The organism is Kribbella sp. CWNU-51, from assembly GCF_054073265.1.
The window spans coordinates 1-44223 of sequence record NZ_JBSXMZ010000035.1; the positions used below are offsets into that span (position 1 = coordinate 1).

The following is a 44223-nucleotide window of genomic DNA, read 5'->3' on the forward strand; positions in this document are numbered from 1 at the left end:
TGGCCGTACCGCTCCGCGCGGCGGGCGCCGGCGATCTCCCGGACCGACCCGGACGGCTGACCGGCGCGCTGCCCGGCCGGCGCGCGGGATTCACCCGATCGGGTTGATTGGCCTGTCCGGGCCGGGTCGGCGCTGCGAGCTGATCTCGTCCGGCCACGGATGGTCGCGACGGGCCGGCGTCAGTACGGCGCCAAGCTCGGCCGGCTGTGCCGCCGTGAGGACCACGGTGCCTCCGACCATGACAAGCTCGCCGGTCGCGGCGTAGCGGCCAGCGATCACGACCTCGGGGTGACCAAGCGGACCGAGAACGCCGCCGACGATCACCTCGACGGTGTCGCGGTGCTTGACCTTTCGTTGGGGTGAGGAAGATGTCGTGCATTGTCGTATCTACAGGCCGTGGTGGGGTGCGCGACACCCGAGCCTGAGGTGGCAGACGGCTGCTGGTCAGCGACTGGACGGCGCGATGCGGGAGCCCTTCGGGGTCCGACGTGGCGGCCCGGTCGCAGCGATTGTCGATCTAGGGCTGTCACTCTGTCCCGTATACGGTCGCTTCGGCGGCGCGGCCCAGGAGCCACCGGCTGCCGGGGCGGCCGAGATCAGGGGCAGGTCTTCTCGTACGGCCGGTCGGCGAACGCCTGGGTCCACTCGTCGCGGGTGAGGTTGCGACCCGCCATTGTGCAGGCGGTGGCGATGGCGTGGTCGAGGCGGGTGTCCCAGCGGTAGGTCTGTCCGTCGTACGCCGCGATGGTCACAATGTCGTTGCTCTCAGCAAAGGTTGGCGAGACGGCGACTGGCTCGGTTCCGGTGGATATGGCGATAGTGCCGAGGAGGTCGAGTGTGTGCGCGTCCCAGAGGCTGACGGTGCCGTCCGCGGCGCCCGACACCAGGTGCGAGCCGTCTGGTGAGAAGCGAACGAACAGGCCCCGATCGTTGTGTCCGGAAGTCGGCGCGCGCCTGACCTGTCTCGACTGTGGATCGATGGTGAGTACCTCACCGCTGCGCCCGATAACCGCGATGAGGCGACCGTCGGGTGAATATGTCGCGTCGTTGACGCTCAGCCTCTCCAGATCGCCGTCCGAGACCATCTCGCCGGTGCCAGTGTGGATGATCTCCCAGTGCTGGTTGGCGAAATCCGGTGAGGGGTCGAAGAGCACCGCGGTCTGACCGTCCGGTGACCCTGCAAGGAGACTTGCGCTCCCCGGGACCGTGTTGCTGGGCAGTAGCGTCTCTGCGTCGAAGTAGTGGAGGTTGCCTAGCGAGTCGGTGACGGCGATGCGGTCGCCGCGTTCGATGTAGGTCATCGCGGAGATGTCCAGGCCCAAGTTCTCCGTGCGTACCTTCCCGGTCTGGGAGTCCGCAACGGCGATCTCGTCTTCGTCGTGGATGGCGAGGTGTCGGCCGTCGGGGTGCCAGGTTGCGGACGTCGACGGTCCCTCTTCGAGCTGGATGCCGAGGCGCGCGGGGGTGGTGGTGGCGCCGGTTGTGGTGTCCGCGAAGCTCACCCAGGAGTCCTTGCCGCCGCGCCACAGGTAGGCCGTCTTCCTGCCGTCGTCGGAGGCGAGAACGTGCAGGTAGTCGCGGGCGGGCAGGGCCTGCGACCGGTGAAGGTATTGCCGGTGCCCGGACAGGTCGTAGACGCGAATGATGCCCTCGTCGCCGCCGGTGTACAGCGTCTGGCCGTCGGGGCTGAAGCCGACCCGCGTCTGGCCGAGGGACAAGATGTTTATTGCGGTCTGCGGTTCGAACGTCTCGATGCGGTCGCGGAGGGTGCCGGTGGCCACGTCCCAGACGATGACCGCCCCACCGCGCGAAGCCGAACCCAGCAGCGTGCCGTCGCGGGAGAAGGCCAGGCTGTGGGGCGGGTCGGCGTGCCCGCGCAGCACCTTGACGGTTTTGCCGGCGTGTGCGTCGACCAGGCTTATCGCGGTGCCGTTCGTCCCGTCCTGGTTCAGCAGTTGGAGCGCCAGCAGGTCGCCTCGCGTGCTGATGTCGATGCTGAGTAGGCCTCGGAGGTCGGGGCGCTGCCACTTTTGCTTGCCCGTGGCCACGTCGTACGCGGTGAGTGGAGACCCGCTGTAAATGGTTCGCCCGTCCGGGCTGAGTGCGATTCCCAGGGCCCCATGCGCGACGGCCACTTGACGCGGTGCGTGGCTGGCCGAGCCGAGGTCCCACACGAGCAGGCGCACGCGCGCCTCAAGGGGGCCGGCCAAGTAGCTGGACTCCGTCAAGACGCTGGCAGCGAGATGCCGTGAGTCGGCGCTGAAGGCGATGTCGAGGTATGGGCCGGTGGGTGGTGGGACGGCGAGGGGTAGCGGGTCGAGGTTCTCGGCGTCGAGCAGCCGAAGCATCGAGGGGGTGGCGGTGGCCGCTAGGTACCTGCCGTCCGGACTGTAGAGCGCTGTGCTGAACGCAGGCGCGACGCTCGCCGCACCGAATGAGTATGAGTCGGTTACTCGACCCGTGCCGGCGTCGTACACCTGGAACGCCGCCCGGTCGTCACCGGCAGCGATCCGGCTTCCATCGGGGGACACCGAGATGCCGTTCACATACCCGCTCAAGGCGGGGAACGATCTGAGCAACTGTGGATGTCTGTCGATCGCCGCCACGAGGTTTGCCCGGGTCTCGGGCGAGTCGTCCAGCCGGGCCCCGTGCGCGGCGAGCAGCAGCGAGTGGCTGATGCCGTTGGTCAGCTGTGCGCGTGCCCCGACCCGGCGCGCGAGCTCGCTGGTCGCCGCTCGTTCGGCGCGTTCGGCCTGGCGGACGGCGACGAGGCCGGCGATCAGTGCGCCGATGAGCAGGAGGGCCGAGGTGGCCAGGGCGGCGCGGAGGCGGCGGTTGACGCGGGCCTGGTGCCGGGCCTGGCTTTCGGCGGCGCGCAGCTCCGCCTTCGACAGTCGCTTGCTCTCGGCCAGGAAGTCTTGTTCGGTGGCTGTCAGGGCAAGCGTCGTACGCTCTTGCCAGTCCAGCGCCTTGGCGAGGCGGACGCCGCGGTAGAGCTCGCTGTCGGGGCGGCCGAGCGTGTCCCAGGAGTCGGCCAGGGGGGCGAGGTGGTGCAGGATCTGCTGGCCTTCGAGGTCGTCGTCGAGCCAGCCGCGCAGTCGCGGCCAGGCGCGGGCCAGCGACTCGTGGGCGAGCTCGACGACACCGGCGTCGCTGGTGACCAGCCGGGAGCCGACCAGCAGATCGATCATCGCGTCGTTCTCAGGCCCGGTGACGACCAACCGCCGTGACAGCCGGCTGCGGACCGGCTCGCCTTCTGGGCCAGGTGTGACTAGGCGCAGCATCAGGTCGCGCAGTACGGGGCGCTGGCCTGCCGGGATTCGCTTGTAGATCTCCTCGGCCGTTTGGGCGACCGCACCCCGGATCGCGCCCGAGGCGTGGTAGCCCGCCACGGTCAGGGTGCGGCCTTCACGCCGTTGCCACGTCTCGGCCAGTGCGTGCGACATCAGCGGAAGTGCGCCCGGCTGGTCGGCGACGTCGTTGACCAGCAGATCGACCAGACCCGGCTCGACGACCAGCGAGGCCAGCCGGGCCGGATGCTCGATCGCAGCCCGCAGATCGGTCTCAGTCATGCCGGCGAGCAGATACAGCCCCTGCTCCACGGTGCGGGCGAAGCCGGGATGGGAGGAGACGTCGGCCAGCCGATCGGCGCGGAACGACAAGATCAGCGGCGCCACCGCCTGGTGGGCGCTCAGCGCGGTCAGGAATGTCTCGCGCTCGGCGGTGTCCTGACACAGCGAGAACACCTCCTCGCACTGGTCGACGACCAGCGCGGGCGGAGCGCCCTGGCCCGGCATCGCAGCGGCCAGCGCGGCGACCGGACGCGCACCCGGGGTCATCACCACGACGCGGGTCCCATCCCGGCGCAAAGCAGCCGCGACCCCTGCCCGCACCAGCGAGGACTTGCCACAACCGGACGGGCCGACCACCGCTAGTGCCGAGCTCTCCGACAGCTTGTGCAGGCACGCAGCGACGTCGGAATCCCGGCCGAAGAAGCCGTCCGCGTCGTCCACGTCGTACGGCTTCAGGCCGAGATACGGGCAGTCCGGGCTTGGCTCCGGCAGCGCGCTCTCCACCACCAAGGACGGGTCCTGGCGCAGGATCGCCTGCTCCAGCGCGTCGATGTCCGGGCCTGGGTCCAAGCCGAGCTCACGATCCAGCAGCTTGCGCAGCCGCTGGATGGTCCGCAGAGCCTCGCCCTGCCGGCCGGCCTGATACTGCGCCGTCGCCAGCAGAACCCAGCGGCGTTCGCGCAGCGGATCCTCCGCCACGAACCCTTGCGCCGTGGCCATGACCTTGTCGTGTTGCCCCGACCGCAGTGCCGCCTCGACGTACAACTCCTCAGCCGTGCGCCGCAACTCCTCCAGCCGCCCCGCCTCGATCCGGCCGACGTCCCACCCGTCTAGATCGGTGAGAGGTCGGCCCCGCCACAACGTCAGCGCATCCGCGAGAACCAGCGCTGACCGCTCAGTGTCACCGGCCGCCAGCAGCTTGCGAGCACGGCCGACCGCGCGCTCGAACTGCTGCGCGTCGATCTCGTCCAGCGGTACCGCGAGGCGGTAGCCCAGCGGCAAGGTCTCGATCGCGTGGATACCAAGAACCTTGCGGAGCCGGACTACACAGCCCTGCACCACCTTCGGCCAAGACGCAGGTACCTGCTCCCCCCACACCACGTCGGCCAGTTTCTCGGCGCTGACCACGTCTCCGGGGTGCACGGCGAGCGCCGCAAGCACCACCCGGTCGCGTCGTCCGAGCGTCTTGTGATCCCCCTCGATCGTGAGCGGGCCGAGAACTGAGATACCCATCCCTCGACTCTCGGCCCCCCGAACCAGCCCGTCAACGGCAGCGATACCGCCGTGATACCGCACTCAAACCGACGCGATACCGCGCTGAGCGACAAACGGAATCAAGCAACGTCAGGCGCACCCGGGGCACACCAGAAGCGGCACACCCCCGCCGGACGCGAAACAGGAGCACAAGAATCATGTCCGCACACGCACCGAACCCCACGTCCCAAGCGCGGAGGAAAGCTCTGGCCGCGCTGACAGCGAGCGGCGCAGGCATCCTGCTGGCCCTCATGGCCACCACCGCGCCGGCAACCGCCTCCCTGAAGCCCGACCCCAACGGCCCGCCCGAGCCTTCGACCACAGTGCCGAACCCGGGACCTCCCAACTACCCGGAGTACAAGCTCGACGTGCCAACGTCGCCAGCAGATCCGACAGGTCCGAAAACAATGCCGGATTGCCACTGGGCCTACCACTCTGTGTGCCAGGAGGTCCCCGCGCCGCTGTCCCCCGCAGAGGCGGCGCTAGACCCAGGTCCGTCAGACGACACTGGGGCCGAGGTGCTGCAGGCGGGCGCGTCCGCACTCGGCGGTGCGGGCTTGGCACTCGGCGGGCTGTGGTTGTATCGGCGCCGCCACGCGCCTGCTGTATAGGTCGATCGCCGAGTCCCGCACACTCACGCGGGTACAGCGGTTCGAGCGCTGCCGCCTCCACTCGAGTCGAGGTGCCGGTCTTGCGAAGGATCTTGGACACGTGCACCCTGACAGTCTCGTCGCTGATCACGAGTTCCTCGCGATCTCTCCGTTGGAGCGTCCGGCCGCGGGAAGCTTGGATTGCCCCTTCCCGCGCGGTGAGGCCGGCGAGCGCTGCTGGTGCTCGAGGTGTGTCCGCGATCGGGACGGTTGGGCGAAGCGTGACGCGTGCCATCCACATCCTCCTGCAACGGTCGGGCCCACCAGCGGTCCGGTGTGCTCGCCGCAAGAACTCGCTCATGTTGGAGCCCACCGACCCGCTGGCGATCAAGGCGTCGGCACCGCGCAGGCGCGGCACGGCGGCGTGCCATGGCGCGCCGGCGACGCGACACTTCTCGATCGCCTGATCCCATCGCGCCGCCTCATCGGATTACCCTCGGCATCGGGCGACCTCGGCGACGGAGAGCGCCGCGAGCATGACCCGATCGCCGCCGCCGTCAGCTCGTGCTGTGAGGATCGTCTGCGGCCACTGCCCGAAAGCTTGTGCGTGCGCGACACCTGTCGCCCACGCCACCCCCCACACAAGATCGGTCGCGACCAGCGCAGATGCATCCAAGTCCGGACCACCGGACACCGCCGACCCCGACAGAATTCACCTTCACCCAGGCGTCGCGGCGACCCGGGGTATAGCGGGAGGCTGCGCCCTTCACGACCAGACCCTCCACGCCCATCGCGGACGGCAGCACCTCGAACCACTCGGTGGCCTCATCGACGTCGGCGGTGACCGGGGTCAGCTGCCGCGGCGGCACCCAGCCGCGCGACACCTGCTCCAGCCGCTCGCGGCGCACCGCCCAGCGCTGGGTCCGCAGATCGACCCCACCGGCCGCGAGCAGATCGAACGCGGCAAACGAGGCCGGCAGCTCGGCAGCCTTCGCACGCGCCTTCGCCGGGCTGGTGACGAGACGCTGCTGCAGCGCGTCGAAACTCAACCGGCCGTCCGGGCCGAGGATCACCAGCTCGCCGTCGAGCACGACTCCGTCCGGGAGCTGCCGGGTGGCGGCGGTGACGATGTCGGGGAACCGGTCGCTGATCTCATGCCGGTTGCGGGTCCACAGCCGCGCCCGGTCACCGCTGCGGACGATCGCGCCACGGTAGCCGTCCCATTCACCTCGTAGCGTGATCCACCTGGCAGGGCGTTCGGTGCCGGGATCTGGTCGACCGAGCGGGCCAACGCGACCTCCACGGGTCCGGCTAACTCAGCCGGGATCCGCACCCCGGTCGGCTCGCTACGCCGCCCCGCCGGCGTCACGCGGGGCCTCTGCGCCGGACCCGGCCGAACGGCGGCCACACCACGACCACCACCCGCTGGACGGTCAGCGGCTTGTCCCGGTGCGGGCAGAACCGGTGGACTGGCAACCGGTGCATATTCGAAGTGTGCGGTATCCCGTCCTCTTTGGGGCGATTGGGGACTGTGATCGCTGACTCTTCGTGAGCAGTGTGTTTGGGCCATGAAGACGACAGGGGCGTCCTCGTCGAGCTTCGACAAGTACGCTCAAGTACGCCTGAGCTTGTACGCCTCGAATACCCGCTCGTGGCCTGTGCATGAGACGACGCCGATATCGGTTGTGTTTTCGAAGCCTCCGCCGACGGCTATCTCGTCGCCTGGCCGGGCGGCCAGCTGTCCTGTTGCATCAATGAGGGCGGATGTGCCGTCACGGAGTGCGACACTCCAGCCTGGAGGCCAGGCGACATCGATGTCGACGAGGCTGTCGGTGCCGGCAGCATTGCTCATGGGGGTGCGGACTACCAGGCAGTTTGTTGAGGTGTCGATCTCGAGGGTTCCGATCAGCTGAGCCTGCAACGACACGGTAGGGGCTTTACGTTGAACAGTCAGACCGGGCATCGCAGCATGGGGGCTCTGCTTCGCGTCGCGATCCATCAGACCATCTCCAGGCTGTTGTATTAGATGCATCAATGTTGCTGTGAACTCGTCTGCCCAGGTCAGTGGCCGGCGACGGTCAAGCCCGCACTCTCGTTGCACCTCCCTGACCAGCGCGATTAGCCGATCCGGACCAGCGAGCAATGTTGCATCAAGTGCAATTCATCCCGTTTGTGCTCAGGGACGTCGGGCCCCGTCGCACTTCCCGCACCGCCGCGCGCTCGACACGGCACCAGCATGCGCCCTCTCGTCAGCTCATGTCGCCGTACGGCGACCGGTTCGGCGGCGCCAGCGAGCTCCCCTCAGAGCGCGCCTTTGACCGGATCGAGTCCTGGCTCCGCCCGAGCTTGATGCTCGTCACGCCGACCGGCGTGTTGCCGCGCGAGACCTGCTGAACCTCTTCGGCGGTCCCGGCCCGGCGATTGTTGCTTCTGGTTGTTGCCTCGGGCATCTGAGACTCCCTCCGTCATCGCTGACGCCTGCGCGGTACCCACTCGGCGGGCCCACAGGCCTGGCTTGCACCGGCGAGCCTTCAGCACGGTCGGTTACCGGTCTTGTGACGGCGGCGACTGTCGCCCGGGTCTGGCAGGCTGGCAGCTATGTGCGGACGCTATGCATCCACCCGAAGCCGCGAGGACCTGCTGGAGACGTTCAAGATCGAGGAGGCGCTGGCCGACGAGGAGAAGGCGCCGGACTACAACGTCGCGCCGACCAAGACCAGCCCGACCGTGCTCGCCCGGCCGCCGCGCGGCGCAGACGAGGAGACCGACCCGGTCCGCCAGCTCCGGAACCTGAAATGGGGCCTGGTCCCGTCCTGGGCCAAGGACCCTAAAATCGGCAACCGCCTGATCAACGCCCGCGCCGAGACCGTTCACGAGAAGCCGGCGTTCCGGCGCGCGTTCAAGTCACGGCGGCTGCTGATCCCGGTGGACGGGTTCTACGAGTGGTTCCCGACCCAGCAGCTCGGCAAGTCGGGCAAGCCCTTGAAGCAGCCCTTCTACATCCATCCCGCCAACCCCGACGACGTGCTCGCCCTGGCCGGCCTGTACGAGTTCTGGCGCGACCCAGACAAGGCAGACGACGATCCGAACAAGTGGCTGACCTCATTCACCATCATCACCACCACCGCGACCGACGACGTCGGCCGGATCCACGACCGGATGCCGATGGCCGTCACACCCGACAACTGGGAACAGTGGCTCGACCCCGGGCTCGACGACGTCGAGACCATCCAAGGCCTGATGGCACCGCCGGCCGCGCTCGAGGTCTACGCGATCTCCAAAGCGGTCAATGACGTGACGAACAACGGTCCCGAACTGCTCGAACCCGTGCCCGCCGAGCCAGCCGCCGGCGAGAGCGAGTGACGAAGGGGCGGGGCCCTCGGGATCACGAGTTTCCAACTCGTCCAGACAACGCCGCGGGCAGGGCTCGGAGCATGGCGAGCCCGGCTGACCTGTTGGGATCGACGTCAGATGAGCGTCGGGCGCCGGGTATCTGAGGCCGCCGGGGACGTGGAAACTGTCGGCGCCGTGTGGGACCGTGTTGTGGCATGGAGCTCACTGGCAGGCGACCGGATACCGCGGACGAACCTCCGCATTCCGGTGCGCGAATTTGCCCTGCTCTGGCTGACGGCCGAGCGCCGTGCCGATGCCATGGAAGCGGCCGGCGAGCCGGAGGATTCGTACCTGCGGGGTGTGTGCTCGACCTGCAAGTGGCTGGCGGGCGTGATCATCAGGGTCCGAGGTGTGAATGGGCCGACCAGCGTGTTCGTACCCTCGCCCGTGACCGATATGCCGGACAAGGCGTACGAGGAGCTGGTCGCCGAGGAGACGCAGATCGCAGAGCAAGTGGTCGCCGACAGCCCGCCTGGCAAACCGGGATTTGTCGACGGCGTATTCGCGACACTGGCTTGGGCCTGGCGCCGATCAGGTGTGCCACCGATCGAAGTGAATACCGCCCAAGCAGGCTGAGCCGCCGTTTACCCGCTCGGTCTTGGGTTTTGTTCGTGTCCCCCGTCAAGGCGGGTGTTGGCGAGGGTGTCGGCCTCTTGCGGCAGTCCTGAGGTGATGGTTTCGGTCGGCTTCGCCACGGTCCCACCGACGACACCTCGTGGGCAATCATCAAAGCGAACGCGGGTTGCGCAGACCTGCGGTGAGGCCGGATTCGATCGTTCGTTCCGCCTCTCGCCTACCGAGCCCGATCCGTGTCGCGGCGGAGAGTAGTTCGTCGCGGATGACCTGGGGTTGGAGCGCTCCGGCTGCTGCGACGCGGCCGAGAGCGTACGCCGCGCCGTTCAGGTCGTCGTTGCGGTGACCGGGCGTGGAGGCCAGCAGCTTGTCGAGCTGACCCGTGAGCGCTTTCAGCCCGTACGCGCCGCCAAGCCTGCAGGGCGTGCCTGCCCTGCTTGAGACGGAGTTCACGTCTTGCGCACGCAGTGCGGCGATGATCCAGTCGGGGAGGTCGGCGGGTCGGCGGATGACGTCGGCTCGATAGCGGTGTCCCTGGATGACCGATCCGGCGCCGACGACGTAGCCGCCGTGGCCTCGGGTGTCGATCTTCCAGCCGAGCCGTCCGGCGGTGTTGCCGAGGTCGGTTCGCGTGGGTTGCCGGTAGTACAGGTGTTGTCCTCCGCTGGGTGTGCTGACAGACCAGGTGCGGGGCATGGCCTGGCCGGCTTCGGCGGCGAGCTGGTCGAGCACGTCGCGCCCGCATGTGACTCCTTGGCTGCGCCATGGCTCGGGCGGAGGCTCGCTGCCTCGTTTGGGCTGGTCCAGGTCGATCACCAGCAGCCCTGACGGTCCGGTGGCCACGCCGATGTTGTAGGGGGCTTCGCGCCACCACCGCATGATCTGGTCGGAGTCGGTGGTGGCCATATGCGGCCAGTCCTCGATTGCGGGAACCTTCGAACCAGGGCCAAGAGGAAACACGGCCAGCCCGCGCGCGGCGTGCCACAGTGCGGCGCGGGCGAGCCGATCGGGTGCCGCCGCTCGAGGACGGATCCTTGCCTTCCGTGACGAGGTAGTCATCGTGAGATCTCCAGGTGCGCTTAGGCTGGAGGGGCACCGTGGTCGGGCCCCTCCAGCAGGTGTTTAGGCGGCGTTCAGGTCGGTGAGGTCGTGTCCGAGAGATTCGGCGACGGCGGCGATCAGGTCGCGCGCGGCGGGTGGGGTGACGGCGTTGCCGAGCTGGCGGACTTTCTCGCGCTTGTTGCCCAAGACGACGTAGCCGGGGGTGAATGCCATTCCGGCGGCGACCTCGTGCGGCTCGAGCATGCGGAACAGACAGTCCTCGACCGCGACGGTCTGCGGCTCGAGCAAGGACTGGTGCCCGGCGGTGGTAAGCGTGCGCAGCGTCTCGGCCGCGGGGGTGCATATCTCCGCACCCGTGTAGCGGGAGCCGTTGTTGCGCATGATCAGCGCGTACCGGTCCCGGGTGGTGAATGTCCCGTGCGGTGCGGTTGTCGGGCGGGTGGTGGCGTTGCCGTAGTAGGGCATCAGCAGCGCGTGGTGGTTGCCTGCTGCCGCGAACGTGTCGAACGGCTCCGACACCTGCTTGGTGGTGTTGTTGTTGCGCAGCGGCACCACCAGCGCCTCCGACTCACGAGTGGTCCGGGTCCGCATGACCTCACTCAGCGGCGTCGCGGTCTCGTTCCAGGTGCCACCGGCCGGAACCAGTAGCCCGGTCTCGTTGCGGGTCGTCATGGTCCGCATCGCCTCCCAGGCAGAGGCGGCGGTCTTGCCGTCACGGCCCTCGACCGGCACCAGCAACTCCGGCCGCACATACCGGGCCAGCCCGGCACGGATCCGCTCCATGGTCTTGTCGGCCAGCGGCCGGGTCCGGTCCCCGATCCGCTCCCCCACCAGGCTCCAGTCGATCGCCGCCGCCGCCGGGAGCCAGCCGGGCTCAACGACCTGGTTGCGGCAGGCAACGTTCGGGCAGCGCCACACATACTGGGCGCGGTACCGGCCCCACGTCCGGTCCGGCTTCTTCCACGCCTGCATCGCCCGCACCATCCGGTCACACCCCGCGCAGTACGCCAGGGGGCGGGTCCACCGGTTCAGGTCCGGACATGTGGTCGTCCGCAGGTGCGCGACCACATACAACCTGTCACGGCTTTGAGGGGCAGGCAGCCCGCCGGCCTGGGCGTGCATGCTGTTGAGGTAGACGACGTGCAGGCAGTAGCCCAATGCGTCGAGCCCGGAGCGCCACGCGGGCCAGAGCACCCAGAGCGCGGCGTCGACGACGTTCTCGACCACGATCGCGGCGTAGCGGTGGTGCTCGGCGAACCGGACCACGTCCCACATCGTCGCCCGGGACCGCTCGGCCGCCTCGTCGGGCAGGGTGTCGCCGAACAGGTCCGGCAGCGCGTCCACGTTGCGCTTGCGGCCCTTGGCCTGGGAATGGTTGGTGCACTCCGGCGACGCCCACAGCACGTCGGTGTGCGGGTAACGGCCCGGGTCGACCTGGGACAGGTCCGCGCAGTCGTGGTCCGTGGTCGGGTGGTTCGAATTGTGGGTGTCCACGGCGAGCTTCCAGTGGTTCGCGGCCATCCGCACGGTCACGCCGGGCACCTGGACAGCGCCGGTGCTCGATCCACCGGCACCGCAGAACAGATCAGTCACGGTCAACGTCATCGGTTCAGCTCCTTCCAGAAGGTGGTGCGGGGAGCGCCGTGGGTGCGTGGTCCGTCACCACGACGCTCCCCGTGCCGGTGGGTTAGTTGGCGGTCTCGGCGTTGTTGTCGATGTGGTCGATCAGCTGCCAGTCCGCGTGGTCGGGGTCGACGCCGACGAACTCGCGGCCGCACGAGCAGACGCTCACGACCTGGCCGTTCCGGATCGGCTGCGGGGCCGGAGTCACGTCACGGTGTGCGGGCGGCCACCCCGTGCCGTTGCTCTCAGCAACAGAAGAAGTGCGGTGGGGGTAGGTGATCTCGGTCGGGTTGTTCACGGTGGTCTCCTTGCGACTGGTCCGTTTGCCCACTGGTGGGCTTGTGTTGGCGGCAGCCCCGTCCTTTGGGGCCTGCCGGCTACTGCCGCCTACCGGATCGGCTAGAGGCTCCGCGCGAAGCGGTTGCGGAAGTTCTCGGTTGATGGACAAGGAAGTAAGCGCAGCGCCGCCGTCCATCAGGCGAGAACTTCCGGAACCGGTTCGGGTGGAGGGGGCCGGTCTGGTAGCCGCCCACCAACCCCAGCCAGAGAAGGGATTTCGTCCCGGCCGAAGGCCGGATCCTCTCCCGCCCGCCAGGGGCGGGAGAGCCTCGGGGCTACGCGCCCGGTTCCCTCAGCAAACGCGAGAATCCCCCTGAGTATCCGCAACTTGGTGCCACGGATGATGCCACGCAGAAGACCGCAAGCCGACCGCACGGTATTGCCCCACCCGATGACGCCGGCCGCCCTGAGCCGGCGCATCGCCGTTGTCATGTCAGCTGCTAAACTCCAAGACGCTCCTTACAGACTGGCGGTCGGCACTCTACTGGTCGCGCGAACCGACGGGCCTGGCCGCCTTACCCCCCAGGGCGGCCGGGCCCTTCGCTGTCTCCCGTGATGTTCTCGCTGGGCCGCCCCGAGTCGCGCTGACGACGGGTCCCCGGTGAACGACTCACTGAGGACACCGCGGTCGGCAACCTGCTGGTCGCGCGTTACTACTCGGAAGGTTCCCGGCTCAGTAGCGATGAGCGATCGCCGCCGCTAGTCCTTTGCAGGGTTTGCCCCGGCTGGCGTCGGGTCGGCGGCGTGGGTTCGAGCTGTTCGGTTCGGATGCCTGCTACCCAGGAGATCGCGGCGAGGTCCGAACGGCTCAACCCCGTGAACTCCAAGTCAACTGAAAAGTCGAGGACGAGGGCCCCGAGCAACTACTCGGGCCCTATCTGCGTGTGTTGGCCGATCCTGGCCGCCGGTCCGCCACGCGGTCGAGCAGTTCGTCGTCTCGTTGTACCGCGCCCGGGCCGCGAGGCGGTGGCCCGAGCACGATCGCCAGCAGCCCCCGCAGCCGGTAGACCAGGTCCGCGGCGTACGGATCGGGGCGAGCTGGCCGGTAGCGGCAGCGTCGCATCACGGATCCCCCCTTTCTCCCCTTGGGAAGCTATCGGGATCTCCTCCCTCGGCGTTACCAGGGTGCTCAGCCACCAGCTCACGGCGCCCGGTAGGGTGGCGCTGCTGAGCGGGATCGTCGCAGCGCCGCGCAGCCAATCGCTGGGGCCGGTCTGCAGCATGCCGCTGGTGCGAGGACGAAGGTCGCGTTGGCGAGGCAGGCATTGCGCGTCGCAAGGCAGGCCTTCACGATGGTGTCGCTGGCCCAGTGCGTCGCGAAGACGAAAGTCACTGAACTCTGGGGTGGCCGATGCGGCACGGCAGGCCCTGCCTGCCCGCTCCTGCCGTACGCCGGACGGGTGGAGGCTCGGAGTCCGGGGCGGCCGCGCGTGAGGCGGAGAAGGCGAGCTCCCGGTCTTTCATGCGCCGGCTGCTGCGGGTGCCGCGCTCGTCGTACTACGCCTGGCGCCACCGCGCCGAGACCCCCACGACGGCGCGGCGCCGTGTGCTCGCCGAGCAGGTGCAGCGATTTCCACCGAGAATCGAAAGCCCAGAAGAAGGCGCGGAGTAACCGGACACACCAGCGAGGCGATAAGCACTCAGGGCTAGGAGGTGAACTAACCACGGTGTCGCCGAATCGATCGTCACCGATTAACCTGCTGCCGTCACGGTCCGTGCTCGATGTAACGCGGGGTATGAGCGCCGCGATGTGGGGGTGAGTCATCTGGATCTCGGAGGTTGACCGAGACAGACCTCACCTTCTGAAAGAGGATCTCAATGAAACTGCAGCGCTTCGTGCTTGCTGTGGCTGGTCTCGGCCTGGTGGCCGCGACCGTCGCATCCGCTCCGGCCGGCGCCGCCAGTCAGACGGACCCGAAGCCGTCCTGGTCGGCCAAGGCGGCCCAGGCGAATTCGACGAAGGCCGCGTCCGAGGCCTGCATCACATCGGTCGGCTTTCCCACCGCCGCGGGCACCATGGAGGGCGCGGACGTCACCGCCGGCCGGCCGCCGGAGGCGGCGCCGTACCCGTCGTTCAAGTTCGTGGGCACCCGCGCCAACGCGACCTGGTACGCGGCCATGAACGCCGCGGGCACACAGTTCTACTACTACGGCCTGTTCCTGCAGGGCGGAAACCTCTACCGGCACACGACCTACCTCCCGGCGGACGAGACTGCTGAGCCGGTGCCGACCTTCAAGCGGATCGGGTCGGGCTGGACGAGCTTCAAGTCCATCGCCACGTCCAACTACAGCGTCGCGCAGCCCCGGCACGCGTACCTGTACGGCCTGAACACCAACGGGAGCCTGTACCGCTACGCGATGATCGGCGCCGGTTTCAAGTCCCTCGGCTCGTTCGGTGGGTTCCGGGGCTTCAAGGCGATGACGGTGATCAGCGAGACCGCGACGTACGACACCCTGCTGATGACCACGAACGCCGGTGCGCTCTACACCATCCGGATCCCGGTCACCGCGACGGCCAAGCCGGTCGTCAAGCTGATCCGCTCCACCGGCTTCGCGGCCTACGAATCCCTGGTCGTCCAGGGCTGCGGCACCCGCGGCGGTTCGCTGCTGGTCGCTGTCGACCACGACACCCAGGCCGGTTACCTGTACGCCATGAGCAAGGCGAACGGCACCGCGACCGCGATCACGTCGTACGGCAAGATCCCGCAGGTCTTCAACGGCGTCAACCACGTGTCGCTGACGACCCACTACGACCAGCTGGTCGGCGAGTGACCTCAGCGGTCCCAGGCGCCTGCTGACGCAGGAACCAGGATGACCGGGAACGTCGCACTCGCGGCGTTCCCGGTCATCCTGGTTCGACACTCTCGGCTGCGCCTACTCGATACCCAGAGAATCGAGGGCTTCCAGTGGAGCGACGCCGTTACCCGAATGCTCAGCGACACCCCCGATCCCGTCTCCGCCGCTGTTGAGAATCGATCGTTGCCTACGGCGACTAGCTCGGCAGCGCCGATAGCAGGGCTGATCTCTGCCTTCTGATCAGCCGCCGGGCCGTGGCGCTGCTGGCCGTTGGAACGATGCGGGCTCCTCTACCATCTGCACAGAAAAGGCCCGAACAATCAGGACTTCCGTGGCACCTGGGGGCGGAGTGGGTGTGGCGAGTGAAGCTGGAGCGGCCTACTGGGCGGCAGAGCTTGCCAAGACAGGCGAGGTGCGCGGCCCACCGCGGCGAAGGATCACTGCGCTGAAGACGCTGCTCTCCGGTCTCCTGTGGGCGAATCAGGTCGGTGCGGTCGTAGCGGCCGCCCTCGGTACGCAGAACTGGCTGTGGTGGCCACTGTTCTGCGTGGTGGCGGCCCCGGCCTTCATCGCGTATGTCTGGACGTACGCGCGGATCTCCCTCTTGGGCCAGCCGGTGCTCGTGGTCGACAATATCGGTGTGTCTCTCGGCCGGAAACGTCTCGGTTGGGAGGACATCAAGATCGTCAAGGGCCCCAACTCGCTGCGCCTGCGCCCGTCCGATCCACGTCGCCCAGTAGACGCCTCCCGTGAGTGGTTCGGGTTCGTCACCGTCGCGCCGGCCACCCAGCGCCGGACCCGGCAGATCTCCGTGGGAAAGGATCATGTCAGCGACCTTGAGAGTCTGGCGGCCTGGCTGGATGCGCTCCGGAGAGAGCAGCAGACAGGCGGCCGAACTGTCTGAATCGCAGTGGGTCGGCAATCCGATAACCCGCCTCACGTTCAGGTGCAATCTGCACTAACGCTAATTGCAGGCTAATCGGCCGGGGTCGGAACCATTCGCTGCTGTGCGGTGGCTCAAGTCGTGGGTCAGGAGTCGTAGCCTTTAGGCCTCTGCTTGGCCGGCCGCTTCGGTAGCACGGTGAGACGTCCACCGGGGATACGGTCGAGTTCCGGGTGCGCATCGCTGATCCGCCGCGGGGTACCGGACGAGCGCGTACCGGAATAGTCTAGTTACCTGCGGACAAGCCGAAGGACCTGGCCTGGCGCTACCCCCCCGCCGCCGGGTCCTTCACGGCGCGACCCGCTGGGGGCGACTCGTCCGTTCGGACGTCGATGGATCGGGACGTCAGGAAACCCGCCGCTACACGCCAGACAACAACATCCAAGAGTCGGGAGCGCGTCGGCCTCGTGGTGGGGGCGTGATCTCGGCGCGGAGCGGTAGTGTCGGCTCCGTGACGGCCGAAGCCGACCTGGCCGGATTCATCGACAAGTTCGCGCCCGACACACAGGACCTGATCCGCAGGTGCCGGACGAAGGTGCGGGCGGTGTTTCCGGATGCGGTGGAGTTGGTGTACGCCGACTACACCTTCCTCGTGATCGGCTACGGCCCGACGGCCCGGCTGTCGCAGTCGATCTTCTCGCTCGCCGCGCAGAAGCGGGGCGTCAATCTGTGCTTCCTGCAACGGCTGGCGGAGCTGCCGGACCCGACGTCGATCCTGCGCGGCCAGGGCAACACGGTGCGCAGCGTCCGCTTGACCGCAGCCGAGGACCTGGACCGGCGCGATGTGCGCGATCTTATCGAGGCCGAGCTGCGGCTGGCCGCGGTGCCGATGGAAGCCGCGGTCGGTCCACGGCTGATCATCAGATCAGTCGCTGCCAGACAACGGCTGCAGCGGTGGTCACTTCGTTGACAGCGACGCACGGTAGACATTGTTCGAGCACCCCGGGTCCTCAACACCACCGCGCAGTCCTGATCGCGTCCGGGATCAACGGCGGTCCGGCGCGCCGCCTGTCCCCGGCTCAGGCCGGCGGAGTGCTGTCGGCGCTGCGTGTTCGGCAGGTCGGGAACCTGCAGGTCGGGCGGTCCCTGGCGCATGGCTGCTCAGTGCCGGGGACCTGAGCCGGGCGCTGCTCCGCGGCTGCAGCACCAGCCTGTGCGGTTGCTGTTCTCCCCGGCCGGACGCGGCGAACACGACCCGGAACGACATCCCCCGCCGGCCCCCGTCGCGGCCGACGCACGAGTCTGGTGCTGGCGAGCAAGAGTGGTGTGACCAAGGGATGCCCGGGAGCCTTAGACAGACATGCCACCCGCGTTGCCCGAGCCCCAGCAGAGCCTGCCACCGCAACTGGCCACGGCGGCGCTCCGCGCGTTCGAACACCGCCACGAGGTCATCCACCTGCTGTACACGGCGCCCGACCACGCCGAGGCGACCCCGGCGCGTCGCGAACCTCCTCGACCTCGACGAACCAGCAGCGGCCTGTCTCTTGGACCTCCCACTACGGCAGATGCTGCCCGAGAAAGGGCACGACTCGACCCAGCCAACCAGGCCATCACCAGCCAGCGGGCGCTGGACTGACGCGCTAGGCCGGGCCCGTTTGGCGATCCCCCTCGAACCGCCGCCCCGGGCCCGCCCGAGCGCATGGAGGCCGCGGTGACCGGCGCTGAGGCCTTCCACCGAAGTCACCGCCCCTCGCAGTGACCGCCCTCACTGGTCTTCACCGTGCCCACCAGCCCCGCTTCTCAACCCCCGGGCGGCCGACGATCGCAGAACCCCCGGCTGATGTGTCCGGTCGCGCGAGGGTGGGTACGAGAAGATCGGCGCCGCCGACCTCTATCGGCGGCCTCAGACGGTTCCCGGCCGCGCGCCTGGGGCCGGGAACCGTCGTGTCGAAACCTCTGCCCGTAAAGGGCTGGTCCTTCCACGAGACCCGCAGCGTCGATGATCAGCAGGAAGGGTGGCGCTGACGATCCACAGCAGTGCCACTGTCAGCCAGATGGGGCTGACGTTGGCCGGCGATGGCGCCGGGCTGACCTGCGGCGGCTCGGCGGTACAGGGCCGCCTGGGCATGGAGGCCTCGACGGAACTCGGTTCGCGGGGTCTGGATCCGCCTGGCGGCGGGTAACGGCGCGGCGAGTGCGGCGGGGTGGCTGGCGAACGACCCCCGGGACCTCTTCCGCGGGCGTGAGCAATGCCCCGTGGGTCGCGCACGAGGCCCCTGGCCCACGCTGGTCTACGCGGGCACCGGGACGTGTTTCCCGGCGACCTGGCGTCCGGCGTCCCCATGCTCAGCATGTACGCCGGGTCGGCCGCGGCCGCCGTGGTGAAGGTCAACACAACGCCCCCAGCGGGCCGGGAAGGTACCGCGGCCCTCACAGGGGTGTAGCACCAGTCGCCTCGGCGGGGACCGTTGAGCGATGAGTTGCAGCGGGCGCGTGCATCTCAGTCTCTTCGCGCAGGCCTTGTACAGGCAACACCCTCAGCGCGGCGCGCGTCAGGAGTCCGGGCAGCCGCCACCGCCTGCACTGACCCCAGCCGTCAGCGATCGTGACGCAATACGCGGCGAAGATTGGCAGGAAAGTCTTGATGATTGGCTGGACTGAGTTCGGCCCCACAACCATGGTGCTTCGCGCTGAGCGCCGTACCCGACGCCAGGACGAGACCCGGCCTTCGAGCTTGGCTGCACTCGGCCTGGCCGGCGCATGCCCAGCGCGAAGCCGCTTACAACCCGGTGCCCCTCGAGAAACTCCCTCACACCAAAAGTGGGCGACGAGGCGCTGATGGGGGCCGGGGCGTGGCGGACGTCTCGCCACGCCCCGGCTGTCCGACACCCCCAAGAAGGCGCGATCGTTCAGGACGCCTCCGGGTTGACGGGCCTGCCGGCGAGTTCAGGGTGCCATCCTCCTCGATCCTGAACCAGCCGGGGCACGAAAGTGACGCCGTGATCGCCCCAGTAACTGGGGCCGGTGCCTACGGCAAGGAGCGTGCTGTTCACCTGGTTCGGCGCTGCCGCAGATGCTTCAATCGGCAGCGAGTCTTGAGCTGACCCGAGCAGCACGCGGACGTGGGTCTATCGACAACTTCGGCTGGGATGGCCAGCCGCTCGGAGGGCTCCGGGATCCCGGGGGCCTAAGGCCAAGCGACCGGCCACCACAGACGATGCTGTCATCGCGGTACGGAACCCGCCCAGGGTCGAAGGTCCCAACCTGACGGGCGTCGAGCCACCGTCCGCAGGCCCTGATCGGGGACCTTCGGCCCTGTGACCGGCACATACATCCGGCGTTTCCTGTCCAGAAGGAACGCCTCAACCGAGAGACTCCGATGACCACGCATTTCAGCGGCAACGAGCCCGCCGCGCGACGGGCCGCAGAGCTTGGCAGCGACGAGCTACCACCGGCCGAGTGCTGGCGGCTGCTCGCCGCCGCCCGGGTCGGACGCCTGGTCACCACCGAGCACGCATTGCCAGCCATAACACCTAACGAGTACATGCTCGACGGAGACAGCATCCTGTTCACGACGAGGGACGAGGCGAAGACCCGCGCGGCCAGGCGGCGTGAGCTGGTCGCGTTCGCGATCGACCCCGGCCGCGTCCTGCAGCCGGCGACCTGGCTCCTCACGGTCATCGGCCACCTCTGCGAGATCCCGCCGGACCGGGTCGACTCCCTCGCTGCGCATCCGTGGCACCCCGGGGCGACCAACACACCGCTGATCCTGCGGCTACGCATCGAATCCCTGACCGGTCGCCGCGTCAACCTTCAAGGCCCGCCGGAGCGCGCGCCATAGGCCGGGCCTGCGGTAATCCATCATCACCAGCGGAAAGACCGATCCGGCAGCGCCTACTCGGCCCAGAACTCCAGAACCTGGCCCCCGAGTGACAAGTACCCGCTGATGGACCCCGCGCGCCGAGTGTCAGCCCGAGGTGTGCGGTTGGTTCGCGGTCGCTGCGGCGCGGGTTCGCCCCGGACGACGCTGAGCAACGCGCCGATCCTCGGCGCAGCGCCCGGACGACCTGGACGGCCTGACGGAGACGATCGCAAGTGCGGATCCTCAATCGGGGCGCGGGTTTGATGCTGCGGCAACGGTGTCCTGTGAGCTGGTCAAGCCGTGGGCGACATGGTTCGTGACCCGATCAGCATGCTTCATGAGGTATCGGCCACGCCGCGCCAGGCGACCTCGGCGAAGCTGAAGAGCCGCTGCGGGGTCATCCGCAGCCAGGCGGTTGCCCAGTCCAGGCTGCCGCCGCGGTTCCGCACTTCGGTGATTCTGCGGACTTCGTCCGGCACGGTCGCCACCACCTCGGCCGGACCCTCGGCGAGCACCGCGGCATGGGTGTCGTGCTCGCCCTCGAGGATGGACAGAGCGAGCCACGGATGAGCCCGGACGTTGCCGAGCCGGGCCGCGCCGCCGAGCGTGGGCAGCCAGAACGCCTCCGCGTACAGGGAGAACAGCGTCGGCGCGGCGTGTGCACGGCCGTCGGGCCGAGTGGAGGACGCGAGCGCATAGGTCCGGCGCTCCAGGTACCCGGCCAGCTCGGACCCGGTCATCCGCCGCTGCGGCGGGTACGCCGTGCGCAACGCCCGGCCGGCCCGGCTGAAGGACCCATCCTGTAGTCGGCCCAGCCAGGCCACCAGAGCCTGATCGCCGGTACTCGCCACAGGCTCTTCTCGGCGGTGACTCCGCATAGGGCTCGCTCTTTCCTCGGGCGTTGGATCTGATGTTCAGAGGTGGCCGGGTCGGCAAACGAGCCGCCGTACCTCGCCTGCTGCGGTACGGCGGCGGGCCTGCCATATGTCGGCTACTTTCCGCGCAGGCCGATCGGGTTGCCGTCCGGGTCAGCGAGCACGCAGATGCGCATCCCGGGTGCGACCTGACGCGGCGCGTCGCGCTCGGTGGCGCCGGCCGCGAGCACGGTCTCGCGGGCCGCGTCGAGATCCTCGACATCGGCGAAGGCCACCGGGCCCCCGCCCTCGCCGGCTGGATTGAGACCGACCTCGAAGCCGTCGATGTTGTACCCGACGTAGTACGACTCGTCGGTGTGCGGCGAGCCCAGTAGCGCGCTGTACACGGCCTTAGCGGCATCCAGATCGGACACCGGAATCACCAGGCTACGGACCTTGGGACTCATCATCGTCTCCTCACGGTAAGGCGGTCACATCGCTGACCGCTGCTGCGCCGGTAGTGCCACGCTACTAGCGGATCACCGACCGACGCTTCTCGATTCCTGATCAACCTGACGACCGCCGAGCTCAGCGCCAGCTCGTTGCTGCGGCTCAAAGTGCCGGCCGACCGCGGAACGACCGGCCAGTCCAGCGAACTGCCCGATCCGCCCGGCTACAGCGACCAGAGCGATGACGCACCAGGCGCGAGACTTCAGCGGGCGAACGCCGAGTGTGCTCCGCCGACCGGCGATCCTCCTCGCCCCAGGGCGGCGCGAGCTGACGCGGACTGCGGCGCAGCCGGGCCGCCTCGAATGTCCCACGTCGAAGGTGCCCAGCGTCCGGCGAACGCGTAGTCCCAATAGAGGTAGTTGACGGCGCCGATGTGGACGGTACGCCAGGCAATGGAGGTGACCGGGGCGGAGAGGGCTCCGGATTTCGTAGTCGATGACCCAGCGTCCCGCGCCGCCGGCATGTGCCGCCCGACGTTCCGAGCGATCGTGCACTGTCCAGCAGTGGGCGACAGGTGCCCGGAAGAACTCCTCGTCCCGGATGCCTGCGAGCACTCGGTCCAGGTGGCTGCACGAGTCGGGAATTGCTCCAGCAGTACCTTCCTGGCCGTGGTCAACGCTGCCTCCATTCGTAGCCTGGGGTTACGCCACCAGCGTGCATCCGGGCCTCCCTCCGGCAACACCTCGCCTCGTTGGTGTCCAAGCCAGACATCAGATGAGCCGACAAGGTCTGCATATGGACCGCATGGCCCCTGCGGCCGAAACCCGGCACACGACATAACGGCCGAGACCCGCATCAATCGCATGCTCATCACCGCCCGCTACCGTGCGTGGCGGCAGGCTCGGCGCTCGTGCTAGACAACAGCCACCGCCAGGCTCGCCAGGCGCAGACGGGCCAGATCGTCGGCGGATACATCACCAGCACGTGGGGCACCGACAAGACAAGGAGGTGCGCCAGTGCACTCTGGGTATGCCGCGCCGGCCTTGGCGGCGAAGGTGGCGGGGGCGCGGGTGTTCAGGTGGCAGGCGACGCTGCGGCGTGATGGCGTCGCGGGAGGCGGACGCTGATGTCCAGCCCACCGGTAGGCACGGCGGTTGCGTCGACGGTGCCGCCGTGCACCGCGGCGATGGATGAGACGAGGGTGAGACCGAGTCCGAAGCCGTCGTGGCGGGTGCGGTCGTCGAGCCGGGTGAACGGCTGGAAGAGGCGTTCGACCATCTCGGCGGGGACCACCTCTCCGGTATTGACTACGCGCAGGACGGATGTCGCGTCGTGGGTGGTCGTCGAGATCTCGACGGTGCCGCCCGCGATGTTGTAGCGCTCGGCGTTGTCGAGGAGGTTGATGACGAGCCGTTCGAGCAGCACTCCGTCGCCGGTCACCGGGGCTTCATCGAGCGTGGTGGTTGTTGTGATGCCGTTGGCGTTGCGTCCCTCGAGTGCGTCTTCGGCGACGGCGGCTAGATCCAGGGGATCGGTGAGGGTGCGCGCCTGATCGTTGCGCGCGAGTACCAGCAGTGCCTCGATGAGCCGCTCGGCGTGATCGACGGCCTGGCGAACGTCGGCGGCCATGGACACCAGCTCGTCGCACGTGGGTTCCGGCTTGGCGAGGACGACGTCGATCGCGGTGCGCATGACGGTCATCGGCGTGCGAAGCTCATGGCTTGCGTTGGCGATGAACTGGCGCTGACTGTTGAACGCGCGGTCGAGCCGCTCGAGCATCGAGTCGAAGGTGTCGGCGAGCTCGCGCAGCTCGTCGCGGGGGCCCTGCAAAGCGATGCGTTGGGACAGGTTCTGCTCACTGGCCGCGCGGGCCGCTGCGGTTAGTCGGTGGACGGGCCGCAGGATTCGCCCGGCGACGATCCAGCCCGCGACCGCGGCGAGCAGGGTGACCGCGACCAGGCCGACCAGCGAATAGGCGAGCAGGTGGGTGAGCGTCGTACTGCGCTGGGCGGCGGCTCCAGCCTGGACGCCGCTGGAATACAGCTTCGCGCACTCGCCCTTGGGGTCGAGGTCGCCCCTGGCCTGTGCCTCCTCGACGCACGTCCGGATCGTTTCCGTCGTCGGCGGCGGGGTGCCGACGGCCGTCGTGTCCTGCTGGCTGTGTGCGACCAGCAAATAGGTGATCAACACCAGCGCGGCCCCTCCCGCCGCGAACAATGACGTGTAGACCAGCGTCAGCCGCGCCCGGGCGCTGAGGTGGATGCTCACAGTCGGTAGCCGACGCCGACGACGGTCTCGATCAGCGGCGGGTCGCCGAGCTTGCGCCGCAACCGCCCGACAGTCACCGCGACCGTGTTGCTGAACGGGTCCGCGTACTCGTCCCACACGTGCTCCAGCAGCTCCTCGGCGCTGACCACGGCGCCGTCCGCGTTGGCCAGGCACTCCAGCACGCCGAACTCCTTCCGGGTCAGGGTCAGCGGGATGCCGGCCCGGCTGGCGCGATGCCGCGCGCGGTCGACCACCAGGTCGCCGCGCTGCACGACCGCGGGCGAGCCGGGTCCGCGCCGGCCCAGGGCACGGATGCGCGCGACCAGCTCACCGAAGGCGAACGGCTTGCCGAGGTAGTCGTCCGCGCCCAGCTCCAGCCCGTCGACCCGATCCTCGACGTCGGCGGCCGCAGTGAGCATCAGGATCCGGCTGGGTGAGCCGTCGCGCCCCAGCTGCCGGCAGACCCGGTCGCCGTGCACGCGCGGCAGGTCGCGATCGAGTACGACGACGTCGTAGGCAGTGCTCGTCGTGCTCTCCAGGGCGGCGGCTCCGTCGCAGACCACGTCCACGGCGAAACCCGCGTCACGCAGGCCTTCGCCGATGCGGTTGGCCAGCGCAACGTGGTCCTCCACGACCAACACTCGCACCCTCACATTCTGCGCCCGCTCGGATGACATCCGCCTAACAACCACTGTTCGGCTCGTGTCATGGGCTTCGCGCTACACCTGGTCCCGATGACCCCGCAGGAGGACAAGATGGACGTCACGACCGCCGTGCGCCGGTCACTCCAGGCGGCCCGGCTCTCGGCAGCGCTAGTCGCCGTCGCCCTGCTCGGCACGTCATGTGGCGGTGGCATCTCGCCCAGTGCGGGAGCGTCAGCGGGCTCTGCGTCCGCAGTCGCCTACTCCGCCTGTATGCGCTCGCACGGCGTCCCGAACTTCCCCGACCCCAGCGGCAACGGGCAGGCCGTCGTCAAGGCCGACCCGCAACAGCTCGGCGTCAGCACCGCCCTGTACAACCGGGCCCGGCAGGCCTGCCTGCCCCTGCTCCCGAACACGGGGTCGACCCAGGAGCAACAACAGGAGACACAGTGCGCGATGGCCGGGACCTGTTCACAGGCCGTGGTGCAGCAGTGGATGAGCGGTCTCCGGACCCTGGCCCAGTGCCTGCGCACCCATGGCGAGCCCAACTGGCCGGACCCGATCCTGTTCGTGGCCCCTGGGCACGGGCCCCAGGCGCTCCCGCACTTCCCCTACGAACAAGCCGGCATCGACCATCACTCGGCGGCGATCCTGGCCAAGGTCCAGACCTGCGTCAACCAGACCGGGTTCCACGGGCTACCGCTCCCATGACAGCCGCTGGGGAGGACATGATGAACGACCGCGTCGTACGCCGGCCCCGGTGGACTGCGCGAAGGTCTGCGGTCCTGATCGCCGTGGTCCTGCTGACCGCAGCCTGCGGCGGCGGCCCGTCGTCGTCCGGTTCCGGCGATCCACAGGGAGCGGAAGGGTCGGCGAGCGGCTCAGCATCGCCCAGCCCACTCGCCTTCTCGGCCTGCATGCGTTCTCGCGGCGTGTCGAGCTTCCCGGATCCCGACAGCAGCGGAGCGATTCCCAAGGTTGGCCCGCAGCAACTCGGGGTCAGCACTTCCCGATTCCAGCAGGCTCAGGGCGCCTGCGCCTATCTGCTCCAGCCATCCGACGCCCAGGTGCAGCAGACGCTGGACGGCATGCGGGATTTCGCCCAGTGCATGCGCTCGCACGGGGTGTCGAACTGGCCCGACCCCAGCACCGACAACGATGGGCAGCCTGTCTTCGATCTTCGCGGCCAGATCAACCCTGATACGCAGCGGATCGACACCACGTCTGGTGCATGCTCACACCTTCTGCACCCCGCTCCGGGCGAGGACGGAGCCTTTTTGTGCAACGGCATCGGCGACGACGGCTGCCACCATTACGGGCGGCCCGACTGATGTTCACCACGCGCATCCACCTCGTAGGCCGGGCATGGCCGGCGTCTCTCCCGGCGCCCCGAATCCCGGCTGCGCTGGTCGTCGTGGCCCTGCTGGCCGCGGCCTGCGGCGGCAGCCCGGCGTCGTCAGGTTCCGGCGGCTCACCGAGCGCCGAAACCTCGACGGGCTCCCCGTCAGCGGTCGCCTACTCGGCCTGCCTGCGCTCCGATGGCGTACCGAGCTTCCCCGACCCCAACAGCAACGGGACGATCCCGAAGGAGACTGCGGAGCAATTCGGTGTCAGCGACTCCCGGTACGAGACGGCCCGGACATGCCTGCGCACCCCTGCTCCCGGGCAGCGGCGGGCTGAGGAAGGGCAGTCATACAGCGGGCGATGAGCGGCATGCGGCGGTTCGCCCAGTGCATGTCGGGGACGAAATCAAGGCTCGTGACCAACTCCCCGACCCCGACAGCAAGGTGACCGCCGGGTGCCGTACGACGTGACGCGGAACGAGAGGTCAAGGAGACGCGATGAGCGCCGGGACAACGAACACCGCGAGCACGACGGCCACCAGCGACCGTGCCGATCTGGCCGGCTCAGTTGCCAGGCGCAGCCGGCGCCATTGGATGATCGGTGCCGTGGTGCTGGTGCTAATCGCGGCGGGGGCCGTCGTGGCCAGCGGAGTGCTCGGCGGTGGCGGGAACAGGAACAGGAACACGTCGAGCAACAGCGGCTCGGCGACGTCGCTGTCGATCGTCGTACGCCGGTCATTGTCGCAGCGGATGCAGCTCAACGGCACCCTGGGGTACACCGGCTCCTACTCGGTGCTGGGCCAGACATCCGGCCTGGTGACCTGGCTGCCGACGACGGGACAGGTCATCCACCAGGGCCAGGTGCTCTTCCGGGTGGACCAGTCACCGGTGGTCCTGCTCTACGGGTCCATTCCGGCGTACCGTGACCTGGCCCTCGGCTCGACCACAGCGGCCAGGACCGGTGCGGACGTGGCCCAGCTCAACCACGACCTCGTCGCACTGGGACTTGTGGACACGGCGTATGTGGACTCGGACTGGGAGATGTTCAACTGGGCCACCAGGCTCGGCGTGGAGAAGCTGCATGACCACCTCGGCGTGGCGCAGACCGGGAAACTGTCGCTGGGTGACGTGGTGTTCCTGCCGACCGCCGCCCGGGTGACCTCGCTGCAGGCTGGTCTCGGGGCTCCTGCAACCGGGCCGGTACTGCAGGCGAGCTCGACGACACCGACCATCACCGTCGCTCTGGCGGCGGACCTGCAGTCGGAGGTCAAGGCCGGCAGCCAGGTCACGATCACCCTCCCGGATGGGACTACGACGCCCGGCAAGGTCGCCTCGGTCGGCAAGGTCGCCACCATCCCGACGGGCGACCAGGGCGGCCAAGGCGGCTCCACCCCGACGGTGCCGGTGGACATCGAACCGACCCACCCGCGGGCCATCGCAAGCCTGGACCAGGCGCCGGTGACGGTGACGATCACCCAACACACCGTGCACCACGTGCTGGCGGTGAACGTGACCGCACTGCTCGCCCGCTCTCCCGGCGGATACGCAGTCGAGGTCGTCGACAGTGACGGCACCCACCACCAGGTACCACTCACCCCGGGGCTGTTCGACGACGTGGCAGGCATGGTGCAGGTGTCCGGGTCCGGTCTGGCGGCCGGACAGCGTGTGGTGGTGCCCGGCAATGAGTGACCTGGTGGTGCTGGAGCTCGACGGCGTGACCAAGACCTATCCCAGTGTGCCGCCAGTGACCGCGCTTCGGCACGTCAGCCTGACCGTGACCGCCGGCGAGTTGGTGGCGGTGATCGGACCGTCCGGCTCGGGCAAGAGCACGCTGCTGCACATCATGGGCAGCCTGGACCGGCCCACCAGTGGCACCGTCAAGATCACCGGTTTCGATGTGGCCGGCCTGTCCGATCGGCAGCTGGCCGCGCTGCGCGCCAGCTGGGTCGGGTTCGTCTTCCAGCAGTTCTTCCTGACCGAGCACGCCACCTTGCTCGACAACGTTGCCGACGGGCTGCTCTATGCCGGCGTACCCGCCGTCGAACGCCGGGAGCAGGCGCTGGCCGCACTGGCCGCCGTCGGCCTGGCCGACCGCTCCTCGGCGCGCCCCACCCAGCTCTCCGGCGGCCAGCGGCAGCGGGTGGCGATCGCCCGGGCCCTCGTCGGCCAGCCGGCGATCGTGCTGGCCGACGAACCCACCGGCAACCTCGACTCAGCCACCGGGGAGTCGATCGTCACCCTGCTCGAGGAGCTCAACGCGGCCGGCACCACCATCGTGGTCATCACCCACGACGCGCGCATCGCGGCGCGGATGCAGCGTCGTGTCGAGATGCTCGACGGGCACATCGTGGCCGACTCCGCACACCCCCCGGTCCGAACAGGAGCACGTGCATGAGCACCGAGCTGATCACGCACCGGCTGCGGCCCACCGATCTGGCCCGACTGTCGGCCATGGGCATGCGCACCCGCAAGGTCCGCTCGGCGCTCTCCGCGCTGGGCATCACGATCGGGGTAGCCGCCATTGTCGCCGTGCTCGGGCTCTCCTCGTCCTCGCAGGCCGGGCTGCTGCACGAGATCGACCAGCTGGGCACCAACCTGCTCACCGTCGCCAACGGACAGACGCTGAGTGCGGGCACCGCCGAACTCCCGATCGCCGCACCCGACATGATCGCCCGCATCGGGGCTGTCGAGTCGGTGGAGTACACCGCCTCGATCGACGGCATGAACGCGTTCCGCAGCCCGCTGATCCCCGGCATCAACACCAACGCCCTATCGGTGCAGGCGAGCAGCCTCGGACTGCTCCACACCGTGGGCACCTCGGTGGCCACGGGCCGCTACCTCAATGCGGCCACCGCCCACCAGCCGGTGGCCGTGCTCGGCGCTGCCGCCGCCTCCCGGCTGGGCGTCGACCGGATCTACCAGGGCGAGCGGATCTGGGTCGGCCCCACTCCATCCTCCGGGCGATGGTTCTACCTGGCCGGCGTCCTCGAGCCCGCCGTGCTCACCCCCGAGATCGACTCGGCCGTGCTCATCGGCTTCCCCGCAGCGAAGAAGTACCTCAGCTTCGACGAGCACCCCTCACAGATCTACCTGCGCGCGAACACCGACCAGGTCACCGCCGTCCACGACCTGCTCGGGCGCACCGCCAACCCGGAGAACCCCGGCGAGGTCGCCGTCGGCCAGCCCTCGGACGCGCTGGTCGCCCGCGCCGCCGTCAAGGGTGCGCTCAACAGCCTGTTCCTCGGCCTCGGCGCAGTCTCCCTGCTCGTCGGCGCCATCGGCGTCGGCAACGTCATGCTCATCTCCGTGCTCGAACGCCGCTCCGAGGTCGGGCTGCGCCGCGCCCTGGGCGCCACCAAGGGACACATCCGCATCCAGTTCCTCACCGAGGCCATGCTGCTGGCGTTGCTGGGCGGCGCCGTCGGCGTCGCCCTCGGGGCAGCAGCGACCGCCGTCTACGCCCACACCCAACACTGGGCCACCGTGATCCCTCCGCTCGGCTGGGCCGGCGGCCTGGCCTCCGCCCTCGCGATCGGCGCCGCCGCCGGGCTCCTGCCCGCCATCCGCGCCGCCCGAATGTCACCCACCCAAGCCCTCTGGGCCATGTGAGGAACGAGGGTCAGCCAGCCATAGAGGTGCGGCGCCAGGCCGGTGTCCCAGCGGGGATCCCCCTACGGGCTCTCAATGGGGCTGGCTGGCGGATCGTTCGCAGAGGTCGTTCGGATGCACACCCGGGCGGTCATGTCGAGCTTCACTGGTCGGGCTTCCGTGCCCGCGCCCAGACCAGGGCACATGGCCGGCGCCGCATCGAACGCCGGTAATTAGTGTCTACTTATTTTGCACCTGACATAACGCCGGCTATCGGCTTGCACGAACCGACTGTGATTCAGACACCGCAGCTGCCTGACTGCTGCTGTCTCCGGAGCGCATCCAACCAGGCTGCCAAACCCTCGAGATCGCGGACAGGATCTTTTCCAACAGAGATCTGCCGCGTCCGGCGCTGCGTGGCCGGAACGACGGTGACGAGCCCGAACTACTCACGGGAGGCATCTACCGGTCGTCGTGGATCTGGCGGGCGTCGGCGCACCGAGTTGGGGCTTTCGACGGTCTTGACGTTCTCCCAAGTGAGACGTTTCCGGCCAAGCGACACACCGTCCTTGTCCACCACCAGCACCGGCCGGCCAAAGAGCGTCATCCGGACGTACCACCAAATCAGCGGAATCAAGGCTGGCGCAGCCACCAGGCAGAACAGTGGCCACCACCGCCAATTCTGGCGACCGAGGGCGGCCGATACGACCGCCCCGATCTCGTTCGCCAACAGGAACCCGTAGAGCAGCGCCTTCAGGGCAGTGACCCTTCGCCGCGGGAACCCGCACCTCGCATGTCCTCGCCAACTCAGCCGTCCAGTAGGTCGCTTCAGTTTCACTCACCACGCCCACTCCGCCCCCCAGATGCCGTGAAAGTCCGGATCTTCCTGCCTTCTGTGCTGATGTTAGAGACGCCCGCATCGTTCGAACGGCCAGTTGCTCCGCGACCGCCGGCGAATCCAGGTGGCAGAGATCAGAACCGCGACCGGGGCTGCCAACTGGGCCGCGAGAAACGATCGATTCTCGACACCTGCCTATGACTCCGGTGGCCGATGACTCCGACCAGGATCGGTGCCAGGGCTGCGGCGTAGCGCCAGCGCCCCACATGTAGCGGTCCACACCGCGCCGACGGAAACTGCAGCAGCAGCCTGGCCAGCCAAGGCAACGATTACGATCGCGATCAAACTGGCTAACGTGCCAGTCAACAGGAGCTTGTGATGGCTCTCAGTGGTCGCGGCAGCTCGAGACACGGTTAACTCCGACTCAGCGCATCCCCCCGGACCAGCACCGAATCGAAGCAGCAACAAGTACGTCAGCTGCGAGAGTCCGTTTCTCTCGTACCAGGCCCCCCTGGGTACCTGCACGCCCCGGGGGAGGCGCGCAGCCAGCCGACGCGTTGATGATACCGAACCTCGATCACCCGCGGCGCTAGACCATCGTTTCTCAACACCGGCCATGAGACAGGTCTCGAGTGACCGAGTTGGGGCGATCAACTCGCCGGCAGCCTGAACCACCAACGCCATAGACGCTGAGGGGTATCAAACCGCAGAGCGCAAAGAAGGCTGCCAGCTGGAACTCATTGTCGTGCATGGGGCCGCGGCTTCCAGGGCCAATGTCCACGAGGATCCCGCTCGAGGCGTGGTGTGCACAGAGGCGACACAACGTCTGAGCGGGTCGGGAAGGCAGCCGCCTATCTCTCAGGGTGACAACTGATCGCCTCGGCGGGGACCGTTGGGCGACGGGTTGCTACACCCCCGTGAGGGGCGCGGTACCTTCCCGGCCCGCCGGGGCGTTGTGGTGACCTTCACCACGGCTCCACGGCCGGGCCGGGGCTTCGCGCGCGCCCAGTCGGGGCCGCCTGTTGGTGGGTTGGGTTCATTCCACGCGGGGCGTGGTGGGGGTCTTGGTGTTGCGTGCGACGTGTAACTCGATGCGGTGGTGGAGGTCGGCGCGGCCGATGACTCGATGCAGGTCTTGGCAGGTGTGTTCCGCCGCGGCGCTGACGGTGTCCAGGTCGGCGGTCGGTTCGAGGGTGGCGGTCAACGCGGCGACGAGTTGGCCGCGGTCGAGGATGATGTGCCCGGATCCGTCGCGGACGCCGGGTGTCATTGCCAGGGCGTGACCTGCGGTGGTGGCGGCGGCGTTGCCGTTGGCGGTGAGCCGGCCGCGTTCGTCGCTGCCGGTCAGGCGTAGTTGACCGCTGCCGCGGCGCGGGAGGTGCCGGACCAGCCAGGTCAGGCCGAGCACCACCAGCAGCAGGCCGCCGCCGCCGGTGGCCCAGGGCCACCATGGCATGGGTGGGAGATCGGTGAGTCCGTTGATCTCGAGGCGGGCGGGGGCGTCGGGGATGCGGTCGTAGCGCCAGCCGAGCGCGGCCGCCCCGGCCACGATCAAGACGGCGCCGGTCACCACGGCGATGAGCCGGTCGAGGGCGATGACGCTGCGGCGCATGTCAGTTCTCCTCGACGGTGACCCGGGCGCGGACCCTCGGGGTGGGAGTGACGGCGTGCAGTCGCTGCGCGATCGCGGTGATCAGGTCGTCGTGGACCCGGGCCGCGTCCCCGGTCGCTGTCGCGGTGACCCGCAATGCGCGCCGCTTGGCTTTCGCGGCGGCGGTGGTGACCGAGTCGATCGTGCGGGCGCTGTTGGCGGCCAGCCGGGCGGCGTCACGGCGCCGGATCCAGACACCGGTGTTGTCGCCGACGGCCAGATGTGTGGCTCGGCGCGGTTTGAGCCCCGCAGCCAGGGTCCACAGACCCAGCACGACGGCGGCCACGCCGGCCGGGACCATCCAGTCGGCAGGCTTGAGAACCTCGGCCTTACCGAACAGCCACTCCAGCCACGACCCTCCGGCGAGAGAGCCGGTGGAGACCAGGGTTTCACGGACCCCGACGACGCCGACCGCGATCACCAAGACGGCGGCGATGACGCCGACAACCGCGGCGGCCGGCGCGGCGACCGGTCTTTTGGCGGGGGTGCTGTTCATAGGAGCCTCCTCGGGTTCTCCACACGGCGGCTGGGGTCGGGAAGTTCGACAGCCGAGATGTCGACCCGGACGGCGTCGACGCCGAGTCCGGTCAGGTCGGCAACGGTCTGTGCGACTCGGCCCCGGGTCTCGGCGGCCAGCTCGGCCAACGGGTGTCCCCACTCGACAGCGATCTCGAGGTCGAGTCCGACCCGCCGCCCGGCCAGCTGGGCTTTGGCTCTGGGGAGCCCGCGCCCGAAGGTCGCTTCGCGGCGGAGCACGCCGTGGACCTGCAGGGCGGTCGCCTCGGCGACCCGTTCCACCACTCGTGGGCTGATGTCCAGCCGCCCGCGGCTGCCCGGGTCAAGTCCCCCGCGGGCCGTAGCTTGTTCGATCGCGGCCGCCGGGGCGAGGGGGGTGGTGTCAGCCACGGCCACGGCGCGACATCAGGTCGTCCAGACCCTTGCTGCCGCCGGTGAGATAGCGGCCGGCGGCGAAGCCTGCCGCGCCCAGGACAAGGGCGAGCAGGAATCCGGTGAAACCGCCGAGGATCGCCGCGATGGCGATCAGCAGACCGGCGAACAAGCCGATGGTCGAGGTGTTCACGAGATCTCTCCTTGGGATGGGCCCGGGCTGCCTGCCAGGTGCCGAGGTTGGTACCGGTGGTGGTCAGGTGATGCTGGGCGAGACGATGTCTTCGACGGTCACGTCGACCGGCGTCCCACGCCACCGTGAGGTGAATCTCCACCCGGTCCTGCCTGACCCGGACCCCGATGACCCGGCCGGCGGGAAAGATAGGTCGGCGATCTCACCGAAGGTGCCGCCGTGCAGCCCGGCGACTCGCGGCACCGACCGGGTCGCGGCGGCGATCTGCTCGGACACGTCCGGGCGCCGCGCTGCGGGGCCGGCCGGGTCGGGCGTCGTCGTCACGGTCACTGGACGCGGCGCTCGACCGGTTCAGTCTCGCTATCGGTGTCCGTGTCGTCTTCGCCCTCGAGGTGGATGTCGTTGACGGCGATGTTGACCTCGGTCACCTCCAGGCCGGTCATCCGCTCGACCGCGGTGATCACGTTGCGGCGGATGCCCTGGGCCAGGTCGGCGATGCTGACGCCGTACTCGGCGACGATTTCGATGTCGACCGCGGCCTGCTTCTCACCGACCTCGACCGACACTCCCTGGGACAGGTTCGTCCGCGAGCCGGGGATCCGGTCGCGCATCATCCCCATTGCGCGGGCTGCGCCGCCGCCGAGGGCCCAGACGCCGGTCACCTCGTGGGCTGCGATGCCGGCGATCTTGGAGACCACGGTGTCGGCGATGGTGGTTCGGCCTTGCGTGCTGGCCAGCGTGCCGGTGCCGCCAGCAACAACTTCCGTGCCGGCTCTACCGGGCTTGCCAGCGGTGCGGGAGGTGGGAGCAGTGTCAGTCATCAGACGATCCTTAGGTTCGTGGTGCGGGGTGAGCGCTCTGTTACTGGTTGGACAACGCCAAGGGGTGAATCGTCACGGTGATCGAGCAACGATTGCTCCGGGATGTCGAATTGACGGCTGGTTGACCGCAGTCACCCGGCGAAAGGCCGCTGATCCCGGCCGGGACCATGACATCTGTGAGGCTGGGGTGTCCTATCCTCAACAGGTCCGATCACGAGCCGCTGCCCGGGCCGCAGAGGAGGCTACGGTGACGGCCGCCGACACCGCGGGTTCCGTTCCGCCGCTGCAATCTCCGACGCCCACGGGACCGCCAGGCCCCTCCGGCCTGGTCGAGTTGGACGAGGCGACGCTGGTCGCGCGGGCCCGAGACCGCGACACCGCGGCATTCGAGATCCTGGTGCGCCGCTACCAGCGCCGCATCTACTCGCTGTGCCTGCGGATGCTGAACGGCGCCACCGCAGAAGCCGAAGACGTAGCCCAGGAAGTGTTCCTGGCCGCCTGGCGTAGGTTGCCCGAGATCCAGCACGACGCCGCGTTCGGCAGTTGGCTGTACCGGACCGCGACGAACAAGTGCCTCACCCTGCTGCAGCGCCGCAAACCCACCACCGAACTCGACGACCGCAACAGTCCGATCGAGACCGGGATCTGCGGGGACCCAGAGCGGGCGGTGTACATCAACGAGGCGATGACGGCCCTGACACTGGGGCTGCAACGACTGCCACCCCCACAGCGGGCCTGCTGGCTGCTGCGAGAAGCTCACGGACGGTCCTACCGCGAGATCGCCGACCTGGTCGGAACCACACCGACAGCGGTCAGGGGACGAATAGCCAGAGCACGCGCCCAGCTAGCGGAGGTGATGAAACCATGGAGATGAACCCCACTGAGACCCAGGCAGGACACCCGCTGCCCTGCGGGCGCACCGTCGAAGACGTCTGGGACGACATCGAAGCCGACCAGATCACGACCCACGCCCTCGACTGCCCACACTGCACCACCGCACGAGCCAGCCTCGACCGGCTCACCGAAGCCACCCGCGCCCTGATCGACGACCCCACCGAACCGCCGGCCGGGTTGCTGGACAAGATCATGACCGCGGTCCGGGCAGACCTCAGCCACGGCCCAACCCTGGCGCTGCCAAGCCCCCACGCCGAGATCGACATCTCAACCCACGCCCTGGCCACGGTGCTGCGCTACATCGTTGACGGCGTCGACGGCGTCCGGGCCCACCAATGCCGCATCGAGACTCTCGCGGACCGGCCGCAGTCGCTGCGGGTCTGGATGTCGGTGGCGCTGCGCTACGGGTCCGGGCAGGTTGCCGCCCTCGACGAAGCCCGCCGCCGGGTCGCGGCCGCCCTACCCGAACGGATCGGCCTGGACCTGGACACGCTCAACTTCACCGCCGTGGACGTCTGGATCGACCACACCAGGTCGAAGGGGAAGCGATGACCACCGACTGGTCACCCGGCCACCTCGTGCCCGCCACCCTCCTCACCGAGATCAAAGCCGCCGACGCCGCCGCCCGAGCCGCCCGAGCCGTACCCGGCGTCGTACGGCTCCAACCCGGCATCTGGGGACTGCTGCGACACTTCGCCACACACGCCTGGGAACAAGCCACCGGCAAAGCCCTCCCCGACCTCGCCGGAGTCACCGCCGACATCGCCGATCACGGCCAACAGATCCGGATCGACCTACGGATCGTCGTCAGCATCCACCACCACGCCGCCCACGTCGGCGCCGCAGTCCACGACACCGTCACCGCCGCGGTCGCCACCGTGACCGACAAACCAGCAAGAATCCGGATCCACATCGTCGAGATCGACCTCGAACCCGACAACAGCCGAACCCCTACCAGCTGATCCCAGCCCACCGCCCGCGAAACGAGCCAGGGCAACCTCGCCGTGTGGTACACCCGGGTGGACGCCGACCGGATGGTGGTCGAGCTGGCCCGGCAGCTGGACTCGCACCGACGAAAGAAGGCCCGCCGCCTGTTGGACAAGGCGCGCACCCGCGACAGCGTGCAGGCGCTGTCCAAGCTCACTGAGATGGTTGACGGGCGACCGCGCTTCCGCTCGGACCCTCCGCTGCTGGTGCCGATCGAAGAGCTGTTCCCCGACGCCGAGGTCGACGCCTTGTACGCCCAGCTGCGGGACGGGCACGCCGCTACTACAGCTCCCTTGAGCCGAGCCTGCGCCGCCTGCTCGGCCAGTACCGGCTGGTGCACATCGCGCAGAAGGTGGTCGGCGTCGGCAGCGTCGGCACCCGCGCCTGGGTGCTGCTCTACGAGGGCCTGGACGGCGGAGACCCGCTGGTGCTGCAGGCCAAGCAGGCCATGCCGTCGGTACTCGCCGAGTACGTCAAGGCCCGGACGCCACGCAACGACGGGGAGCGGGTGGTGCGCGGGCAACGGCTGATGCAGGCCGCCGGCGACATCTTCCTCGGCTGGGGACGCGGCCCAGGACTGGACGAGGTGACCCGCGACTACTACGTGCGCCAGCTGCGCGACGGCAAGGGCAGCGTGATCGTGGAGCTCCTCGACGCCACCGCGCTGGCCCGCTACGGCGAGTGCTGCGGCACCACCCTGGCGCGGGCCTACGCCCGCGGCGGCGACCGGGTCGCCCTGGCCGCATACCTCGGCAAGGGCAAGGCGTTCGCGAGAGCCATGGCGGAGTTCGCCGAGGCCTACGCCGATATCAACGAGGCCGACCACGCGGCGTTGGTGGCGGCCATCGACTCCGGTTGGGTCGCGGCGATCAGCGAGGTCTGAGAACGATGCGGGCAGTCGCTGTGCGGCGATGGCGGCGCCCCGAGCCGCCGATCAGCGGCTGGGATCTTCGCCTGTTCTGGGTATGGATCTCGTGCAACTCGGCCGCGTTCCTGGTCCTGCTGACCGCGATCGCCGTGTTCGCCTGGCTCGGCGCGGACCGGCTCCAGCTCGCCTTGCGCGGAGGCCGAGAACCAGCTCCCAACGGTCATCGACCAGCCCTGCTGATCAGGCAAGTTGCCCATGGCATCAGTGTGCGCCAGATCGGCTTTGTTGGCGGGAGGCTTCAGCCCGACGTCTGAGACTCCCGATCGTGCGCCTTCGCGCTGGCGGAGTCACAGGGCTGCTCCCCGGTCGGCGGACAGCTGGGCATGCAACCGGGCGGGGTCGAGGCCCTGCGCTGCCAGGATCGTGGCGGCCGGGTTACTTGCGCTGAGGCTCCATCCCAGCTGGGCCAGGTGCTTGCGGCCGCGGTGTCCCAAGCCTGTGCCGAACGGGTCAGCCGCATCCTGTAACACCCCGGACAACAGATCATTCGGCCCCACCTCGCGCCGCCCTCGGCTGTCCGCAGCCTCGGCCGCGAGGGCTAGGGCTCGTTTGGCGAAGAACGGCTTCCCGCACAGCGGGTGGCGGCGGCGGCCACCGCCGCGCCACCACGGCCTTCGACTGGCTCGCCAGACCGCCTCGCCGAGGGCGTCCGGGCCGAACGCCGCCTTCAGTTGCTGTTCGACCTGGCCGATGTCGATCCCAACCGTGCGCAGGGTTGCGGCGTCGTCCGGCGACTGTGGGGTGCGCCCGTCTGCTGTGAGGTGCTGCAGTTGGGTCCGGGCGGCCGCGAGGTCCAGGCCGTGTTCGCGCAGGAACCGCTGGGCCGGCCCAGCGTCAGCACTCAGCAGGCCGAGCAGGACGTGCTCGTCACCGATGTAGCCGTGGCCGAGTTCCTCGGCCTCGTCCAATGAGGCCGTCATCACCCGCCGCGCCGCTGGGGTGAGCCGGTCCATCATCGTCGCCGTCACCGACCCCGGACGCGTAGGGCGTGTTTGTAGTGCACCGCTTGCTTGGTGACACCCAGCCGGCGGGCGATGTCCCGCCAAGACCAGCCCTGCGCCCGGGCGTTCTCGACCTGCAGCACCTCGAGCACCTCGACCAGACCGCGCAGCGCGACCACCGCGGCCAAGCCTGTCTCGGGGTCCGGGCCTGTCGCCGCCTCGACCATCTGACTCGCCTCATCCAGCTCGACACCCACATCGTCAAGCTAGATTGACGCCGACTGATCGTCAAGGCTCTTTGACGAGCCGCCTTCGGCGATTGGACGGGTCAGCCACGGTGGCGCGCGACGGTAACGGAGCACGGCGGCGGGGATAGCGATCACGAGCAGCCCGGCGATCCACGCGAGCGCCTGCCACACATGCTCGGCCGTCGGGCCGCCGAGCACGAGGGCGCGCAGCGCGTCGACGGTGACGGTGACCACGTTGACCTTTGCGAACGCCTGCAACCAGCCGGGCATGGTGGCGACCGGGACGAAGGTGGAACTGGTGAACACCAAGACGATGACCGGCATGAGACCGGCCAGCCCAGCTGTCTCGGCGTCATGGACCAGCAGGCCGACCAGAGCGTTGATCCAGGAGCACGCGACACCGATCAGCAACGCCGGGCCGATCGCCGCCCCCGCGGCAGCAACGCCGGCGTGGAAGCGGAACCCGATCGCGTATCCAATCCCGGTCATCAGCAGCAGGACGAACAGGTTGCGCACCGCGTCGGCCAGGGTCCGGCCGGCCAGGACCGCGGAACGGGTCATGGGCAGCGCACGGAACCGGTCGATCCTGCCGGTGGCCAGATCGTCCGCGATCGCCACCCCGGTCTGGGACGCACCGAACGCGATCGCGAGCACGAAGATTCCCGGAGAGCTGACTCGTGCATCTCTCGCAATTCTTGGATCCGGGGTGTCTCGGCTCCGGTCGCGCGGTACGTCGGGAGCTGGAACTTCAGTGTCGCGGGCCATGGGCGGTCGGGCGTTTCCAGCCTCAGCGCAAGCCCCATCTGCACACCGGAGAGCCCCGCCGGTGAAGCCACCCAGATCCCGATCTCGAACTCACCGCGGCGATCGACCTTCGGCAACAAGGCGACCTTGCCAGCCATGCCGTGCGTCGGGCCGATGCTGAGTCCCAGGATTTCGTGTCAGGTCGCGCCTAACCGCCTCCGGCTCCTCGATCCACATCATGCCCCCGACGATGGCTCGGTCGTACACGGTGACCCGGGACCGGTGTTCGGCTGATGCCGAGCATCGAGGCGACGTCCGTGTCGCGGATGTTCTCGCGCGGCTCGAGCGGCCCGTTGACGATCCAGTTCTTCAACCGCTCGTAGGCGGGCTCCGGTATTCCCAGGCCGCCTCGGACGGACCTAGTATTACGTGAACCGATATAGCGTGACGCGGAATAGTGGAACGAAAGGACGGGATGGACGGTCTGGGGAGGTTCGCCGAGCCGAGTGTGTTGATCCTGACCAGCCTTGCCGGTGGCCCGAAGCACGGGTATGCCCTGATCAGGGACATCGAGGAGCTCGCCGGCACCGTGGTCGGGCCGGGGACCCTGTACGCGGCCCTGCGCCGGCTGCAGGAGCGCCGATTGATCGAGGCCCTACCGGCGGAGGACCGGCGCCGGCCGTACCGGATCACCCCGGCGGGAGCGCAAGCTCTGCGGACGTATCTGGAGCACGCGCGCCAGGTCAGCACGGTCGGACTCAAGCGCCTGACGGCGTTCGCATGAAGCGCCTCATCCGGCTGTACCCGGCTCGATGGCGGCGGCAGTACGGCGAAGAGATGAGTCAGGTACTCGACGACCTCCGGCCGATGAGCCTGCAAACCCGCGGCCGGGTGGCGACAGACCTGCTCCGTGGGGCGATGGATGCCCACCTCACCACGGGGTCGTCCAGAGGCACGGCGATCGGAGCCGCCCTGCGCCGGGCGCTCATCGTCGCGGGGATCAGCTGGGCCGCTCTGAGCATCGAGATCGTGTTGTCGAACGTGGTTTTCCCAACCACCGAGGACAACGACGGCGCGTCCGTGCTGATCAGCTACCTCGCGGTCTTCGCCGCCCTCGCGATGACCGGCGTACTGACGGCTCGAGTGACGAGCGACTGGCAAGTGCTCGCAGTGGCCGGCGCAACCGCGGGCGCTCTCATCGGTGCGTTGACAATCGGCACCTACGCGGTGATCGACAACGTCTTCCTGGACGTCATCAGCCGGCAGCAAGCCAAAATCGACGGACTGGCCGGCAGCGGGTTCACCTCGATGCGAACCTATGTGAACCTGAGCCTCCTGTCCGGCCTCGGCATGCTCTCGGTGTTCCTCGGCGTGGCCGGTGGCACACTTGCCGTGCTTGGCGGCCGAGCCACCAGCTCGGGGTGTCGGTAAGAGAGCTGTCACCAGCCGCCACATTCAGGACATCCGGCTGAAGCGGCGTACTGGCAGGAACGCAGTTGTCGGGCCCGGGTGGGGCTGTTCCGGGGTCCGGAAAGCGCTGTCGTCGGGGCGGACGGTGAAGCCCCGGCGGATCCCGTGGGCGGTGGCTAGCCGTGTTCGCGCATCTGCTCGTTGATGCGCAGGGCTTCGGCGAGCTGGTCTTCCAAGATGATGATCCGGCAGGCCGCGTCGAGGGCGGTGCCCTGGTCGACGAGTTCACGGGCCCGGGCCGCCAGGCGCAGCTGGTAGCGGGAGTAGCGGCGGTGTCCGCCGTCAGAGCGTTGCGGGGTGATCAGTTTCGCCTCGTCCAGGCTCCGCAGGAATCCCGGCGTGGTGCCGACCATCTCCGCGGCCCGGCCCATCGTGTAGGCGGGGTAGTCCTCGTCGTCGAAACTGGCCGGGCCGGCCGGGGCTGAATTCATCGGGGTCTCCGTGTGCAGGTCTGGGGTCATCGAACCTCCATGCCGAAGGGCCCCGGTGCCGAAGCACCGGGGCCCAAGGGATAGTTGGATTGTCACCATCTACCGGCCGTATGGCCGGCCTTGCATGTCCGCAGCGCGCCACGTGAAGGCTGTCGCTGCGGGGATCGCTGAATGCGTAACCGAAGACCACCTTCCCATCTGATGGAACTACGGCACCCGCCCGGCGAAGTACTGGCACTGGCGGGCGATCCGACGGTGTAATCCCTTCCCTTCTCTCTCGAACAACAACTGCTGGTATTTCAACTGCAACTACAAACTGCTACTGCGAGTACGGAACTGCGAACTACTTGATGCGACTACAAACTGCTACTTCAACTGCGAGCTGCTACTTCGATCCGTCAAGCCTGGAACCCTTCTCAATCACCGGCCCCAGCAACTCTGACCAGATCCCGGCGTGAAACCCGAGCCCCTTCACTGATCGGCCCGGCGGAATCCGCCGTCGTACCTACTGCACAACCTTTGGACAGATCGGTAGCCGTCCACGTCAGCTTCGCTGTTCTTCTCTGTCAACACGAGGAACACTACACAGACGGCGAGGGAATGTCTAATCCCGTCACTACAGATATTGGGCGTGTCTTGGATGAGCTTCGTGACACGGCGCAGCCCGCCACGGTGGCGCCCTGGTGACCTGGCGTTGCCTGCCGCTGCCGGCGGCGAAGAGGTTGGTGCTGTGGCGCCAGCGGGTCTTCCAGATGCCGTTCTCGCAGTAGGTTTCGACGTCGTCAAGGGGCGGCACCGTGGTCCCCTCTCGTTCGTTGCGGCTCAGCCAGTTCGCTCAGTCCGGCAGGGCTGGGCTGGTGAGGTTCCCAATGCACCGGTCCCACCCGGATCGCAGGCCCCACCCGGATCGCCGTGGAGGGCTGCGGCACTGTGGGGACTCGGGGCAGCGGTGTGGTCGTCGGTGCCGGCGGGATGTGTGCGGCCACTGGTTTGGCTCGGGTGCGGTCGTAGGCAGCGCGGCTGATGGGGTCGCGCAGGGTGGCGTAGGCGGTGAGCAGTTCCCGCAGCCGCTGATCGGCTTCAGCAGCTGCCTCAGCAGCTGACTGTGCGCCGGGCCCTGGGGCTGGTTCTGGGGCTGGTTCTGGTTTTGCTGGTGTGCGGGTGTCGGGGTGGAGTCGGCGGACGAGGCCCACGGAAGGCGTGGTCGAGGTCGTTGTCGCTGGCCTCGGCGGTGACACCGAGGACCGTGTACGGGTCGGGCTGTGGTGGCGCGGTCATGGCTGGCGTCCACGGGGAGCGTCGGGGTCGACGATGTGGATGCGGTGGCCGGGGCCGGGTTGGGCCTTGGGGGCGTGGATGGTGAGCACGCCGCGGGTCAGGCTCGCGGTGATCTTGCCGCCCAGCACAGGGCGCGGAAGGTCGATGGTGTGGTGCAGTGGCCCGGCGTGGCGGGTGTGCTGGTGCAGCACACCGGTGTGTTCGCGGGCAGGGATCTGGCCGTGCACGGTGAGCGAGCGGTCGTTCCATTCAAGGACCACGTCGCCGGTCGTGGCGCCGGGCAGGTCGACCTCGACCAGGAACTCGTCGTCGGTCTCCTCGACGTCGACCGTCGGCGACCACCACGCCACAGAATCAGCCACAGAATGGGTTGCGGCGGGGCCGGTGGTGGCGAGTTGGTGCATCAGCTGGTTCATCCGGCGGTGGATGTCTTCGAAATGGGCGAACGGCTCGGTCGGAAGCCATCGCACGGCCTTGTCCGGCGCCCGCCGGGTGCTCCTGTTATTCATCGCGCTCACCTCCGCCAGGTAATCCGCAGCCGCCACGAACGGGAAAGACTCGTGGACCGGGGTGATGCGGCGGCCCGCCGTAGCGTGTCGTCCTCAGAAGGACAGGCGACGGACAAGAGTTTCGTCGCCGCGGGTCGAGGGTGGGCTGCGGGCGGCCGCATCACCGGGTCAAGGGTTTCGTCTGTCTCGGATCGGCTCACCTCCTCACCGGGCCGTCTCACTTGGGACTGCCACCAGTACGGGCTCACGCCACCCGCCCCGGAGGGCCGCGTCCCCGCCCCTGGGGCCGGCTCGTCGACACGGTCGGGCGTACGGGTCTCCCGGGCCGGCGAGGCCACCTGGATGGTGGCCCCGCGGCCCATCCACCGGCGGGTGGACAGAGCTTGCCGCGGGGCGGCTCGGACGGCGATTCCCAGCAGTCGGCGATCAGGGCGTCGAACTCGGCCCGCATCCACTCGTCGTCGCCGAGCACGAGGTCAACGAACACCTCGGCCGCGTCGAGTAGCGGCTGTTGAATCGCGGTCATCGATCTCACCCCATCGACAACATGTCCCTGTCGTGTCCCCACCGGATCGGCGCGCCACGGCGCGCGCCGATGCGTCAGGCGTCGATCTGCTTGCGGTCGGCGTCGCTGTTCGCGATCGCGATCTTGCGCGGCTTGGCCTGCTCGGCGACCGGGATCTTCAGCGTCAGCACGCCGGCCTCATAGCCGGCCTCGATCCGGTCGGCGTCCAGGGTGTCGCCCAGGAACAACTGCCGCGAGAACACCCCGAGCGGCCGTTCGGCGACCTGCATCTCCACGCCGTCGCCGAGCTCGAGTGGCCTGCGCTCGGCCTTCACCGTGAGCACGTTGCGCTCCACGTCCAGATCGATCGCGTCCGGCGAGATGCCGGGCAGGTCGAATGAGACGACGTACTGGTCGCCTTGCCGGTAGGCGTCCATCGGCATCGGGGTCGGCCGTGACCACGTGCCCGGCGCCTGGCTGCCGAAGAACTGCTGGGCGAACCGGTCCAACTCCCGGAACGGATCAGTGCGCATCAACATCGTCCTGCACCTCCTGAACTGGGTTGATTCAACGGTGGTGTCAACACGCACTTCCCTTATAACATGTCAACGAAATGATGACAAGTGGGCTTTGTCGTCGAATCGCTGACATACTGGGAATGGTCAGGAGGTGACTGTGACAGTCAGCAACACGACAAACGACGCAGGCGACGTTCAGAGCGCGACCTCGGCTGCGATTGCCGGCGTGGAGTACGCCGTCGATCGGCTCAGACACGAGGTGGATGAGGGAGTCTCGGCGCGAGCAGTCATCAGCTCGGCGGATGTTCTCGCTGCGTTGACTCAGCTGCGGCTGGTCCAGGACCGGCTCGCGGCGTGGGAGCCGTTACTCATCGGTGCGGCCCGGGACCGGGGGGCCAGCTGGGCTGCGATCGCCCCCTCCCTCGGCGTGGCCAGCCGACAGGCCGCCGAACGCCGATACCTACGGCTCAACCCACACCCCGCCGACCAGCACGAGATGACGGGCGAACAACGCGTTCAGGCAGCGCGCGATCGCAGAGCCGGCGACCGTGCCGTCACTCAATGGGCCCGAGCGAACGCGGCCAGGCTGCGCCGGCTGGCCGCACAGATCACCGCACTCGACGGGCTCGACCCGAGCGCGGCCACTCAGGCGAGTGTGGACCGGGTCCTGCACGCGCTCGGCGACAGCGACACCGCGAACCTGCTGGACCCGCTGACCGAAGCCGGCCCGAAACTCGAAGGCACCCACCCCGCCCTGGCCGGACAGGTCGCCGACATCAACGCGACCACAAACCAGCTGCGCCGCGACCAAGCCATCAGAACCCAGTGACCCCGACCCGCCGCAACGCCGAGCGTTTCGGCGAGTCGATGCTCGCCCGTACCTTGTGTCTCGATCCGGCGCAATGGGTAGTGGCCGCGGGGTTCGACCGATGGTCACCGGGCATGACGGCAACCCCAAGAACACGGCCGCAATCTCCGCTGATCCGATCGATCACGACATCCCAGCCACACCACCACAGGCGGTGGGTGCACTGGACGCTGCGCACAACCCGAGTGCGCCGCCTGTCGACGACGCCGCTGCTGGACCGGCAGATCCGGTGCCAGATCTCGCGCCCGAGCCGACCGAGGTGGAGCCGGTGGTTGTGCCGCGGTGGGTGCAGGCGATTGTGGTGGCGGTCGCCCACCCCTCACAACGGTGACCGTGTCGACGGTTCCCGGTCGCGCGCGCCTGGGGCCGGGAACGTCGTATCGAACTCCCTGCGCCGAGCGCTGCGGATTCCTTCCGCGA

The 44223-nt window shown here is 68.7% G+C and carries 49 protein-coding genes and 2 pseudogenes; 25 read left to right on the plus strand and 26 right to left on the minus strand.

Annotated elements, in window-relative coordinates; translation table 11 throughout:
• The first annotated feature begins 159 nt into the window (after positions 1-159).
• Positions 160-363: a hypothetical protein gene (locus ACXC9Q_RS30270; protein ID WP_457060032.1), complete on the plus strand. Its 204-nt coding sequence runs from the start codon at positions 160-162 to the stop codon at positions 361-363.
• A gap of 233 nt (positions 364-596) precedes the next feature.
• On the opposite strand, the gene ACXC9Q_RS30275 is transcribed toward ACXC9Q_RS30270, so the two are convergent.
• From ACXC9Q_RS30275 to ACXC9Q_RS30290, 4 genes are all read right to left on the minus strand, one after another.
• Positions 597-4805, minus strand: coding sequence for an nSTAND1 domain-containing NTPase (locus ACXC9Q_RS30275; RefSeq protein WP_457060033.1), 4209 nt, complete (start codon positions 4803-4805; stop codon positions 597-599).
• A 1168-nt stretch (positions 4806-5973) separates the two neighbouring features.
• Entirely contained in the window at positions 5974-6657 is a 684-nt protein-coding gene (locus tag ACXC9Q_RS30280) for an ATP-dependent DNA ligase (RefSeq protein ID WP_457060081.1), read from the minus strand.
• A gap of 371 nt (positions 6658-7028) precedes the next feature.
• Entirely contained in the window at positions 7029-7415 is a 387-nt protein-coding gene (locus ACXC9Q_RS30285; RefSeq protein ID WP_457060034.1) for a hypothetical protein, read from the minus strand.
• Between the two features lie 250 nt (positions 7416-7665).
• Complete coding sequence (locus ACXC9Q_RS30290) at positions 7666-7866, minus strand: hypothetical protein (RefSeq protein WP_457060035.1); 201 nt, start codon at positions 7864-7866, stop codon at positions 7666-7668.
• Positions 7867-8014: 148 nt separating this feature from the next.
• Here ACXC9Q_RS30290 and ACXC9Q_RS30295 point away from each other — a divergent pair, with 148 nt between their 5' ends.
• Entirely contained in the window at positions 8015-8779 is a 765-nt protein-coding gene (locus ACXC9Q_RS30295) for an SOS response-associated peptidase (RefSeq protein WP_457060036.1), read from the plus strand.
• Between the two features lie 108 nt (positions 8780-8887).
• Positions 8888-9385, plus strand: coding sequence for a hypothetical protein (locus ACXC9Q_RS30300; RefSeq protein WP_457060037.1), 498 nt, complete (start codon positions 8888-8890; stop codon positions 9383-9385).
• Positions 9386-9535: 150 nt separating this feature from the next.
• On the opposite strand, the gene ACXC9Q_RS30305 is transcribed toward ACXC9Q_RS30300, so the two are convergent.
• From ACXC9Q_RS30305 to ACXC9Q_RS30320, 4 genes are all read right to left on the minus strand, one after another.
• Entirely contained in the window at positions 9536-10441 is a 906-nt protein-coding gene (locus ACXC9Q_RS30305) for a bifunctional DNA primase/polymerase (RefSeq protein ID WP_457060038.1), read from the minus strand.
• A gap of 63 nt (positions 10442-10504) precedes the next feature.
• Positions 10505-12049, minus strand: coding sequence for a DNA cytosine methyltransferase (locus ACXC9Q_RS30310; RefSeq protein ID WP_457060039.1), 1545 nt, complete (start codon positions 12047-12049; stop codon positions 10505-10507).
• An 82-nt stretch (positions 12050-12131) separates the two neighbouring features.
• Positions 12132-12365 carry a hypothetical protein gene (locus ACXC9Q_RS30315; RefSeq protein WP_457060040.1) on the minus strand — a complete coding sequence of 78 codons (234 nt, stop codon included), beginning with the start codon at positions 12363-12365 and terminating at the stop codon, positions 12132-12134.
• A 915-nt stretch (positions 12366-13280) separates the two neighbouring features.
• Positions 13281-13469 (minus strand): hypothetical protein, encoded by a 189-nt coding sequence (locus ACXC9Q_RS30320; protein WP_457060041.1) that lies wholly within the window; start codon positions 13467-13469, stop codon positions 13281-13283.
• Positions 13470-13757: 288 nt separating this feature from the next.
• Here ACXC9Q_RS30320 and ACXC9Q_RS30325 point away from each other — a divergent pair, with 288 nt between their 5' ends.
• The 6 genes from ACXC9Q_RS30325 to ACXC9Q_RS30350 all read left to right on the plus strand — a co-directional run bounded on the left by ACXC9Q_RS30325 (position 13758) and on the right by ACXC9Q_RS30350 (position 19926).
• Complete coding sequence (locus tag ACXC9Q_RS30325) at positions 13758-14018, plus strand: hypothetical protein (RefSeq protein WP_457060042.1); 261 nt, start codon at positions 13758-13760, stop codon at positions 14016-14018.
• 206 nt (positions 14019-14224) lie between these two features.
• The gene (locus ACXC9Q_RS30330; RefSeq protein WP_457060043.1) at positions 14225-15178 is read left to right on the plus strand and encodes a hypothetical protein; all 954 of its coding nucleotides are present in this window, start codon (positions 14225-14227) and stop codon (positions 15176-15178) included.
• 379 nt (positions 15179-15557) lie between these two features.
• Positions 15558-16106, plus strand: coding sequence for a hypothetical protein (locus tag ACXC9Q_RS30335; RefSeq protein ID WP_457060044.1), 549 nt, complete (start codon positions 15558-15560; stop codon positions 16104-16106).
• Between the two features lie 490 nt (positions 16107-16596).
• A complete protein-coding gene (locus tag ACXC9Q_RS30340) occupies positions 16597-17055 on the plus strand; it encodes a DUF1801 domain-containing protein (RefSeq protein WP_457060045.1) in 459 nt (152 codons plus the stop codon).
• A 1045-nt stretch (positions 17056-18100) separates the two neighbouring features.
• Positions 18101-18268, plus strand: a complete 168-nt coding sequence (locus ACXC9Q_RS30345) for a hypothetical protein (RefSeq protein WP_457060046.1) — start codon at positions 18101-18103, stop codon at positions 18266-18268.
• A gap of 1196 nt (positions 18269-19464) precedes the next feature.
• Entirely contained in the window at positions 19465-19926 is a 462-nt protein-coding gene (locus tag ACXC9Q_RS30350; RefSeq protein WP_457060047.1) for a pyridoxamine 5'-phosphate oxidase family protein, read from the plus strand.
• 356 nt (positions 19927-20282) lie between these two features.
• Here ACXC9Q_RS30350 and ACXC9Q_RS30355 read toward each other — a convergent pair whose 3' ends face one another.
• The 4 genes from ACXC9Q_RS30355 to ACXC9Q_RS30370 form a co-directional block, all read right to left on the minus strand.
• A complete protein-coding gene (locus ACXC9Q_RS30355) occupies positions 20283-20798 on the minus strand; it encodes a pyridoxamine 5'-phosphate oxidase family protein (RefSeq protein WP_457060048.1) in 516 nt (171 codons plus the stop codon).
• A 140-nt stretch (positions 20799-20938) separates the two neighbouring features.
• On the minus strand, positions 20939-21268 hold the full coding sequence (locus tag ACXC9Q_RS30360; protein ID WP_457060049.1) for a VOC family protein: 330 nt from the start codon (positions 21266-21268) through the stop codon (positions 20939-20941).
• A gap of 1057 nt (positions 21269-22325) precedes the next feature.
• The gene (locus ACXC9Q_RS30365) at positions 22326-23519 is read right to left on the minus strand and encodes a sensor histidine kinase (protein ID WP_457060050.1); all 1194 of its coding nucleotides are present in this window, start codon (positions 23517-23519) and stop codon (positions 22326-22328) included.
• Entirely contained in the window at positions 23516-24166 is a 651-nt protein-coding gene (locus ACXC9Q_RS30370) for a response regulator transcription factor (protein WP_457060052.1), read from the minus strand. The genes ACXC9Q_RS30365 and ACXC9Q_RS30370 overlap by 4 nt, the downstream gene beginning before the upstream one ends.
• A gap of 60 nt (positions 24167-24226) precedes the next feature.
• Between ACXC9Q_RS30370 and ACXC9Q_RS30375 the strand changes: the two genes are divergently transcribed.
• From ACXC9Q_RS30375 to ACXC9Q_RS30400, 6 genes are all read left to right on the plus strand, one after another.
• Positions 24227-24871: a hypothetical protein gene (locus ACXC9Q_RS30375; protein WP_457060053.1), complete on the plus strand. Its 645-nt coding sequence runs from the start codon at positions 24227-24229 to the stop codon at positions 24869-24871.
• A gap of 20 nt (positions 24872-24891) precedes the next feature.
• Positions 24892-25491 (plus strand): hypothetical protein, encoded by a 600-nt coding sequence (locus ACXC9Q_RS30380; protein ID WP_457060054.1) that lies wholly within the window; start codon positions 24892-24894, stop codon positions 25489-25491.
• A complete protein-coding gene (locus tag ACXC9Q_RS30385) occupies positions 25491-25868 on the plus strand; it encodes a hypothetical protein (RefSeq protein ID WP_457060055.1) in 378 nt (125 codons plus the stop codon). The genes ACXC9Q_RS30380 and ACXC9Q_RS30385 overlap by 1 nt, the downstream gene beginning before the upstream one ends.
• Before the next feature lie 133 nt (positions 25869-26001).
• The gene (locus tag ACXC9Q_RS30390; protein ID WP_457060056.1) at positions 26002-27192 is read left to right on the plus strand and encodes an efflux RND transporter periplasmic adaptor subunit; all 1191 of its coding nucleotides are present in this window, start codon (positions 26002-26004) and stop codon (positions 27190-27192) included.
• Positions 27185-27898, plus strand: a complete 714-nt coding sequence (locus ACXC9Q_RS30395) for an ABC transporter ATP-binding protein (protein ID WP_457060057.1) — start codon at positions 27185-27187, stop codon at positions 27896-27898. Before ACXC9Q_RS30390 ends, ACXC9Q_RS30395 begins: the two co-directional genes overlap by 8 nt.
• Complete coding sequence (locus ACXC9Q_RS30400; protein ID WP_457060058.1) at positions 27895-29112, plus strand: ABC transporter permease; 1218 nt, start codon at positions 27895-27897, stop codon at positions 29110-29112. The genes ACXC9Q_RS30395 and ACXC9Q_RS30400 overlap by 4 nt, the downstream gene beginning before the upstream one ends.
• A gap of 424 nt (positions 29113-29536) precedes the next feature.
• Here the strand turns inward: ACXC9Q_RS30400 and ACXC9Q_RS30405 are convergent, their stop codons facing one another.
• The 7 genes from ACXC9Q_RS30405 to ACXC9Q_RS30435 form a co-directional block, all read right to left on the minus strand.
• Complete coding sequence (locus ACXC9Q_RS30405) at positions 29537-29821, minus strand: hypothetical protein (protein ID WP_457060059.1); 285 nt, start codon at positions 29819-29821, stop codon at positions 29537-29539.
• Between the two features lie 1144 nt (positions 29822-30965).
• Positions 30966-31541, minus strand: coding sequence for a hypothetical protein (locus ACXC9Q_RS30410; protein WP_457060060.1), 576 nt, complete (start codon positions 31539-31541; stop codon positions 30966-30968).
• A gap of 1 nt (position 31542) precedes the next feature.
• A complete protein-coding gene (locus ACXC9Q_RS30415) occupies positions 31543-32076 on the minus strand; it encodes a DUF6286 domain-containing protein (protein WP_457060061.1) in 534 nt (177 codons plus the stop codon).
• Complete coding sequence (locus ACXC9Q_RS30420) at positions 32073-32486, minus strand: Asp23/Gls24 family envelope stress response protein (RefSeq protein ID WP_457060062.1); 414 nt, start codon at positions 32484-32486, stop codon at positions 32073-32075. The genes ACXC9Q_RS30415 and ACXC9Q_RS30420 overlap by 4 nt, the downstream gene beginning before the upstream one ends.
• Complete coding sequence (locus tag ACXC9Q_RS30425; RefSeq protein ID WP_457060063.1) at positions 32479-32661, minus strand: hypothetical protein; 183 nt, start codon at positions 32659-32661, stop codon at positions 32479-32481. The genes ACXC9Q_RS30420 and ACXC9Q_RS30425 overlap by 8 nt, the downstream gene beginning before the upstream one ends.
• 63 nt (positions 32662-32724) lie before the next feature.
• Positions 32725-32985 (minus strand): hypothetical protein, encoded by a 261-nt coding sequence (locus tag ACXC9Q_RS30430; protein WP_457060064.1) that lies wholly within the window; start codon positions 32983-32985, stop codon positions 32725-32727.
• Positions 32986-32987: 2 nt separating this feature from the next.
• Positions 32988-33482 carry an Asp23/Gls24 family envelope stress response protein gene (locus ACXC9Q_RS30435; RefSeq protein WP_457060065.1) on the minus strand — a complete coding sequence of 165 codons (495 nt, stop codon included), beginning with the start codon at positions 33480-33482 and terminating at the stop codon, positions 32988-32990.
• Positions 33483-33729: 247 nt separating this feature from the next.
• Here ACXC9Q_RS30435 and ACXC9Q_RS30440 point away from each other — a divergent pair, with 247 nt between their 5' ends.
• The 6 genes and pseudogenes from ACXC9Q_RS30440 (at position 33730) to ACXC9Q_RS30465 (ending at position 36545) form a co-directional block, all read left to right on the plus strand.
• The gene (locus ACXC9Q_RS30440) at positions 33730-34356 is read left to right on the plus strand and encodes an RNA polymerase sigma factor (RefSeq protein WP_457060066.1); all 627 of its coding nucleotides are present in this window, start codon (positions 33730-33732) and stop codon (positions 34354-34356) included.
• Positions 34353-34928, plus strand: coding sequence for a hypothetical protein (locus ACXC9Q_RS30445; protein ID WP_457060067.1), 576 nt, complete (start codon positions 34353-34355; stop codon positions 34926-34928). Before ACXC9Q_RS30440 ends, ACXC9Q_RS30445 begins: the two co-directional genes overlap by 4 nt.
• Positions 34925-35338 carry a hypothetical protein gene (locus ACXC9Q_RS30450; RefSeq protein ID WP_457060068.1) on the plus strand — a complete coding sequence of 138 codons (414 nt, stop codon included), beginning with the start codon at positions 34925-34927 and terminating at the stop codon, positions 35336-35338. Before ACXC9Q_RS30445 ends, ACXC9Q_RS30450 begins: the two co-directional genes overlap by 4 nt.
• A 39-nt stretch (positions 35339-35377) precedes the next feature.
• Positions 35378-35605 (plus strand): annotated as a pseudogene (locus tag ACXC9Q_RS30455) (DUF2252 family protein); the annotation flags it as partial.
• 44 nt (positions 35606-35649) lie between these two features.
• Positions 35650-36246: pseudogene (locus ACXC9Q_RS30460) on the plus strand (DUF2252 family protein); the annotation flags it as partial.
• Positions 36247-36251: 5 nt separating this feature from the next.
• Positions 36252-36545 carry a hypothetical protein gene (locus ACXC9Q_RS30465; RefSeq protein WP_457060069.1) on the plus strand — a complete coding sequence of 98 codons (294 nt, stop codon included), beginning with the start codon at positions 36252-36254 and terminating at the stop codon, positions 36543-36545.
• 33 nt (positions 36546-36578) lie between these two features.
• Here the strand turns inward: ACXC9Q_RS30465 and ACXC9Q_RS30470 are convergent, their stop codons facing one another.
• From ACXC9Q_RS30470 to ACXC9Q_RS30480, 3 genes are read right to left on the minus strand one after another with little or no spacing between them, the layout of a single operon-like run.
• Positions 36579-37259 carry a Clp protease N-terminal domain-containing protein gene (locus ACXC9Q_RS30470; RefSeq protein ID WP_457060070.1) on the minus strand — a complete coding sequence of 227 codons (681 nt, stop codon included), beginning with the start codon at positions 37257-37259 and terminating at the stop codon, positions 36579-36581.
• The gene (locus tag ACXC9Q_RS30475) at positions 37256-37489 is read right to left on the minus strand and encodes an AsnC family protein (RefSeq protein WP_457060071.1); all 234 of its coding nucleotides are present in this window, start codon (positions 37487-37489) and stop codon (positions 37256-37258) included. The genes ACXC9Q_RS30470 and ACXC9Q_RS30475 overlap by 4 nt, the downstream gene beginning before the upstream one ends.
• Positions 37490-37498: 9 nt before the next feature.
• Positions 37499-38245: an ABC transporter permease gene (locus ACXC9Q_RS30480; RefSeq protein WP_457060072.1), complete on the minus strand. Its 747-nt coding sequence runs from the start codon at positions 38243-38245 to the stop codon at positions 37499-37501.
• Between the two features lie 454 nt (positions 38246-38699).
• On the opposite strand from ACXC9Q_RS30480, the gene ACXC9Q_RS30485 reads away from it, so the two are divergent.
• Positions 38700-39008: a PadR family transcriptional regulator gene (locus tag ACXC9Q_RS30485; protein ID WP_457060073.1), complete on the plus strand. Its 309-nt coding sequence runs from the start codon at positions 38700-38702 to the stop codon at positions 39006-39008.
• Positions 39005-39655: a hypothetical protein gene (locus tag ACXC9Q_RS30490; protein ID WP_457060074.1), complete on the plus strand. Its 651-nt coding sequence runs from the start codon at positions 39005-39007 to the stop codon at positions 39653-39655. Before ACXC9Q_RS30485 ends, ACXC9Q_RS30490 begins: the two co-directional genes overlap by 4 nt.
• A 155-nt stretch (positions 39656-39810) precedes the next feature.
• Here ACXC9Q_RS30490 and ACXC9Q_RS30495 read toward each other — a convergent pair whose 3' ends face one another.
• From ACXC9Q_RS30495 to ACXC9Q_RS30510, 4 genes are all read right to left on the minus strand, one after another.
• Complete coding sequence (locus tag ACXC9Q_RS30495) at positions 39811-40155, minus strand: MerR family transcriptional regulator (RefSeq protein ID WP_457060075.1); 345 nt, start codon at positions 40153-40155, stop codon at positions 39811-39813.
• A 1244-nt stretch (positions 40156-41399) separates the two neighbouring features.
• Positions 41400-41912 carry an Hsp20/alpha crystallin family protein gene (locus ACXC9Q_RS30500; protein ID WP_457060076.1) on the minus strand — a complete coding sequence of 171 codons (513 nt, stop codon included), beginning with the start codon at positions 41910-41912 and terminating at the stop codon, positions 41400-41402.
• Positions 41913-42156: 244 nt separating this feature from the next.
• Entirely contained in the window at positions 42157-42438 is a 282-nt protein-coding gene (locus ACXC9Q_RS30505) for a hypothetical protein (protein WP_457060077.1), read from the minus strand.
• 74 nt (positions 42439-42512) lie between these two features.
• Positions 42513-42956, minus strand: coding sequence for an Hsp20/alpha crystallin family protein (locus tag ACXC9Q_RS30510; RefSeq protein ID WP_457060078.1), 444 nt, complete (start codon positions 42954-42956; stop codon positions 42513-42515).
• 130 nt (positions 42957-43086) lie between these two features.
• Here ACXC9Q_RS30510 and ACXC9Q_RS30515 point away from each other — a divergent pair, with 130 nt between their 5' ends.
• Together ACXC9Q_RS30515 and ACXC9Q_RS30520 are read left to right on the plus strand one after the other, a co-directional pair.
• The gene (locus tag ACXC9Q_RS30515; RefSeq protein WP_457060079.1) at positions 43087-43764 is read left to right on the plus strand and encodes a hypothetical protein; all 678 of its coding nucleotides are present in this window, start codon (positions 43087-43089) and stop codon (positions 43762-43764) included.
• Between the two features lie 100 nt (positions 43765-43864).
• Positions 43865-44134, plus strand: coding sequence for a hypothetical protein (locus ACXC9Q_RS30520; protein ID WP_457060080.1), 270 nt, complete (start codon positions 43865-43867; stop codon positions 44132-44134).
• Positions 44135-44223: the final 89 nt, after the last annotated feature.

Bases quoted from the DNA above. Each gene is read 5' to 3' on its own strand.
- ACXC9Q_RS30270 (WP_457060032.1), top strand. From the start codon at position 160: ATGGTCGCGACGGGCCGGCGTCAGTACGGCGCCAAGCTCGGCCGGCTG.
- ACXC9Q_RS30275 (WP_457060033.1), bottom strand. From the start codon at position 4,805: ATGGGTATCTCAGTTCTCGGCCCGCTCACGATCGAGGGGGATCACAAG.
- ACXC9Q_RS30285 (WP_457060034.1), bottom strand. From the start codon at position 7,415: ATGGATCGCGACGCGAAGCAGAGCCCCCATGCTGCGATGCCCGGTCTG.
- ACXC9Q_RS30290 (WP_457060035.1), bottom strand. From the start codon at position 7,866: ATGCCCGAGGCAACAACCAGAAGCAACAATCGCCGGGCCGGGACCGCC.
- ACXC9Q_RS30295 (WP_457060036.1), top strand. From the start codon at position 8,015: ATGTGCGGACGCTATGCATCCACCCGAAGCCGCGAGGACCTGCTGGAG.
- ACXC9Q_RS30300 (WP_457060037.1), top strand. From the start codon at position 8,888: ATGAGCGTCGGGCGCCGGGTATCTGAGGCCGCCGGGGACGTGGAAACT.
- ACXC9Q_RS30305 (WP_457060038.1), bottom strand. From the start codon at position 10,441: ATGACTACCTCGTCACGGAAGGCAAGGATCCGTCCTCGAGCGGCGGCA.
- ACXC9Q_RS30310 (WP_457060039.1), bottom strand. From the start codon at position 12,049: ATGACGTTGACCGTGACTGATCTGTTCTGCGGTGCCGGTGGATCGAGC.
- ACXC9Q_RS30320 (WP_457060041.1), bottom strand. From the start codon at position 13,469: ATGCGACGCTGCCGCTACCGGCCAGCTCGCCCCGATCCGTACGCCGCG.
- ACXC9Q_RS30325 (WP_457060042.1), top strand. From the start codon at position 13,758: ATGCGGCACGGCAGGCCCTGCCTGCCCGCTCCTGCCGTACGCCGGACG.
- ACXC9Q_RS30330 (WP_457060043.1), top strand. From the start codon at position 14,225: ATGAAACTGCAGCGCTTCGTGCTTGCTGTGGCTGGTCTCGGCCTGGTG.
- ACXC9Q_RS30350 (WP_457060047.1), top strand. From the start codon at position 19,465: ATGACCACGCATTTCAGCGGCAACGAGCCCGCCGCGCGACGGGCCGCA.
- ACXC9Q_RS30360 (WP_457060049.1), bottom strand. From the start codon at position 21,268: ATGAGTCCCAAGGTCCGTAGCCTGGTGATTCCGGTGTCCGATCTGGAT.
- ACXC9Q_RS30375 (WP_457060053.1), top strand. From the start codon at position 24,227: ATGGGCTTCGCGCTACACCTGGTCCCGATGACCCCGCAGGAGGACAAG.
- ACXC9Q_RS30380 (WP_457060054.1), top strand. From the start codon at position 24,892: ATGAACGACCGCGTCGTACGCCGGCCCCGGTGGACTGCGCGAAGGTCT.
- ACXC9Q_RS30385 (WP_457060055.1), top strand. From the start codon at position 25,491: ATGTTCACCACGCGCATCCACCTCGTAGGCCGGGCATGGCCGGCGTCT.
- ACXC9Q_RS30390 (WP_457060056.1), top strand. From the start codon at position 26,002: ATGAGCGCCGGGACAACGAACACCGCGAGCACGACGGCCACCAGCGAC.
- ACXC9Q_RS30395 (WP_457060057.1), top strand. From the start codon at position 27,185: ATGAGTGACCTGGTGGTGCTGGAGCTCGACGGCGTGACCAAGACCTAT.
- ACXC9Q_RS30400 (WP_457060058.1), top strand. From the start codon at position 27,895: ATGAGCACCGAGCTGATCACGCACCGGCTGCGGCCCACCGATCTGGCC.
- ACXC9Q_RS30410 (WP_457060060.1), bottom strand. From the start codon at position 31,541: ATGCGCCGCAGCGTCATCGCCCTCGACCGGCTCATCGCCGTGGTGACC.
- ACXC9Q_RS30415 (WP_457060061.1), bottom strand. From the start codon at position 32,076: ATGAACAGCACCCCCGCCAAAAGACCGGTCGCCGCGCCGGCCGCCGCG.
- ACXC9Q_RS30435 (WP_457060065.1), bottom strand. From the start codon at position 33,482: ATGACTGACACTGCTCCCACCTCCCGCACCGCTGGCAAGCCCGGTAGA.
- ACXC9Q_RS30445 (WP_457060067.1), top strand. From the start codon at position 34,353: ATGAACCCCACTGAGACCCAGGCAGGACACCCGCTGCCCTGCGGGCGC.
- ACXC9Q_RS30450 (WP_457060068.1), top strand. From the start codon at position 34,925: ATGACCACCGACTGGTCACCCGGCCACCTCGTGCCCGCCACCCTCCTC.
- ACXC9Q_RS30465 (WP_457060069.1), top strand. From the start codon at position 36,252: ATGCGGGCAGTCGCTGTGCGGCGATGGCGGCGCCCCGAGCCGCCGATC.
- ACXC9Q_RS30480 (WP_457060072.1), bottom strand. From the start codon at position 38,245: ATGGCCCGCGACACTGAAGTTCCAGCTCCCGACGTACCGCGCGACCGG.
- ACXC9Q_RS30485 (WP_457060073.1), top strand. From the start codon at position 38,700: ATGGACGGTCTGGGGAGGTTCGCCGAGCCGAGTGTGTTGATCCTGACC.
- ACXC9Q_RS30490 (WP_457060074.1), top strand. From the start codon at position 39,005: ATGAAGCGCCTCATCCGGCTGTACCCGGCTCGATGGCGGCGGCAGTAC.
- ACXC9Q_RS30495 (WP_457060075.1), bottom strand. From the start codon at position 40,155: ATGACCCCAGACCTGCACACGGAGACCCCGATGAATTCAGCCCCGGCC.
- ACXC9Q_RS30500 (WP_457060076.1), bottom strand. From the start codon at position 41,912: ATGAATAACAGGAGCACCCGGCGGGCGCCGGACAAGGCCGTGCGATGG.
- ACXC9Q_RS30505 (WP_457060077.1), bottom strand. From the start codon at position 42,438: ATGACCGCGATTCAACAGCCGCTACTCGACGCGGCCGAGGTGTTCGTT.
- ACXC9Q_RS30510 (WP_457060078.1), bottom strand. From the start codon at position 42,956: ATGTTGATGCGCACTGATCCGTTCCGGGAGTTGGACCGGTTCGCCCAG.
- ACXC9Q_RS30520 (WP_457060080.1), top strand. From the start codon at position 43,865: ATGGTCACCGGGCATGACGGCAACCCCAAGAACACGGCCGCAATCTCC.